At 71.8% G+C, this 48391-nt stretch carries 45 protein-coding genes and 1 riboswitch; of the genes, 23 read left to right on the top strand and 22 right to left on the bottom strand.

Annotated elements, in window-relative coordinates; translation table 11 throughout:
* The 7 genes from BN12_RS15325 to BN12_RS15355 all read right to left on the bottom strand — a co-directional run.
* Nucleotides 1–415 (bottom strand): FAD-dependent oxidoreductase (locus BN12_RS15325; protein ID WP_048553809.1); only part of this gene is annotated, 415 nt, incomplete at its 3' end.
* Complete coding sequence (locus BN12_RS15330) at nt 412–1770, bottom strand: LLM class flavin-dependent oxidoreductase (protein ID WP_048553811.1); 1359 nt, start codon at nt 1768–1770, stop codon at nt 412–414. The genes BN12_RS15325 and BN12_RS15330, both read right to left, overlap by 4 nt.
* A gap of 26 nt (nt 1771–1796) precedes the next feature.
* Nucleotides 1797–2681 (bottom strand): ABC transporter ATP-binding protein, encoded by an 885-nt coding sequence (locus BN12_RS15335; protein ID WP_083454681.1) that lies wholly within the window; start codon nt 2679–2681, stop codon nt 1797–1799.
* Nucleotides 2678–3625, bottom strand: a complete 948-nt coding sequence (locus tag BN12_RS15340; RefSeq protein WP_235432423.1) for an ABC transporter ATP-binding protein — start codon at nt 3623–3625, stop codon at nt 2678–2680. Before BN12_RS15340 ends, BN12_RS15335 begins: the two co-directional genes overlap by 4 nt.
* Entirely contained in the window at nt 3622–4509 is an 888-nt protein-coding gene (locus BN12_RS15345) for an ABC transporter permease (protein ID WP_048553813.1), read from the bottom strand. Before BN12_RS15345 ends, BN12_RS15340 begins: the two co-directional genes overlap by 4 nt.
* Before the next feature lie 4 nt (nt 4510–4513).
* Complete coding sequence (locus BN12_RS15350; RefSeq protein WP_048553814.1) at nt 4514–5551, bottom strand: ABC transporter permease; 1038 nt, start codon at nt 5549–5551, stop codon at nt 4514–4516.
* A gap of 33 nt (nt 5552–5584) precedes the next feature.
* The gene (locus BN12_RS15355) at nt 5585–7114 is read right to left on the bottom strand and encodes an ABC transporter substrate-binding protein (protein ID WP_048553815.1); all 1530 of its coding nucleotides are present in this window, start codon (nt 7112–7114) and stop codon (nt 5585–5587) included.
* Nucleotides 7115–7539: 425 nt separating this feature from the next.
* Between BN12_RS15355 and BN12_RS15360 the strand changes: the two genes are divergently transcribed.
* Nucleotides 7540–8418 carry a LysR substrate-binding domain-containing protein gene (locus tag BN12_RS15360; RefSeq protein ID WP_048556465.1) on the top strand — a complete coding sequence of 293 codons (879 nt, stop codon included), beginning with the start codon at nt 7540–7542 and terminating at the stop codon, nt 8416–8418.
* Nucleotides 8418–8960: a cupin domain-containing protein gene (locus BN12_RS15365; protein WP_048553817.1), complete on the top strand. Its 543-nt coding sequence runs from the start codon at nt 8418–8420 to the stop codon at nt 8958–8960. Before BN12_RS15360 ends, BN12_RS15365 begins: the two co-directional genes overlap by 1 nt.
* 14 nt (nt 8961–8974) lie before the next feature.
* Here the strand turns inward: BN12_RS15365 and BN12_RS15370 are convergent, their stop codons facing one another.
* The gene (locus tag BN12_RS15370) at nt 8975–9694 is read right to left on the bottom strand and encodes a GntR family transcriptional regulator (protein ID WP_048553819.1); all 720 of its coding nucleotides are present in this window, start codon (nt 9692–9694) and stop codon (nt 8975–8977) included.
* Between the two features lie 130 nt (nt 9695–9824).
* Here BN12_RS15370 and BN12_RS15375 point away from each other — a divergent pair, with 130 nt between their 5' ends.
* The 5 genes from BN12_RS15375 to BN12_RS24600 all read left to right on the top strand — a co-directional run bounded on the left by BN12_RS15375 (nt 9825) and on the right by BN12_RS24600 (nt 15750).
* A complete protein-coding gene (locus BN12_RS15375; protein WP_053080050.1) occupies nt 9825–10919 on the top strand; it encodes a phosphotransferase in 1095 nt (364 codons plus the stop codon).
* Between the two features lie 21 nt (nt 10920–10940).
* A complete protein-coding gene (locus BN12_RS15380; protein ID WP_048553820.1) occupies nt 10941–12296 on the top strand; it encodes an aspartate aminotransferase family protein in 1356 nt (451 codons plus the stop codon).
* A gap of 188 nt (nt 12297–12484) precedes the next feature.
* A complete protein-coding gene (gene aroA, locus BN12_RS15385) occupies nt 12485–13771 on the top strand; it encodes a 3-phosphoshikimate 1-carboxyvinyltransferase (protein ID WP_048553821.1) in 1287 nt (428 codons plus the stop codon).
* Nucleotides 13772–13843: 72 nt separating this feature from the next.
* Nucleotides 13844–14791 carry an aminotransferase class IV gene (locus tag BN12_RS15390; RefSeq protein ID WP_200901228.1) on the top strand — a complete coding sequence of 316 codons (948 nt, stop codon included), beginning with the start codon at nt 13844–13846 and terminating at the stop codon, nt 14789–14791.
* Nucleotides 14792–15609: 818 nt separating this feature from the next.
* Nucleotides 15610–15750, top strand: coding sequence for a hypothetical protein (locus BN12_RS24600; protein WP_157635522.1), 141 nt, complete (start codon nt 15610–15612; stop codon nt 15748–15750).
* A gap of 196 nt (nt 15751–15946) precedes the next feature.
* On the opposite strand, the gene BN12_RS15395 is transcribed toward BN12_RS24600, so the two are convergent.
* The 7 genes from BN12_RS15395 to BN12_RS15425 all read right to left on the bottom strand — a co-directional run bounded on the left by BN12_RS15395 (nt 15947) and on the right by BN12_RS15425 (nt 23056).
* Entirely contained in the window at nt 15947–16735 is a 789-nt protein-coding gene (locus BN12_RS15395) for an amino acid ABC transporter ATP-binding protein (protein ID WP_048553822.1), read from the bottom strand.
* Nucleotides 16732–17592, bottom strand: a complete 861-nt coding sequence (locus tag BN12_RS15400; protein ID WP_048553825.1) for an amino acid ABC transporter permease — start codon at nt 17590–17592, stop codon at nt 16732–16734. The genes BN12_RS15395 and BN12_RS15400 overlap by 4 nt, the downstream gene beginning before the upstream one ends.
* Nucleotides 17593–17625: 33 nt before the next feature.
* Nucleotides 17626–18486: a substrate-binding periplasmic protein gene (locus tag BN12_RS15405; protein ID WP_048553829.1), complete on the bottom strand. Its 861-nt coding sequence runs from the start codon at nt 18484–18486 to the stop codon at nt 17626–17628.
* 301 nt (nt 18487–18787) lie between these two features.
* Nucleotides 18788–19168 carry a PPOX class F420-dependent oxidoreductase gene (locus BN12_RS15410; protein ID WP_048553831.1) on the bottom strand — a complete coding sequence of 127 codons (381 nt, stop codon included), beginning with the start codon at nt 19166–19168 and terminating at the stop codon, nt 18788–18790.
* A 48-nt stretch (nt 19169–19216) separates the two neighbouring features.
* Nucleotides 19217–20503, bottom strand: coding sequence for an NAD(P)/FAD-dependent oxidoreductase (locus BN12_RS15415; protein WP_048553833.1), 1287 nt, complete (start codon nt 20501–20503; stop codon nt 19217–19219).
* Between the two features lie 13 nt (nt 20504–20516).
* Nucleotides 20517–22016 (bottom strand): gamma-aminobutyraldehyde dehydrogenase, encoded by a 1500-nt coding sequence (locus BN12_RS15420; RefSeq protein WP_048553834.1) that lies wholly within the window; start codon nt 22014–22016, stop codon nt 20517–20519.
* A gap of 119 nt (nt 22017–22135) precedes the next feature.
* A complete protein-coding gene (locus BN12_RS15425; RefSeq protein ID WP_048553836.1) occupies nt 22136–23056 on the bottom strand; it encodes a dihydrodipicolinate synthase family protein in 921 nt (306 codons plus the stop codon).
* 120 nt (nt 23057–23176) lie between these two features.
* Between BN12_RS15425 and BN12_RS23875 the strand changes: the two genes are divergently transcribed.
* The 12 genes from BN12_RS23875 (at nt 23177) to BN12_RS15480 (ending at nt 36218) form a co-directional block, all read left to right on the top strand.
* On the top strand, nt 23177–24400 hold the full coding sequence (locus BN12_RS23875) for a proline racemase family protein (RefSeq protein WP_083454683.1): 1224 nt from the start codon (nt 23177–23179) through the stop codon (nt 24398–24400).
* Nucleotides 24322–25314, top strand: coding sequence for a proline racemase family protein (locus BN12_RS15430; RefSeq protein ID WP_200901386.1), 993 nt, complete (start codon nt 24322–24324; stop codon nt 25312–25314). Before BN12_RS23875 ends, BN12_RS15430 begins: the two co-directional genes overlap by 79 nt.
* Before the next feature lie 124 nt (nt 25315–25438).
* Complete coding sequence (locus BN12_RS15435; RefSeq protein WP_162233091.1) at nt 25439–26137, top strand: GntR family transcriptional regulator; 699 nt, start codon at nt 25439–25441, stop codon at nt 26135–26137.
* Between the two features lie 262 nt (nt 26138–26399).
* Complete coding sequence (locus BN12_RS15440; protein WP_083454685.1) at nt 26400–27950, top strand: ABC transporter substrate-binding protein; 1551 nt, start codon at nt 26400–26402, stop codon at nt 27948–27950.
* A 3-nt stretch (nt 27951–27953) separates the two neighbouring features.
* On the top strand, nt 27954–28949 hold the full coding sequence (locus tag BN12_RS15445; protein ID WP_048553843.1) for an ABC transporter permease: 996 nt from the start codon (nt 27954–27956) through the stop codon (nt 28947–28949).
* Nucleotides 28946–29809 (top strand): ABC transporter permease, encoded by an 864-nt coding sequence (locus tag BN12_RS15450; RefSeq protein WP_048553845.1) that lies wholly within the window; start codon nt 28946–28948, stop codon nt 29807–29809. Before BN12_RS15445 ends, BN12_RS15450 begins: the two co-directional genes overlap by 4 nt.
* Complete coding sequence (locus tag BN12_RS15455) at nt 29809–31554, top strand: dipeptide ABC transporter ATP-binding protein (protein ID WP_157635523.1); 1746 nt, start codon at nt 29809–29811, stop codon at nt 31552–31554. The genes BN12_RS15450 and BN12_RS15455 overlap by 1 nt, the downstream gene beginning before the upstream one ends.
* On the top strand, nt 31551–33545 hold the full coding sequence (locus BN12_RS15460; protein ID WP_048553847.1) for a CocE/NonD family hydrolase: 1995 nt from the start codon (nt 31551–31553) through the stop codon (nt 33543–33545). Before BN12_RS15455 ends, BN12_RS15460 begins: the two co-directional genes overlap by 4 nt.
* Nucleotides 33542–34183, top strand: coding sequence for a TetR/AcrR family transcriptional regulator (locus BN12_RS15465; protein ID WP_048553848.1), 642 nt, complete (start codon nt 33542–33544; stop codon nt 34181–34183). Before BN12_RS15460 ends, BN12_RS15465 begins: the two co-directional genes overlap by 4 nt.
* Nucleotides 34184–34185: 2 nt before the next feature.
* Nucleotides 34186–34301: riboswitch (cobalamin riboswitch) on the top strand.
* Between the two features lie 36 nt (nt 34302–34337).
* Nucleotides 34338–34565 carry a CbtB domain-containing protein gene (locus tag BN12_RS15470; RefSeq protein WP_048553850.1) on the top strand — a complete coding sequence of 76 codons (228 nt, stop codon included), beginning with the start codon at nt 34338–34340 and terminating at the stop codon, nt 34563–34565.
* Between the two features lie 19 nt (nt 34566–34584).
* Nucleotides 34585–35502 carry a CbtA family protein gene (locus BN12_RS15475; protein WP_048553851.1) on the top strand — a complete coding sequence of 306 codons (918 nt, stop codon included), beginning with the start codon at nt 34585–34587 and terminating at the stop codon, nt 35500–35502.
* Nucleotides 35503–35633: 131 nt separating this feature from the next.
* On the top strand, nt 35634–36218 hold the full coding sequence (locus BN12_RS15480) for a (2Fe-2S)-binding protein (RefSeq protein WP_200901229.1): 585 nt from the start codon (nt 35634–35636) through the stop codon (nt 36216–36218).
* Between the two features lie 536 nt (nt 36219–36754).
* Here BN12_RS15480 and BN12_RS15485 read toward each other — a convergent pair.
* Complete coding sequence (locus tag BN12_RS15485; protein WP_048553853.1) at nt 36755–37639, bottom strand: hypothetical protein; 885 nt, start codon at nt 37637–37639, stop codon at nt 36755–36757.
* A 333-nt stretch (nt 37640–37972) separates the two neighbouring features.
* On the opposite strand from BN12_RS15485, the gene BN12_RS15490 reads away from it, so the two are divergent.
* Together BN12_RS15490 and BN12_RS15495 are read left to right on the top strand one after the other, a co-directional pair.
* Nucleotides 37973–38854 (top strand): AraC family transcriptional regulator, encoded by an 882-nt coding sequence (locus BN12_RS15490; protein ID WP_200901230.1) that lies wholly within the window; start codon nt 37973–37975, stop codon nt 38852–38854.
* A gap of 225 nt (nt 38855–39079) precedes the next feature.
* Nucleotides 39080–40138, top strand: a complete 1059-nt coding sequence (locus BN12_RS15495; protein WP_048553854.1) for an ABC transporter substrate-binding protein — start codon at nt 39080–39082, stop codon at nt 40136–40138.
* 542 nt (nt 40139–40680) lie between these two features.
* On the opposite strand, the gene BN12_RS15500 is transcribed toward BN12_RS15495, so the two are convergent.
* The 4 genes from BN12_RS15500 to BN12_RS15515 all read right to left on the bottom strand — a co-directional run bounded on the left by BN12_RS15500 (nt 40681) and on the right by BN12_RS15515 (nt 44138).
* Nucleotides 40681–40881, bottom strand: a complete 201-nt coding sequence (locus BN12_RS15500) for a hypothetical protein (protein ID WP_048553855.1) — start codon at nt 40879–40881, stop codon at nt 40681–40683.
* A 388-nt stretch (nt 40882–41269) separates the two neighbouring features.
* Nucleotides 41270–42085, bottom strand: coding sequence for a family 1 encapsulin nanocompartment shell protein (locus BN12_RS15505; RefSeq protein WP_048553857.1), 816 nt, complete (start codon nt 42083–42085; stop codon nt 41270–41272).
* On the bottom strand, nt 42082–43290 hold the full coding sequence (locus BN12_RS15510) for a Dyp-type peroxidase (RefSeq protein ID WP_048553862.1): 1209 nt from the start codon (nt 43288–43290) through the stop codon (nt 42082–42084). The genes BN12_RS15505 and BN12_RS15510 overlap by 4 nt, the downstream gene beginning before the upstream one ends.
* Nucleotides 43291–43346: 56 nt before the next feature.
* Nucleotides 43347–44138: an esterase/lipase family protein gene (locus BN12_RS15515; RefSeq protein WP_048553864.1), complete on the bottom strand. Its 792-nt coding sequence runs from the start codon at nt 44136–44138 to the stop codon at nt 43347–43349.
* 185 nt (nt 44139–44323) lie between these two features.
* On the opposite strand from BN12_RS15515, the gene BN12_RS15520 reads away from it, so the two are divergent.
* Complete coding sequence (locus BN12_RS15520; RefSeq protein WP_048553866.1) at nt 44324–45307, top strand: phosphotriesterase family protein; 984 nt, start codon at nt 44324–44326, stop codon at nt 45305–45307.
* Nucleotides 45304–46836 (top strand): class I adenylate-forming enzyme family protein, encoded by a 1533-nt coding sequence (locus BN12_RS15525; RefSeq protein WP_048553867.1) that lies wholly within the window; start codon nt 45304–45306, stop codon nt 46834–46836. Before BN12_RS15520 ends, BN12_RS15525 begins: the two co-directional genes overlap by 4 nt.
* A 43-nt stretch (nt 46837–46879) precedes the next feature.
* On the opposite strand, the gene BN12_RS15530 is transcribed toward BN12_RS15525, so the two are convergent.
* Together BN12_RS15530 and BN12_RS15535 are read right to left on the bottom strand one after the other, a co-directional pair.
* A complete protein-coding gene (locus BN12_RS15530; protein ID WP_048553868.1) occupies nt 46880–48055 on the bottom strand; it encodes an NAD(P)/FAD-dependent oxidoreductase in 1176 nt (391 codons plus the stop codon).
* Between the two features lie 77 nt (nt 48056–48132).
* Nucleotides 48133–48391, bottom strand: a 259-nt coding sequence (locus BN12_RS15535; RefSeq protein ID WP_048553872.1) for a helix-turn-helix domain-containing protein, incomplete at its 5' end; no start/stop codon positions are given.

Here is a 48391-nt window from a genome sequence, read left to right on the forward strand (position 1 = left end):
TCTGCGGGCGGCGGATCGCCTCCTGCGAGGAGAACCGCCGCGTGCCGAGCGCGGCGAAGGAGGGTGCTCGGGTCGGCACGAGCTCGTGGCCGACGAGCGAGGTGACCAGGCGGATGCCGCGGTTCCACTCCGGCGGCGTCGTCCACTCCTCCCGGACGCGCTGGAGGAGCCCCCAGCGCCGGAAGTGCTCGACGACGCGTGGGGTGTGCCCCATCGCACCGGCCCGGACGAGCGTCGCCCCGTGCGCCCGGTCGACGACGGCGACGTCGACCCCTCGGGAGGACAGCTCGACGGCGGCCGACAGGCCGACCGGGCCGGCCCCGACGACGAGGACGTCGACGGCCTCCGGCGGCTCGGCGTCGGGCAGTCGCACGGTGTGGACGTCCCGCCCGCCGGTGATCGAGGGCACCGTCATGAGGCGACCCTCGACGCGTCGACGCCCTCCCGGGCGGCCGCGTGCCGGTTGACCGGCACGGGCAGGCCGAGGTTCCCCCGGAGCGTGTCCGAGGTGTACTCGGTGCGGAAGAGCCCGCGCCGCCGCAGGATCGGGACGACGCCGTCGACGAACCGGTCGAGCTCCTCCCTCGTCCGGAAGGCGAGGTTGATGCCGTCGAAGGTCCCCGCCTCGAACCAGGTCTCGATGGCGTCGGCGACGGTGTCGGGCGCGCCGACGAAGGGCGTCCGCCTGAAGCCGCCGAGGCTCTCCGCCACCTGGCGCAGGGTCAGGTTGTCGCGCCGCGCGCGCTCGATGATCGCCGTCGCCGAGGTGCGACCACCTCGCTCGGCCAGGTGCGCGACGTCGGGGAACGGTGCGTCGAGGTCGTGGACGCTGAAGTCGTAGGCTCCGAACGAGCGGCCGAGGAGCGCCAGGTTGCGGCCGAAGTCGTTGTCCTCGTCGAAGATCTCCTGTTCGCGACGCCGGGCCTCGTCGTCGGTGGCGCCGACGACGGGCGAGCCGTGGATGAAGATCTTGATGTGGTCGGGGTTCCGGCCGGCCGCGGCGGTCCGGCGCTTGATGTCCCGGTAGTACGTCTGGGCCTGCTCCAACGAGCCGCCCGGCGCGTAGATGCCCTCGGCGACCTCGGCGGCGAAGGCGCGGCCCTCCTCGGAGACGCCCGCCTGGAAGATGACCGGCTGACCCTGGGCGGAGCGGGAGATGTTGAGCGGCCCGGCGACCGAGAAGTGCTCCCCGACGTGGTTCAGCTCGTGGAGGCGCGAGGGGTCGAGGAAGAGGTTGCGCTCGACGTCGGCGGGGAACGCGTCGTCCTCGTAGGAGTCCCACAGGCCCCGGGCGACCTCGACGAACTCCAGCGCGCGGCCGTACCGCGTCGTGTAGTCGAGGTGCTCCTCGAGCCCGTAGTTGCGGCTCGTGCCGGTGTCGAAGCTCGTCACGACGTTCCACCCGGCCCGGCCCCCGCTGATGAGGTCGAGCGAGGCGAGGCGCCGGGCGAGGTTGAACGGGGAGTTGTACGTCGAGCTCGCCGTCGCCACGAGCCCGAGGTGGGTCGTGTGGGTCGCCACGGCGGACAGGAGGGTCAGCGGCTCGAGCCGGTTGAGGTAGTGCGCCGGGTAGGTCGCGTTGATGAACTGGCTGTCGACGACGAACAGGGCGTCGAAGAGGGCGGCCTCGGCGGCCTGGGCGAGGTCGATGTAGTAGCGGATGTCGATGCTCGCGTCCTTGGCGACCCGCGGGTCCTTCCAGAGGCCGTGCTGACCGGGACCTCCGACGCCGTAGGGGTGGAGGGCGAGGTGGATCTGTCGACGGGACATGGCTCTTCCTTTCGGTGGACGGGTGGTCAGGCTCCGAGGAGCGCACGGAGCTCCGCACGCTCGGCCCGGTCCGCGGCCCCGCCTCGCAGGGTGGGAGCGGAGCGGACGAGGAGTCGGGTGTAGACGTGCTGGGGGCTGGTGACGACCGTGCGGGCCGGCCCCTCCTCCACGAGACGGCCCTGGTAGAGGACCGCGATGCGGTCGGCGATGCCGGCGACCGATCCGAGGTCGTGGGAGATGAAGACGAGCGCGACGCCGGCGGAACGCAGCTCCTGGAGGATGCGCAGCACCTGGACGCGGTTCGCCGCGTCGAGCGCGCTCACCGGCTCGTCGAGGATGATCGCCGACGGGTCGGTGACGAGGGCTCGCGCGACGGCGACCCGCTGCCGCTGCCCGCCGGAGATCTCGCCGGGCAGCCGGTCCAGCAGGTCGTCCTCGAGCCGCACCCGTGCCAGGTCGCTCCGGGCGCGCGTCAGGGCCTCAGCGCGCGGAACCCCTTGGAGGACGAGCGGCTCGACGAGCGAGTCGGCGACGGTGAGGTCCGGGTCGAGGCTGCGCAACGGGTCCTGGAAGACGGACTGGAGGACGCCGCGCCGGCGCAGCGTCCGCCACTGCCGGCGCCCGTATGCCGTGACCTCCTCGCCGGAGACGACGATCCGGCCCGACGACGCCGGGGCGAGGCCGAGGACCGCCCGTCCGAACGTCGACTTGCCCGACCCCGTCTCCCCGATGAGGCCGAGGGTCTCGCCGGGGCCGACGGTCAAGGAGACACCGTGGAGCACCTGCCGCCGCCGCCGGCCCCGACCGTAGTGCACGTCGAGATCGCGCACCTGGAGCACCGATTCGTCGCGCGGGACGTCGCTGCCGACGGGCCTGGCGTCCGGCCGGACGGCCGCCGTCGTCTCGGTCATGATGCCCTCCCCTCGAGCACCCGGTCGAGGCCGAACTGGTCGTGCTCGGCGAGGAGCAGCCGGGTGTACTCGTGCTCCGGCCGGTGCAGGACGCGATCGGTCTGGCCCTGCTCGACGACCTCGCCGTGCCGCATGACGAGGACCTCGTCGCACAGCTGCGCGACGACGGCGAGGTCGTGGGAGACGACGACGAGGGACAGGCCGGACCCTTCGCGCAGATCGGCGAGGAGATCGAGGATCTCGGCCTGGACCGTGACGTCGAGCGCGGTCGTCGCCTCGTCCGCGACGAGGATCCGCGGACCGGCCGAGACGGCGGCGGCGATGAGGACGCGCTGCAGCATCCCGCCGGACAGCTCGAACGGGTACTGGCCGTAGACGACGTCCGGGTCCCGCAGGTGCACCGAGGCGAACAGCTCGAGGGTTCGCGACCGGGCCTCCCGACGGCGAAGGCCGGTCTTGACGCGCAGGACCTCGGCGACCTGGGAGCCGACGGGAAGGGACGGGTTGAGGTAGGAGGCGGGGTCCTGGAAGACGGCCGCGAGCGTCGACCCGCGCTCACGCGTCCACCGGTCCTCGTCGAACGTCGTGACGTCCTCACCCGCGAGCACGATGGATCCACCGGAGAGCTCGAGGTGGCGAGGCAGGATGCCGAGGGCGGCCCGGCAGGTCAGCGTCTTCCCGCTCCCCGACTCCCCGACGATGCCGACGACCCGCCCCGGCGCCAGGTCGAAGCTCACCCCCCGGACGAGCTCCCTCCCGGTCGGCGCGTGCCGGATCCGGACGTCGCGCACGGCGAGCAGCGGGGGCGTCGCGGCTCGCGAGGACAGGGACGACACGATCCCCTCGGCGGATCCGGCCGGTCGGCCGGGTCGGCCCCCCGGTCCGGCGAGGGCCGGACCGGGACGCGCGGCAACGGCATACAGGCTCTTGGACGAGGCCGTCACGAGACACCTCCCGAGGTGCGTGGAGTGGACGGATGGGTCGGCGGACGCGAGCCGCGGGCTGCGACGAGGGCCCGGCCGGCCTCCCCGGAGACGTCGCGGACGACGTCGGCGAGGACGTTGCACGCCCACACGGTCGCCATGATGAGCAGCGCGGGAGCGAGCGGGGCCCACGGCTGGTAGGCGAGGAAGCCGAGGTCCGAGGCCAGCAGCCCGCCCCACGTCGGGGCCGGCGGCTGCACCCCGATGCCGAGGAAGGTGAGGCTGGAGACGATGACGAATCCGGTGCCGACGGTCTGGGCGAGGGCGACGGCGACGGGCGGCAGCACCTTGACCCACACGTGTCTGCGGACGACCCAGCCGATCGAGGCTCCCGCGACGACCGCGGACTCGACGTATGCCGACCGGGCGACGGTGAGCGTCGCGGCCCGGGACACGCGGTAGAACAGTGGCGACACGAGGACACCGGTGACGACCATCGCCTGGGTGAGACCGTTGCCGAGCAGCGCCGTCACGGCGACCGCGAAGAGGAGGAACGGCAGGGCGACGAGCGTGTCCGCGAGCCGGAGGCTGAGCCACTCGATGGTCCGGCCGAGGTAGACCGAGAGGATCCCGGGGACGGCGCCGACGACGAGGGCGACGAGGGCGACCTCCACGGACCCGAGGACGCTGACCCGTGAGCCCGCGAGGAGACGGCTGAGGACGTCGCGCCCGAGGTTGTCGGTGCCGAGCCAGTGGGACCCGGAGACCCCCGCGAGGGTGGTGCCGCTCGTCGCGAGCGGATCCTGCGGCGCGAGAACGGGGCCGAGGACGGCCAGCGCCGCGACGAGGACGAGGACGCCGATCGCGAGGCGACCCGAGGGCAGCGAGAGGACGCGCCGGAGCATGGCCTCACACCCCCCGCTGCGACGCCGGGGTCACCCTCGCGAGGACGAGGTTGACGAGGAGGTTGAAGGTGACGACGAGGACGATCGACACGACGAGGACTCCCTGGACCGCGGGCACGTCGCCGGCCTGCGCCGAGTCGTTGGCGAACCGCCCGAACCCCTGGAGCCCGAAGATCCACTCGGTGACGACGGAGGCTCCGACGAGGGCGGGGAACTTCAGGCCGAGGACGGCGAGCGGTGGCCCGATCGCGTTGCGCAGCGCGTGCCGCCAGAAGACCCTCCGGCGACCGAGGCCGCGGACGATCGCTCCGACGACGTAGTTCTCCCGGTATGCCGCGACGAGGCTCGTCCGCAGCTGCCGGGCGACGTCGGCGACGACGTCGAGGCTGAGGGCGAGCGCGGGGAGCGTGATGTGGGCGAGCCACGGCCCGACGCCGGTGCGCAGGGGCGCGTACCCGGCGGACGGGAACCACTCCAGGCCGACGGCGAAGACCGTGACGAGGACGATGCCGACGACGAACGCCGGCATGACCGACGCGATGGTGACGAACCCCGTGACGGCGCGGTCCGCCCAGCTGCCCTGGCGAAGCGCGGCGAGCGTCCCGAGCGCGAAGCCGCCGGTGACGCCGATGACGAGGGCGAGGGTCGCGACCGACAGGCTCACCCCGAGGCCGAGACCGATGAGCGTCGAGATGTCCGCGCCGTTGACCCAGCTCGTCCCGAGGTCGCCGTGGAGCAGCGCGCCGAACCAGTGCCCGTACTGGACGAGGAACGGCCGGTCCAGTCCCCACTGGCTCTCGACGCGGGCGATCGCCTCGGGTGTCGCGTTCTCTCCCAGCTGGATCCGCGCGGGGCTGAGCCCCGACAGGGAACGCAGCGCGAAGGTGATGAACGTGGCGAAGACGAAGACGGGCACGAAGATCGCGACGGCGCGGGCCAGCGCGACGAGGATGCCGGCACCGGCGTGCCGGGCCCTGGCCACGAGGAGTCTGTGCCGGCGAAGGTCGAGCCCGGTGCGGGCCACGGCGGTCGATGAGGTCATGGGATCGTCACTCCTCGGCTCACGTGCCCCGGCTCACCTGCCGCCGACGGTCACGCCGGTGAGGTCGAGGTGGCCGGGGTTGGTGGGCAGCGCGGAGACGTCCTTGCTCTTCGCATACAGGTTCGGGTCGGAGTAGGTGAAGACCAGGGCGCGGCTCTGGAGACCGGTGCGGGTCGCCGCCTGGAGGACCTTCGCGTAGTCCGGCGAGCCGAGTGGCGTGCGGCGGACCTTCGCCACCGCGGCCTCGAAGCCGGCCGGCTCGTAGGGCGAGCTGAGGTTCAACGGCCCGTTCGGCCCGAAGTGGGCCGTGAGGGTCTGCACCGCCGAGTCCCGGCCCGTCGTCCCGTAGAGCGAGAGGGCGAGGTCCTTGGCGAAGAACGGTGTCGCCCAGTTCTTGTCGACCGTGATCGTCACGCCGATGCCGACGGCACCGAGCTGGGACTGGACGATCTCCGCCTCGGGGGACGCGGCCGGGATGACGAGGTCGACCTTGACGGCGCCCGGCCGGTACCCCGCCTCGGCGAGCAGCTGCTCGGCCTTCGCCGGGTCGTAGGGGTAGCGGTTCTCCGACTGCGGGTCGTAGGCGACGTAGCCCTTGGGGAAGGGCTCGTCGGTCACCTCGCCGTAGCCGAAGGTCAGCTTGTCGACGAACTCCTGCCGGTTGACGGCATACCGGACGGCGTCGACGACCTTGGGGTTGTCGAACGGCTTCTTGTGGATGTTGATCGAGATGTTCTCGGCGTTGAAGCCGGGCTGGACGAAGACGTCGAGGCCGGCCTTCTTCGCCGCCGAGGCCTGGCTCGGGTCGATGTCGGCGAAGTTGTACGCACCGGTCTGCAGACCGGACACGACGGTGGCCGCGTCCGGCGCCGAGGTGAGCTCGACGGTGTCGATGTGGATGTCCTTGGCATCCCAGTAGTGCGGGTTCCTCGTCAGCGTGACCTTGGTGCCGGGCACGAGCCGGCTCACGACGAACGGGCCTGCCCCGACAGGGTTCTGGTCGAGCTTGGCGGGGTCGGCGGCGGCCTTCGGGCTCGCGACCTGCAGGACGCGCTCGCCGAGCAGCTGGGGGATCTGGTAGTCGACCTGACCGAGACGGACGACGACGTCGAGCCCGTGGGCGGTGACCGACGTGATCGAGGTGAGGTCGCCGAAGAGGGCCGAGTCCTTCTGCGTCTTGGCCCGGTCGATGGCGGCCTTGACGGCGGCACCGTCGACGGGAGTCCCGTCGCTGAAGGTGAGGTGGGGCCGCAGGTGGAAGGTGACCTGTGTCCCCGCCGCGTCGTAGTCCCAGCTCTTCGCGAGGTCCGGCACCGCGTTGCCGTGCTCGTCGGTCCGGGTCAGCGACGCGTAGACGAGGGCGAGCTCCCGGAACTGGGCACCGCTGCCGCCGACGACGGGGTCCCAGTGGGTCGGGAAGTAGGACGTGGCCCACGACAGCGTCGCGTGTCCTCCGTCGGAGGCGGAGGAGGCGGTCCCGGCGCAGGCGGCGAGGGTGAGCGAGGCGGTGCCGGCGAGGGCGGCGAGGGCGGCGCGGCGGCGGGGATGGGTCGTGGGCATCATGGTCTTCCTGGGGGTCTGGGGTGGCCCGTCCCGATCGGGGACGCGGGCAGGCCTGCGGGAGTGAGCAATCCGGTGCCGCGCGACGCTGCGCGGGTATGCCGTGGAGGGGGCGCGTGGGTATGCCGCCGCCGGTGGCTGCGCGGAAGCGGTTCCGCAGGCACGGGAGGTGCGCGGGCGGGAGGGACGGCGTCAGGAGGACCGCGCGGTGGCGGACCGCCGACGACGAGCGGCCGTCAGGTCAGGCGCGCCGACAGCGCGTCGCCTCGCAGCGCGCGAGGTCCACCCACCGACGACAGGTGAGCTGGGGCAGGGCGGACCGGTGCATGTCGTCGAGCATGACCGATGGGCGGGGTCGTGTCCAACGACGAATCGTGATGGCAACCCATAACGCAAGGTAATGGTTATGAATGTGTATGGTTATGCACATGTCCCGGACCCTCGACATCCCGCCGCTGCGCAGCCTCGTCGCCGTCGCGGACAGCGGCGGCTTCCAGCGCGCGGCGACCTCGCTCCATCTGAGCCAGGCGGCGGTGAGCCAGCACGTGCGCCGACTCGAGGCGGCGACCGGCAGAGTGCTCGTCGAACGCATCGGCCGAGGCTCGCGCTTCACCCGGGACGGGGAGCAGCTCGTCGGCTACGCCCGCCGGCTCCTCGCCGTCCACGACGAGGCCATGCGCTCCTTCGGTGTCGAGACCGAGGAGACCTTCGCCATCGGCTCGACCGAGCACGCCGCCGCCCAGCTGCTGCCGCGGCTCGCCGAGACCCTCGAGGAGTCCCTGCCGGCGGGCACGGTCCACTTCCGCATCGACCGGGGGGCGGCACTGCGGGAGAGCCTGCTCACCGGCCGGCTCGACCTCGCGCTGCTCCTCGGCCCTGCGGACGATCCCCGGGCGATCGCCGTCGGCGACCTCGAGCTCACGTGGTTCTGCGCACCGGGGTGGCGGCGCCCGGACGGCCCCGTGCCCCTCGTCGCCTTCGACAGCCCGTGCCAGCTGCGCAGCCGCGCGCTGGAGACGCTCGCGGACCACGGCATACCGGCCTCCGTCGGGGCCGAGGCCAACCAGCTCGCCGGGGTCCATGCCGCCGTCGGGGCGGGTCTCGGGGTCGCGCTCCTCGCGACGCTCGGGCAGACCCCCGCGGGCCTCGACGTATGCCACGAGCTCCCGTCGCCGCAACCGCTCCCCCTCGCCGTCTGGTCACGGCGCGGGCTCGATGCCAGGCTGGCCCGGTCGGCAGCCACGACACTGCGCCGGCTGCTCGCGGTGCCCCCGTCCAGCCCTCGACTGCTCGCGCAAGGAGCCTGATGCCCTCCCCCCTCCACGTCCCCGCCGGCTCGCACGGGGACGATGTCGTCCGCACCCCGAGCGGCGTCCTCGTCCCCGCCGTCATCGACCCCTTCCACCGCTCGCTCCACCACGTCGCGCCCGCCGGGCTCATCGGCGAGACGACCCAGACCGCGGGGATGCGGCGCCTCGAGGCCATCAGCGGGAAGACCGTCGGCGCGCGCAACCTGTGGATGGGCCAGACCCACGTGCCGGCCTCGACGGCCTCGGCGAACCACCACCACGGCGCCTCGGAGACGGCGATCTACGTCGTCTCCGGGCATCCGGTGTTCGTCTTCCTCGACGTCGAGGGCGAGCGCCCGGTCGAGACGCGCATCGAGACCGGCCCCGGCGACTACGTCTTCGTCCCGCCGTGGGTGCCCCACCGCGAGGAGAACCCCGACGAGGGCGACGAGGCCGTCGTCGTCATCGCCCGGACGACCCAGGAGGCGATCGTCGTCAACCTCCCGGGCCTGGACTGGGGCGACGTCGCCGTCGAGGCCCGCCCGAGGACCGTCGGGTAGGCCGGGGGGTCGCCTCAGATCCCGCTCCCGGTCGTCGGATGCGACCAGGCGGCGAGGATCCGGTCGCGCAGGCCCTCGATGTGCACGGTGAGCAGGGTCTGGATCCGCTCCTTGTCCCGGCCCCGGAGGCACTCGAGCAGCTCCCGGTGCTCCTCGACGAGGACCTCGGGTCGCGAGCGGTAGGACAGCTCGTCGACCCGCATGAGGATCGTGACGCGTGCCGCCTGGCTCGTGAAGACCGAGTGGAGCAACCGGTTGCCGCTCGCGCGGCAGATGGCCTCGTGGAAGGCGAGATCGGCTCCGCCGATGCCGTCCGCATGGCCTCTGCGAATGGCGGCGATGAGATCCTCGAAGGCCGTCGCGACGGGCGCGACGGCGGCCGGGTCGGCACGGTCCATGACGAGCTGGGCGGCCCGCACCTCGAGGGCGAGACGCAGGTCGAGGGCGTCCCGGATGTCCTCCGGCTCCGGCCGGGCGACGAAGGTGCCGCGCCGGGGCTCGTCGCGCACGAGGCCCTCGGCCTTCAGCTGGTTGAGGGCCTCCCGGACCGGGCCCCGGCTCACCCCGAGCAGCCGGGCCACCTCGGCCTGGACGAGCTGCTGCCCCGAGGCGAAGTCGCCGGCGACGATTCGCGCCCGGAGCACCTCGACGACCTCCTCGGTCAGCGATCGCGACGGCGCGAGAGGGGTCAGCGCCGCGGCTGCGCCCGGTCGAGCCGGTCCAGTGTCGTCCACGTGGCCTCCTTCCGGCCCTGCGTCTCACAGCGCGGGCGGACACCTCCGTCGGCTGGCCGTGACCCCGCATGATGTGCTTCTCTTAGAATGTCAACTGTCGACAGTTCGCAGCGTAACGGAGCACCCATCCATGAGCAACGCCGGACCGACCGCGAGCACCCGGCCGACGGGCGCGGCCGACGTCCTCGACGGCGGTGGCCTGGCCACCGCGCACGTCCCGATGCAGGCCTCGGAGGCCGGTGACCTCCTGCGCCGGCACTTCGCCATCGAGGGTGCCCTCACGCCCCTCCCCACCGAGAAGGACGACACGTTCGCGGTGGCCGCGGACGACGGGGCCCGCTACGTCCTCAAGGTCGCCAACCCCGACGAGCCGCCGACCGAGGTGGACTTCCAGCTCTCCCTCATCGACCACGTGGCCGAGGCAGACCCGAGCCTGCCCGTTCCCCGGGTCTGCCGGGACGTGACGGGCGGGCGGTTCGCCGCGATCACCGACTCGGCGGGACAGGGCCGGTGCGCGTCGGTCCTCACCTATCTCGAGGGCACCCCGCTCGACGGCACGGTGAGCAGCGCCGTCGAGCGGGAGCGGATCGGCGAGGTGCTCGGCCGGCTCCGGCTCGCCATGGCCGCCTTCTCCCACCCGGCCGACTCCCGGCAGCTCGCGTGGGACGTCCGCCATGCGCCTGCTCTGCGCCCACTGCTGGAGGGCGTCGCCGACCGGGCGCGGCGGGACCGGCTCACCGAGGGAATGGAGCGCGTCGTCGCGATCCACGACGAGGTCCTCACCCTGCGGACCCAGGTGCTGCACAACGACTTCAGCCGATCGAACCTCATCATCGACCATGACGACCCGCGCTTCGTCACGGGGATCATCGACTTCGGCGACTCGGTGCGGACCGCCATCGCCGTCGACGTGTCGACCGCCCTGCTCAACCAGCTGCCCCGAGCCGTCGAGGACCCATCCGTCGACCTCTTCGCCGACGCCCGTGACGTGCTGCGCGGCTACCTGTCCGTCACCGAGCTGACCCGGCAGGAGCTGCGGCTCGTCCCGCACCTCGTCATGTCGCGGGTCGTCTGCCGCGCCCTCATCACCCTCCGGCGCGTGCAGCTCATGCCCGGCAACACGGCATACATCATGCGCAACACCGAGCAGGGGTGGGGACAGCTCGACTGGTTCCTCGCCCGCTCGACCGGCGACGTCTCCGACCTCCTCGACCCACCCGCCTGACGTCACGGAAGGGACCCACTCGTGGCACCACTGCAGACCGACCTCCCCCGCGGGCGCATGAACAATGCGTTCGACCCCTCCGCCGCCGCGTCGCTCGATCCCGGGACCCGCCGTCTCGTCGAGCGCCGGACCCGCCTGCTCGGCCCGTCCTACCGGCTCTTCTACGGCACGCCGGTCGAGCTCGTCCGTGCCCGGGGCGTGCAGGCCTGGGACGCCGCCGGCAACGAGTACCTCGACGCCTACAACAACGTCGTGTCGGTGGGGCACGGGCATCCCCGCGTCGTCGAGGCGATCCACCGCCAGCTGGAGACCTTGTGCACGCATACGCGGTACCTCCACGAAGGCATCCTCGACTATGCCGAGCGCCTCCTGCCGACCTTCGGCGGACGCCTCGCCGAGGAGGGCCACCTCATGCTCACCTGCACCGGGTCGGAGGCCAACGAGCTCGCGCTGCGGATCGCCAAGCACCGCACCGGGCGGTCCGGCGTCATCGTCACGTCCGAGGCGTACCACGGCAACACGGAGCTCACCGCGGGCATCTCCCCGTCCATGGGCGAGTTCTCACCGCTCGGCGTGTGGACCCGTCGGGTCCCCACGCCCGACTCCTACCGGCTGCCGCCGGAGGGCCTCGGAGCGTGGCTCGCCGAGCACACCGCGCGCCAGATCGAGGACCTGGAGCGTCGCGGCGAGGGTCTCGCCGCATTCGTCGTCGACTCGCTCTTCTCCTCCGACGGCGTCTACGCCGAGCCGCGCACCCTCCTCGGCCCCGTCGCCGACGTCGTCCGGCGGGCCGGCGGGCTCTTCGTCGCCGACGAGGTGCAGTGCGGCTTCGGCCGGAGCGGGGAGCGGCTGTGGGGATTCCAGCGTCACGGTCTCGACCCGGACATCGTCACGATGGGCAAGCCGATGGGCAACGGCTACCCCGTCGCCGGGATCGCCGTCGTCGACGAGGTCGTCCAGCGGTTCGGCCAGGACATGCGCTACTTCAACACCTTCGGCGGCAACACGGTCGCCGTGGCCGCCGCGCGGGCCACCTTCGACGTCATCGAGGACGAGGGGCTCGTCGCGAACAGCGAGCGCGTGGGACGCTACCTGCGCGAGCGGCTCGGCACCCTGGCCGCCCGCGACGAACGGCTCGGCGACGTCCGCGGCGCAGGGCTCTACGTCGGGGTGGAGATCGTCCGGACCCGGGACGGCAAGGAGCCGGACAAGGAGACGGCGAGCGCGATCGTCAACGGGCTGCGCGACCGGCGGGTCCTCATCTCCGCGACCGGCCTGCACGGCAACGTCCTGAAGATCCGCCCGCCCCTGGTCTTCCGGGAGGAGCATGCCGAGCGGCTCGTCGAGGAGCTCGACGCGGTCCTGCAGGCGGTCTGACCCGGCCACCGCATCCAGGCTGCCCTGGAGACACCCCGTTTGCCGGCCGGGAGCCGACATCCAGGCGCATCCGGTTCTGGGCCACGCTCGGCATACCGGGGTTGCCCGGCATACGGAGGGCCCGGTGGCGACCGGCGCACCGCGGGCTACTGTGCTGTTCCACCGGACCGGAAGGACCTCTGCCCCCGATGAACGCCAGCGGATCGACGCAGGATGCCCTGCTCATCGAGCCACTCCCGGTGCCCCCCGACGCGGCCGTCCGCGTGCCCGGCTCCAAGAGCATCACGAACCGCGCCCTCATCTGCGCCGCCCTCGCACCCGGGACGAGCACCGTCACCGGAGCGCTCGTCGCCGACGACACGACGGCCATGGTCGAGTCGGTCCGCGGCCTCGGCGCGACCGTCGCGAGGGACGACGCCGACGACGCGTTCCGCATCACGGGCGCCGACCTCTCGAGCACGCACGCGGCGCACGTCGACGCGCGGCAGTCGGGGACGACGTCGCGCTTCGTCCTCCCCGTCGCGGCCGTCCGGGTCGGCCCGACGACGGTCGACGGGTCGGCCCAGCTGCGTCGTCGCCCGTTCGGGCCCCAGGTCGACGCCCTCCGCCAGCTCGGCGCGCGCCTCGAGGAGCTCGACGCCCCCGGGCGGCTGCCCGTCCGGGTCACGGCACCCGCCCGCGGCGGACGCGCGCGGATCCCCGGCACCGAGTCGAGCCAGTTCATCTCCGGGCTGCTCATCGCCGGGCCCCTCATGCCGGAGGGCCTCGCGGTGGAGCTGACGACCGCCGGCCTCGTCTCGCGGCCCTACCTCGACCTCACGCGTGAGGTGATGCGGGCCTTCGGGGCGACCGTCGAGGACCTCGCCGCTCCCCCGGGCCGCTATGTCCCGACGAGGTATGCCGTCGAGCCGGACGCGTCGTCGGCCTCCTACTTCTTCGCCGCGGCGGCGATCACCGGGGGCCGGGTCACCGTCGAGGGCCTCGGCCGCGGCAGCTCCCAGGGCGACCTCCGGTTCGTCGACGTCCTCGAGCGGATGGGCGCGACCGTCGTCCGCGAGGCGACGAGAACGACGGTCGTCGGACCCGTCGACGGGTTGCGCGGCGTCGATGTCGACCTGCGCGACCTCTCCGACACCGCCCAGACCCTCGCGGCCGTCGCCGTCTTCGCCGACCGGCCGACCCGCGTCCGTGGCATCGGCTTCATCCGCGGCAAGGAGACCGACCGGATCCATGCGGTCGTCACCGAGCTGCGGCGCGCCGGGCTCGATGCGCGCGAGCACGACGACGGGTTCACGGTGACCCCCGGCACGCCGCAGCCGACCGTCTTCGAGACCTACGAGGACCACCGGATGGCCATGAGCCTGTCCCTCCTCGGCCTGCGTCACCCGGGGATCGCGCTCGCCGACCCCGGCTGTGTCGGCAAGACCTACCCCGGGTTCTTCGCCGACCTCGACCGGCTGCGTACCGTTGGCTGATCTCGGGATGCCGGTCGCGCGTCGCCACCGCGGTCCGTGCCCTGGCGGCCGACCCGGCACGATGGTTCCCGAGTGACCGAGGCCGTCGAGGAGGACGACATGGAGCCGATCGAGGAGCGGTATGCCGCGGGGTGCGCCTGGATCGAGGGCGACTACGTCCCCATCCACGAGGCGCGGATCCCCATCCTCGACACCGGGTTCGTCCGGTCCGACCTGACCTACGACGTGGCGGCGGTGTGGAAGGGCCGGTTCTTCCGGCTCGACGACCATCTCGACCGCCTGCTCCGCGGCTGCGACCGGCTGCGGCTCGCACCTCCCGTCCCCACGGAGCGGATGCGGGAGATCATGGTGGAGACGGTGCGCCGCTCCGGACTCCAGGACGCATACGTCGAGATCGTCGTGACCCGCGGCGTCCCGGCCGCGGGCCAGCGGGACCCTCGACTGCTCACCCCGCGCCTGTATGCCTACGCCATCCCCTACGTGTGGATCGTGACTCCCGAGCTCCAGGCCGACGGAGGCGCCGACGTCGTCATCGCCGCCCAGACCCAGCGCATCTCCCCGCGCGCGGTCGACCCGACCGTCAAGAACTTCCACTGGGGCGACCTCGTGCGCGGCCTGTTCGAGGCATACGACCGCGGTGCCTCCCTCGTCCTCCTCACCGACGGCGACGGGCTGGTCACCGAAGGGCCGGGGTTCAACGTCTTCGCGGTCGTCGACGGTGTCCTCGTCACGCCGAGGGACGGTGTCCTCGAGGGCATCACCCGCAGGACCGCCCTCGAGATCGCCGAGGCCTCCGGCATTCCCGTCCGGGTCGGCGACGTCTCCGTCGCCGACCTCGCACGGGCCGGCGAGCTCTTCCTCACGAGCACCGCCGGCGGCATCATGCCGGTCCGCAGCCTCGACGGACGGCACCTCGGCACGGGACCGGTGACGCGGTCGATCCACGACGCCTATTGGGCGCTGCACAGCGACCCTCGGTTCTCCTTCGAGGTCCCCTACGGTCGGCCCGCGACCGTCTGAGCTTCCTCGGGCCCACCGCGAGTCGAGGTATCCAGTGACCATCGCAGCGACACTTGTTACCTCCACCCGAGCAGCCCCACCGCGAGTCGAGGTACCCAGCAACCGCCGCAGCGGCACCCCATACCTCCACCCGACCGGCCCCACCGCGAGTCGAGGTACCCAGCGACCGCCGCAGCAGCACCCATTACCTCTACCCGACCGGACCCACCACGAGTCGAGGTACCCAGCGACCGCCGCAGCGGCACCCCATACCTCCACCCGACCGGCCCCTCCGCGAGTCGAGGTATCCAGCGACCATCGCAGCGGCACCCATACGTCGAATCGCCCGAGATACCTCTACCGACCCGCCCCTCCACGAGTCGAGGTACCCAGCGACCGCCGCAGCGGCACCCATTACCTCCACCCGAGCGGACCCTCCGCGAGTCGAGGTATCGACAGACCATCGCAGCGGCACCCCATACCTCCACCCGACCGGCCCCACCGCGAGTCGAGGTACCCTGCGACCATCGCAGCGGCACCCACACGTCGAATCGCCCGAGATACCTCCACCTGTGCGCATCCTTCCGCGAGTCGAGGTATCCAGCGACCATCGCAGCGGCACCCCATACCTCCAACCGGGCGGGCCCATTTCAGTGGAGGTATCCAGCGACCACCGCAGCGGCACCTATTACCTCCACCCGAGCGGACCCACCGCGAGTCGAGGTATCGATAGACCCGGCTCTCGACGGCGGGATGGTCCGTTTTGGAGCGCGTGACCCCGCCGCCTTAGGATGAAGTCTCTATTACTTGACGTCGAGATATTTGTTTGGAGAGGTGCAGTGAGCAGCAGCAGGGCCGTCGTGTGGGCGCGGATCAGCCGGGCGCGGGAGGAGCGGCGGATGCTGGACGACCTCCGGTCGGTCAGCCCGAGCATGCGGATGGACCTGACCGAAGCGCTCCGTCGCTCCGCCACTCGCTGAGCGAGTCCCGGCACGGCGGGTCCGCGCAGACGAGCGAAGCAGCGGGTCCGCGCAGACGAGGGGTCCGCATACGAGAGGCCCTCGGCGACCCCCATCGGGTGCCGAGGGCCTCTCGCATACCTCATCGCCGCTGCCGCAGCCGGCCGCCGTCGGCGCGCGCCGCGCGCCGCTCGCCGCGCCGCTCGCCGCTCGTGGGTCAGAAGCGCACGGCGTCGACGAACTTGCGCAGTCCCGGGGTCTCGGGCTCGGAGAGCAGCCGGCGCGGGTCGCCCTCCTCGGCGATGACGCCCTCCTCGAAGTAGGAGACCCGGTCGGCCGCCTTCGCCGCGAATGCCATGTCGTGGGTCACGAGGACGCAGCCGATGCCTTCCTCCTCCTTCAGCTTGGTGATGACCCCGAGGACCTCGGCGGCGACGGGTGGGTCGAGGGCGGAGGTCATCTCGTCGCAGAGGAGCAGTCTGGGTCGCATCATGAGGGCCCGGGCGATGGCCACGCGTTGCCGCTCGCCGCCGGACAGCTGTCCGCATCGGCTGTTGAGGTGGTGGGCCATGCCGACCTCGGCGAGTGCCCGCTCGGCGCGCTCGACGATGACCTTGTCGGACTCGCCGAGGACCTTCTTGGGGGCGAGGGCGAGGTTCTGGCGGACGCTGAGGTGCGGCCACAGCGTGTAGTTCTGGAAGATCATCCCGACCTGGTCGCGGGCGGCCTTCCAGGTCTTCTGGTACTCCCCGCCGATGACGACCCGCTCGCCCATCATGTCGATGTCGCCGTCGTCGGCCTTGGTGAGGCCGGCGATGATCCGCAGCAGGGTGCTCTTGCCGGAGCCGCTCTTGCCGATGAGGACGGCGATCTCGCCGGCGTCGAGGGTGAAGTCGACGCGTTTGAGGACGGTCCGGCCGTAGAAGCTCTTGGTGATCCCGGACAGGTCCATGAAGTGGTCGCTGGCCGGCCGCTCCTGCTCGAGCGCCTCTTCCTGCGTACTCATGAGGGGTCTCCTTGCGGGTTCAGGGACGTCAAACGGGACTCCAGCAGCTGGTCTCCCGCGACAGGCTCTCCGCCGGCGCTGCCGCCCGCGGCACCGGGGGTGGTGGCCGCCGCGGGGATCGGGATGACCGGACGCCGGCCCGGCATGAGCTGGCGCCAGAACCCTCCGGACCGCGGCGGAGCGCCCATGGTGCTGGAGCTGATGATGCGCCGCTCGACGGCGCTGGTGAAGAGCGTCAGGGGGAAGGCGATGACGAAGTAGATGATGGCGACCGTCGTGAAGACCTCCATGGGCCGGTAGGTCTGGCTGGAGAGGATGTTGCCCTGGAAGGTGACGTCGGCGACGCCGAGGGCGGAGACGAGCGAGGTGTCCTTGAACAGCGATACGTAGATCGACAGGATCGTCGGGATCTGCTGCCGGAACGCCTGGGGCACGACGATGTGGCGCAGGATCGAGATCCTGCTCAACCGCAGCATCTGGGCCGCCTCGATCTGCTCCACCGGGACCGACTGCATCCCGGCCCGGTAGGTCTCGGCCATGAAGGCCGTCATGTTCGCCGTGAGGGCGATGCAGACCGAGGGGACGGCCGGGATGGTGACGCCGAGGAAGGCGGGCAGGGCGTAGAACACCCAGAGCAGCTGGACCAGCAGCGGGGTGCAGCGGAAGACCTCGATGTATGCCTGGGCCGGCCACCGGATGATCTCGTGCTTGGACATCCGCGCGGTGGCCAGCGGGAAGCCGAGGATCGTCCCGAGGATGATCGTGATGACCGAGACCTCGAGGGTGAGCCCCAGGCCCTTGAAGAGGGTGGGGAGCGACTGGGGAATGATGCTCCAGTCGAAGTGGTAGGACGTCATGTCGTCATCCCTTGTCGGTGGAGGTCAGCCCCGTCAGGGCTTGATCTCCAGCGCACCGAGCTGGTCGACGTCCTTGTACCCCGCGGCGGCGAAGGCTCGGGCGATGCTGCCGCTGGCGACCGCGTTGTCGATGGCGATGTTGACGATCTGCAGCGACCGGGGGTCCATGGCGGTCGGGACGCCGTAGGCGACGTAGTGGACGAAGATCGCCGGGTTCGGCACGACGATGCCGTAGCCCTTCTGCTTGTTGGCCATGTCGACCGCGGTGCCCAGGTCGGCGAAGAGGGCGACGGCGCGACCGGCCTGGACGGCGCTCATCGCGTTCTGGTAGGTGTCGACGCGCAGCTCCTTGGCCTTGATGGCCTGCAGCGCGGAGTCGAGAGCGGTGCCCTGGGCCGTGGCGATCGGCTTGCCGGTCGCGAGGATCTTGGCCGCCGTCGTCAGCTTGGTGTCCTTGGGCAGGAGGAAGACACCCGGGTAGCTCCACGAGGAGTTCGTGAACTGGATCGACAGGCCCCGCTCGACGGTCTGGTCCAGGTCGGCGGCGACGTCGTAGCGGTCGGCCTGCAGGCCGGCGACGATGCTCTGCCACGTCGTCGCGACGGTCACCATCTTGACACCGAGCTCGTCCGCGAGATCCTGCATCGGGATGAGGTCCGCTCCGGTGCACGTGCCGTCGGACTTGACGTTGATCGTCGGCGGGGAGTCCGCACAGCCGACGCGCAGCTGGTGCGCCTTCTGGATCTTGGTGATCCAGGTGGCCTGCGACACGTCCGTGCCCCCGGCTCCACCGCCTCCCCCACCTCCCGCCATCTTGCCGCCGGCGAAGCCGGCCAGGACGACGACGAGCAGCGCCCCGATCACGGAGAAACCGATCTTGCTCGGCTTGGTCATGTTGATCCTCCTGTGTGGCGGGCATTCGCTCGTGCGGGCCCGGGATGGGTGGCGGAAGGGACTCCGGCGCCAGCCGCGGTCACCGTCGCATCACGGAGTCGAGCCGCAGAGTGGTCGGTTGTATGACAACCAGCGTGGTGCTTGATCGTAGGGTCGCCCCCGTGGGGTGTCAAGAGGCGAGGGGAGTCCGGTGAGCCGGTTGTGATATAGGCCGGTCCGGCGTCGACGACAGGGCGGCACGCACCGACGTCCCGCACCGCCCGGCGATCGTGTGTCGGCTCGCGCGGGAGCCGTCGGAGGACTAGTGCTCGGTGATGTGCTCGGGCGTCACGGCGACGATGACCCGCGGCGTCGTCGCGTTCTCCACGTAGGACTGCCCGGTGTACTTCTGAGAGAGCTCCTCGATGAGGGAGCCTTCGGGGTCCGGCTCGATCCTGGCGGTCCCGCGCACCTCGCTGTAGTGGTAGCCGTTGGCGTCCTCGAGCACGAGCACCCCGATCCGCGGGTCCCGCAACAGGTTCCGGTGCTTGGCGCGGCCCTCGACGGTGGAGAAGACGATCTCACCGTCGCGCTCACGGACCCACACGACGGACTGCTGCGGCGAGCCGTCGGCATTCGTCGTCGCGATGATGCCGAAGTTGCGTCCGGCGAGCAGCTCGTGAGCCTTGGGCGTCAGTTCCATTGCAGTGCAACCCTTCTGGTGGGGGTAGTACGTGACGGCGGTCGCCGGTCACGTCGGCGTCGTGGGGCGTGGCCGCATCCGCGGCCGACCGGACCTCGAGAGGAAGCGGGTGGGGGTGAACGGGGCGAGTCGCTCGGGGACGTGGCCGCTGCCGATCGCCTCGGCGATCCCCTGTCCCGTGGCGGGTCCGAGGGTCACACCCAGCATCCCGTGACCGGCCGCCACCCACGCGTTGTCCCACCCGGGAAGACGACCGATGACCGGCAGCCCATCCGGCGTCATCGGCCGTATGCCGGCCCACGGCTCGGTGTGCTCGACGCTCCCGGGCTGCCACCCGGCGAAGTACCGCGAGGGCGCCGCCTGGATCGCGCGGACACGCAGGGGGTTGACCTCGTGGTCCAACCCCGCGAACTCCATGGTCCCGGCGAGCCGCAGGCGGCCGTCCAGCGGTGTGACGGCGACCTTGGCGTCGGCGAGGTTGATCGAGCACGAGACCTGGACCGGTGCGGGCAGATAGTCGAGGCTGTAGCCCTTTCCGGGCCGGATCGGGAGACGCACGCCGATGCTGCGGGCCAGTGGCGTGGTGTGGGCTCCCGCGGCGAGGAGGAACTCCTCGCCCTCGACGACACCGGTCGTCGTCTCGACGGCGCGGACCCTCGTGTCCCCGCGGATGCGGATCACCGCGGCGTGGTCGACGAGCTTGACGCCGAGCTCGGCACACCGGTCGACAAGCCCCGTCATGAGGGTGTCGGGACGCAGGTGCCGGTCGTGGGGGAAGTAGACCCCGCCGGCGAGCGACGGAAGCAACGCGGGCTCCCGCTCGGTCAGCTCCCGGCCGGTGAGCACCTCCGGCTCCATGCCGTACTCCGTCGGCGTCGCGAGATCGGCCACCCGGTGGGCGAGCCCGTGCTCGTCGGCATACACCGACAGATAGCCCTGCCGGTGCATCTCGAACCGCACGCCGTCCGCGGCATACGCGTCGAGAAGGTCCATGGCGTGCTCGCAGAGGAGCAGGTTCGCCCGGAAGGCGGCATCGAAGTCGGCGGCATTGCACCGGCTCGCCATGGCGAGCATGAACCGGGCCACGTCCGGCCGGAGGGAGGGGCGGACGTAGAGCGGGCTGTCCCGGTGCAGCATCCATCTCAGGGCTTTCAGGACCATGCCCGGGGCCGGCACCGGCGCGGCATCGGAGGGCACGACGTAGCCCGCGTTGCCGTGCGAGGCGCCGGCCCCGAAGGCTCCCGCGTCGACGAGGGTCACCTCGTGACCGTCCTTCAACAGGTGGTAGGCGCTCGTCAACCCGATGACGCCGCCACCGACGACGACAACCCTCATGACGGGAGAGTCTTCACTGCCCGCCTGTGTCACCGGTGAAGATGGTCCGGTGCCACTCGCGTCGGGGCCGGCCGGTGATGTCGACCATGACGTGCTTCACGGTGGTGTACTCCTCGAACGCGTAGCTGCTCATGTCCTTGCCGAAGCCGGAGCCCTTCACGCCACCGTGCGGCATCTCGCTGGCCAGGGCGATGTGGTCGTTGATCCACACGGTGCCGGCCTCGATCTCCCGGCTCGCCCGCAGCCCGCGCTGCAGGTCGCGTGTCCACGCCGAGGCGGCGAGGCCGAACTCGACGTCGTTGGCCAGGTCGATGCCCTCGTCGTCGCCGTCGAAGGGCAGGACGACGAGGACGGGGCCGAAGACCTCGCGCTGCACGATCTCCGACCGCTGGTCGACGTCGGTGATGAGCGTCGGCGAGTAGAAGGCTCCGCGCGTCAGGTCGGTGCCGTCGTAACCGGTCGTCGGAGCCGCGCCGCCGCAGACGACCTTCCCACCGTCGGCCTCGGCCCGCCGCACGAATCCGTCGACGCGCTCCTGCTGGCGGCGGGAGCTGAGCGAGCCGAGGTCGGTCTCCATGGACGTCGGGTCCCCGGTCCGGACGGTCGCGAGGACGTCGGCGACCCCACGGACGAAGTCGTCGTACAGCGGGCGCTGGACGTACGCGCGCGTGGCCGCCGTGCAGTCCTGCCCCGCGTTGATGAGCGCGCCGGCGACGGCCCCGTGGACGGCGCCCTCGAGGTCGGCGTCGTCGAAGACGACGAGCGGCGCCTTGCCGCCGAGCTCGAGGTGGATCCGCTTGGCGCGGTGGGAGATCAGGCCCATGATGTGCCGTCCGACGGCGGTGGAGCCGGTGAAGGACACCATCCGGACGGTGTCGTGCGTGACGAGGGCCTCGCCGGTCGTGGCGCCGGCCCCGGTGACGACGTTGACGACCCCGTCGGGGATGCCTGCGTCGGTGCACGCCTGGGCCAGGGCGATCGTCGTCGTCGGGGTGATCTCGGCCGGCTTCACGACGATGGTGTTGCCGGCGGCGATCGCGGGCAGGATCTTCCACGCGGCCATCTGCAGCGGGTAGTTCCACGGGGCGATCGAGCCGACGACGCCGATCGGCTCACGCCGGATCATCGAGGTGTGCGTCGGCAGGTACTCCGCCGCCGCCTTGCCCTCGAGGGCCCGGGCCGCCCCGGCGAAGAACGAGACGTTGTCGATGGTGCCCGGCACGTCGAACTCGGTAGCGAGCCGGATCGGCTTGCCCGTCTGGGCCGTCTCGTCCGCGGCGATCCGGCCGGAGCGCTCCCGCAGGATCGCCGCGACGCGGTGCATCGCGTCGGACCGGTCGGCCGGAGAGGCGCGCGACCACTCCCGGAAGGCCTCGGCGGCGGCCGCCACGGCCGTCTCGACGTCGGCGGGCGTCGCCTCGGGATAGGCGGCGATCACCTCGCCGGTCGCCGGGTTGACGACCTGCTGCTCGGGGCCGGAGCCGTCCGCGGGCCTTCCGTTGATGAACTGCACGGGTTCTCCTTCCGGCCGGCGCGGGGCCGGTGGTCCGGGGTGGTGAGTGGGTATGCCGAGGGGACCCACCGGCGGTGCGGTCCCGGCGGGGTCGGGCTGGGGCGGTCGGGACCGGACCGTCAGCCGACGGACGCGAGACCCTCGACCGGGAGGCCGAGCTCCGCGAGAAGGGGCCGGACCTCGGCCAGGGCCTCGTCGGTCGGCTCCTGGAAGGGGCTGCGGACCGGTCCGACCTGGACGCCGAGGAGCCGTGTCGCGGCCTTGACGCGGGCCGTGTAGGACTCCTCGTCGAGCCAGTTCACGACGGGGACGAGGCGGGACCACAGGCTGCGGGCCGCGTCGAGATCGCCCTTCACGGAGATCGTCTCGAACAGCTCGACGGCGAGCTCGGGGAAGATGTTGGCGGCACCCCAGACCGAGGCCTTGAGGCCGTAGGACAGGCCGAAGTAGGTGAGGATGTCCCACCCGTTGCAGACCTGGAGCCGGTCGCCGTACCGTTCCTGGACCGCGGTGAGCGCGCCCGCGTCGCCGCCGGAGTCCTTGATCGACGCGACGCCCGGGATGGAGGCCAGCTCGCCGATCTCGTCGGGCGTGAGCTGCTGACCGGTCACGCCGGGGATGTGGTAGATCATGACCGGGATGTCGATCGACTCCGCGACCGCCGTGAAGTACGCCTTCAGCTCCCGGAAGGAGAGCCCGTCGTAGAAGGGCGGCACGACCATGACCCCGGCGGCGCCGACCTGCTCCGCGTGGCGGCTGAGCGCGACGGCCTCCCCCGCGGTCAGGGCGCCGGTCTGGGCGATGACCGGAACACGTCCGGCAGCGGCCTCGACGACCGTCTCGTGGAGCAGCCTGCGCTCGTCGTGGCTCAGGGCGGCGAACTCGCCGGTGGAGCCACCGGGAATGAGGCCGCCGACCCCGGCGTCGACGAGGCGGTTGGTGAGCGCGGCGAGGGCGGTCGTGTCGATGGCCGACCCGTCCTCGGTGAAGGGCGTCAACATGGCGGGCAGGATGCCCCGCAGTTCCAGTGTGGTGGTCACTGAGATTCTCCCGACGTTCGATGGCTTGAGTCGCTTGTATTACAACCAGCGGAATGCCAAAGTAGGACTCGCCGCCGGACCTGTCAAGAGGCCTTCCACGTCGGACCAAGGAGATCGCTCGTGCACGCTGACCACCTCTTCGCGGTGCTGGACGTCCACGCGGGCGGCGCGCCGTCGCGGATCGTCCGCTCCGGTCTCCCCCGCATCCCGGGCGCCACGATGATGGACAGGATGCAGGGGTTCGCCGCCCGTCACGACTGGATCCGCAAGGCCCTCGTCCTCGAGCCGCGGGGCAAGGAGATGACGAGCGTCGTCGTCCTCACCGAGCCGGTCCACCCGGATGCGCACGTCGGTGCCTTCTTCATGGAGGCCCACGGATACCTCCCCATGTGCGGCAGCGACACGATCGCCACGGCGACGGCGCTCATCGAGACCGGACAGGTGCCCGCGACCGGGCCGGAGACCGTCGTGCGGATCGACACCCCCGCGGGCCTCATCGAGGCGACGGCGCACCTCGATCCGGACGGTCGCGTCGCGTCGGTGACGTTCGTCAACGCACCCGGGTTCTGCGCCGTGTCGCAGGAGCCGCTCGAGGTTCCCGGGCTCGGACGCGTCGTCGTCGACGTGGCATACGGCGGGAACTTCTACGTCATCGCGGATGCGAGCCGGCTCGGCCTGGCCTTCGACCCGCTGCGCACCCGCCCGCTCGTCACGGCGGCGCACTCGCTCCGGGAGGCGGCGAACGCCGCTCTTCCCGTCCGCCACCCGACGATCCCGGAGATCGCCGGGATCACCCACGTCCAGCTCTTCTGGCCCCCCGAGCGCGAGGGCGGGCCGACGCGCATCGTCGTCGTCATCCCGACCGGCGGCGTCGACAGGTCCCCGTGCGGCACCGGCACGACCGCCAAGGTGGCCACCCTCTTCGCGCGCGGCGAGCTGGAGCTCGGGCAGGCCTTCACCCATGAGAGCCTCACCGGTGCCCGGTTCACCGGTCGCCCCCTCGAGCCGACCCTCGTCGGCGACACCCCCGCGTGCCGGGTGTCCATCACCGACCGGCACCGCCTCCGTCGTGGCCGACGCCACGATCTTCGTCGACCGCCGCGACGCGCTGGCCGAGGGGTTCCTCCTCGCCTGACCGACACCGCCTCGGATCGCACCCACCGGACATCACCCCCAGAGAGGACCGCGACATGCGCTGGAACCGAACCATCACCGTCGTCGACTGCCACGCCGAGGGCGAGAGCGGCCAGGTCGTCGTGGGCGGGGTGCCCCACGTCCCGGGCGACACCGTCTTCGACAAGCGCCTGCACCTGCAGAACCACGTCGACGACCTGCGACGGATGATCCTCTTCGAGCCGCGCGGCGCGGCCCACCACAACGCCAACGTCCTCGTCGCACCCGGCGACCCCCGCGCCCAGATGGGCTACGTCATCCTCGAGTCCACCGAGTATCCGGCCATGTCCGGCTCGAACACGATGTGCGTCGCGACCGTCCTCCTCGAGACGGGCATCCTCCCGATGACCGAGCCGGTCACCGAGCTGACGCTGGAGTCCCCCGCGGGCCTCATCACCGTCACCTGCGACTGCAAGGACGGCAAGGTGACCCGCGCCCGCCTCGTCAACCAGCCGGCCTTCGCCTACCACCTCGACATCCCGGTGACCGTTCCCGACCTCGGCGAGGTCGTCGTCGACATCGTCTACGGCGGGATGACCTACGTCATCGTCGACGTCGACAGGCTGGGGTTGGAGATCCACCCCGCCAAGGCCCGGGAGCTGTGCACCGTCGGCGAGGCGGTCAAGCGGGCCGCGGCCCGGCAGATCGACGTCGTCCACCCCGACAACCCCGAGATCCCCGGCATCACCAACATCGTCCTCGCCGGTCCCCTGCGTCGCGAGGGCGACGAGCTGCACGCCCGGAACACCGTCGTCGTCTCCCCCGGGCGCTGCGACCGGTCACCGTGCGGCACCGGAACGTCGGCCCGGCTCGCCCAGCTGCACGCCAAGGGGCTCATCGAGGTCGGCCAGCGGTTCGTCCACACCTCGATCACCGGGACGATGTTCGACAGCCACATCGTCTCGACGACGACCGTCGGTCCCTACGACGCCGTCGTCCCGTCCATCGCCGGGCAGGCCTGGATCACCGGGATCTACCAGATGGGGATGGACCCGACCGACCCCTTCCAGCGTGGCTTCACCCTCGCCGACACCTGGATGCGGCAGATCGACGACTTGGGGCCCGTCCACTCGGCCGCCGAGTGAGCCGGCCGCCGTCGCGCCCGACCTGGGAGCCCGGCCGGCCGGTGCCGACGGCCCGGAGTCGGTGCGCACGGCCCGAGTACAGTCGGGGCGTCGTGGCATACACACAGCACTTAGGGGGTGTCTCGTGAGCCGGAGCGTTGCGCCGATCGCGAGTGTGACCCGGCGCGACGCGGTCCTCACCGAGCTTCGCGACGCGATCCTCACCGGCCGCCTCGCCCCCGGCGACCGGCTCCGGGAGGTCCAGCTCGCCAAGGACCTGGGGGTCAGCCGCCCCACCCTCCGCGAGGCGATCTACCAGCTCATCCACGAGGGGCTCCTCGTCCAGGAGGACTTCAAGGGTGTCGCGGTCGCCACCCTCGACCGCTCCACAATCCAGGACATCGCCGTCGTCCGCTACGCCCTGGAGTCCATCGCGGCGAAGACCATCGCCTCCGAGGGGCACGAGGAGGCCCGGGAGGCACTCCGCCGCGCCTGGACCACCTACGAGAAGGCGGCCAGGGGCGGCGACCCCTCCGAGGAGAACGACGCCCACCTGCGCCTCCACGAGACGATCTGGATGGAGTCGGGCAACACCATGCTCGCCCGCATCTGGCCGATCGTCTCCGCACCGGTCCACGTCGCCCTGAGCACCGACATGGCCTCCCACTCCGGCGACATCGACCGCAACCTGCGGATGCACCGCGAGCTGCTCGACGCCATCCTCAGCAACGACCCGTCGCGCATCGAGACGACGGTCCGCGAGCACATCGAGAACAGCGCCGAGCTGCTCATGGCCACGCTGCCCGACGCCGACGGGGATCCGCGGGCCTCCGGGAGCTCGTGAGACGACGAGTCTCCTCCGCCGGCGTCGGAGGCCGGCCGCCGGGCGACGGCCCAGGAGCGGAGACCGATGTCGTCCGGACGGGTTGACCCGCCCGGTCCCGTGGCGTGCCCCGCCGCGGAACCGGTCGATCCGACGGATCCGCCGTCGCGGGAGTCCGGGGTGTCCCCGGGCCGGCTCCCCTCCTGGAGATCTTCACAAACGCCTCCGAGTGCTCTATCCTCCTGCCTAATCGTTCGCGTGAACGATTAGGCAGGAGGATCGGATGAGCCCGTCGATCGATCGCCGGACGCTCCTCGCCGGGGCCTTCGGCAGCGTGGCCACGCTCGGCCTCGTGGCCTGTGGCGCCCCTCCGCTCCAGGTGCCGAGGCAGGCCGCGACCGGCACCCCGCGACGTGGTGGCACCCTGCGGATCGCCCGTCCTGCGGCGAGCGCCGCCGAGACCCTCGACCCGGCCAGCTCGCTGTCGGCCTACGAGTACCTCGGTGCGCTCTACAACCGCCTCGTCCGGCTCGACCGGGCGGGACAGACGGTCCCGGACCTCGCGAGCGACTGGTCGTCCGACGCGGACGCGACGACCTGGAGCTTCCGGCTGCGTGGCGGGGTCCGGTTCCACGACGGCCGCGCCCTCACCGCCCGCGACGTCCGGTACACGATCTCCCACATCCTCGACCCGAAGACCGCGTCGCCCCAGGCCGGTCCGCTCGAGCTCATCAAGGGCGTCGACGCCGTCGACGCGACGACGGTGAGGTTCCGGCTGAAGACCCCGAACGCCGAGTTCCCCTCGCTGCTCACGGCATACCAGTGCTACATCATTCCCGAGGGCTCCGCCTCGACGATCGGGCGGACGGGGATCGGCACGGGCCCCTTCGTCCTCGACGGCTTCGCCCCGGCGGGGGCGGGCTCGGTCCACGCGAACGAGGACTACTTCGGCGGACGGGCGACCCTGGACCGCATCGACTTCTTCTCGATCCAGGACACCTCCGCTCGCGTCAACGCGCTCCTGGCCCACCAGGTCGACCTGCTCTCCCAGACCAACCTCGACAACCCGACCGCCCGCGTCGTCGCGGGATCCTCCGGCACGACGGTGGCCCGCGTGGCGAACGCCCAGTGGTACACCATGCCGATGCTCGCCACGAGCAAGGAGTTCTCCGACCCACGGATGCGGCAGGCGATGAAGCTCGCCTACGACCCGCGGGCCATCCTCTCGACCGCCATCCAAGGCACCGGGACGGCGGGGTGGGACAACCCCGTCCCACCCCAGCTGAAGGACTGGCTCGACCTGGAGCGCGAGCACGACCCCGACAAGGCGCGCAGCATCCTGCGGACCCTCGGCCGGGAGAACTTCCGGACGCGGATCTACACCTCCGCCTACGAGCCCAACCTCACGCCCATCGCCACGGCCTATGCGGCCCAGGCCCAGCAGGCCGGCATCCGACTGCAGATCACGAACGTCGCCGCGGACTCCTACTACACGCAGATCTGGATGCAACGTCCGCTCATGGTCAGCTACTGGTTCACGGGCCGCCCGGTCGATCAGCTGCTCAACCAGATCTTCCGGTCCAAGTCGAGCTACAACGAGTCCGCCTGGTCCAACCCGCGGTTCGACCGGCTCCTCGACGCGGCCCGTGCGGACACCAACGACACGACCCGACGACAGAAGTACCAGGACGCGCAGCGGCTCATCATCGAGGACGGAGCCGACATGACCCCCGTGTTCGGCGACCGGCTCGTGGGGCTGTCGACGAATGTCGTCAACTACTCGGAGTACGGGTTCGAGTTCGACTACCTGTCCCTCGGCCTGAAGGAGGCGTGAGCCATGATCCGCCTCGTCGCGACCCGACTGGCCACCTCGGTCGTCACCCTGTTCCTCGCCGCGTTCTTCGTCTTCTTCGCGGTCCAGGCCCTCCCCGGCGACGTCGCCCAGCAGCTCCTCGGGCAGAACGCGACGCCCGAGGCCGTGGCGACACTGCGCAAGCAGCTCGGCCTCGACGCCAACGTGTGGCAGCGCTTCGCCAGCTGGCTCGGTCACGCCGCCACCGGCGACTTCGGGACCTCCCTCGTGTCGGGGCAGTCGGTCTCCAGCACGATCTGGACCGCGTTCTCGCACACCCTGCTCATCGCCGTGCCCGCCATCATCGTCGGCGTCACGCTCCCCGTGCTCCTCGGGATCCTCGCCGGCGCCCGCCGGGGCCGGGCGACCGACTCGACGATCTCGGTCGTCGCGCTCGTCGCCATGAGCATCCCGGAGTTCGTCGTCGCCACCGTCCTCGTCCTCGTGTTCGCCATCGCCATCCCGGTCTTCCCGGCCGTCGTGCTCCGGGGCTCGGCCGCCTCGTTCTCCGAGCTGGCCTCGGCGGCGGTGCTGCCGGCCGTCGTCCTCGTCGTGGCCATGGCGGCATACATCATCCGGGCGATGCGCTCCTCCACCATCGACGGGCTGGCCACGGAGTATGCGACGACGGCCGAGCTCAAGGGCGTCCCCCGCCGGCGCCTGCTGTGGCGCCACGTCGTGCCGACCGCCATCCTGCCGGTGCTGCCGGTCATCTCGATCAACGTCGCCTGGCTCCTCGGCGGGGTCGTCGTCGTCGAGTCGGTCTTCAACTATCCCGGGCTGGGGAAGCTGATGATCGACTCCGTCTCGACCCGGGACCTCCCGGTGCTCCAGGCCATCGCCCTGCTGAGCGCGCTCATCTACGTCCTGGTGAACCTCGCCGCGGACCTCACCGCACTGGCGGCCGACCCGCGGCAGCGCACCCTCAACCGGGCGCGGCGCCGACGCCGTCGCCCCACCCTCGAGGAGGTCTCGGGATGACCCTCGCCACACGCCTCACCGGAACGAGGGGCTTCGTGTCCCGGCTGTCGACGGGGACCCGGGTCGGGCTGCTCCTCGTCGGGCTCACCGTGCTCATCGCGGTGCTCGCCCCGTGGATCGCCCCCTACGACCCCGTCGCCACCGACTCCGCCCACGCCCTGGCCGGCATGAGCTGGAGCCACTGGCTGGGCACCGACCAGTACGGCCGCGACATCCTGTCGCGCACCATCGAGGGCGGCCGGTATGCCCTCCTCGTCTCCGCCCTGTCGACCACCGCCGCCGTCGTGGCCGGCACCCTCATCGGCTCCCTCGCGGCGTTCTACGGCCGCTGGGTCGACGGCGCCATCACGCGTGTCCTGGACGCCGTGCTCGCCGTGCCGGCCGTCCTCGCCCTGCTGCTCATCGTCTCGGTCTTCGGCAACGGCCTGCCCGTCCTCGTCCTGGCCATCGCCGTCGTCTACGTCCCGGCGGTCGCCCGGGTCGTCCGAGGCGCCGCCCGGCCCGTGCTGTCCTCGGGCTATGTCACCGCGGCCCGCGCGCGGGGAGAGCGCTCCCTGCCCATCATCGGGCGCGAGGTGCTCCCGAACATCCTCGACACCGTCCTCGTCGAGTTCGCGATGCGCGCGTCCTGGGTCGTGCTCCTCGTCTCGACGCTGTCCTTCCTCGGGTTCGGCGTCAACCCCCCGACGCCGGACTGGGGCCTGATGATCCAGGAGAACCGCACGGCCGTCACGGTGGCACCCAGTGGCACGGTCGCCCCGATCTGCGCCCTCGCGCTGCTCGTCGTCGGGCTCAACCTCGCCGCCGACGGCCTCGGCAAGTACTTCGGTGTCGACCGCGCACGACGAGGAGTCCTCTGATGACGACGATGCCTTCAGCGCCGACCGCGCCGTCCCCGACGGCGGTCGTCGAGGGATTGACGATCTCCTACCAGGCCTCGGGCCACCGCGTCGTCGTCGCCGAGGACATCTCCTTCAGCCTGCGTGCGGGACGCACGCTCGGGCTCGTGGGCGAGTCCGGGAGCGGCAAGTCGACCGTGGCCCGCGCCCTCCTCGGTCACCTGCGTGACGGGTCGGCGATCGACGCGGGCACGGTGACCGTCCTGGACCACGACGTGTTCGCCCTCGACGGCGAGTCGCTGCGCCGGCTGCGCGGCGAGCAGGTGGCTCTCGTCGCGCAGAACGCCGGCCACGCACTGACGCCGTCGATGCGGGTCGGAGCGCAGGTGCGGGAGGCGCTCCTCGTCCACGGGCTGCCGGCCCAGCGGGACCGCGTCGAGGAGCTGTTCCGGCTCGTTCGACTCCCGTCGCCGGAGACGATCGGCGGGCGGTACCCCCACGAGCTGTCCGGCGGGCAGCAGCAGCGGGTGGCCATCGCCATGGCCGTCGCGACGCGACCGCGGATCCTCGTCCTCGACGAGCCGACGACCGCCCTCGACGTCGTGACCCAGGCCGCCGTCCTCGCCCTCGTCAACGACCTGATCTCCGACCTCGGGATGAGCGTCCTCATCGTGAGCCACGACCTCGGTGTCGTGTCGGCCGTCGCCGACGAGGTCCTCGTCATGAACGCGGGCCGCCCGGTGGAGTCGGGACCGACCGCGCGGATCATGAGCTCGCCGCAGGAGGACTACACGAGGATGCTCATCGAGGCGGCCCCCCGGATCCACGGGGTGCCCCTCCCCGACGACCGCGACCACCTCGACGACGATGTCATCCTGCGCTGCCGGGGCGTCGACATCCGCTACCCCCATGCTCCGAACCTCGCCGTCCGCGGCTTCGACCTCGAGCTGCGCCGCGGGGAGACGGTCGCGATCGTCGGCGAGTCGGGCAGCGGGAAGTCGACGGTCGCGACCGCCCTCGCCGGCCTCGTCGACACCGAACGAGGGGACATCAAGCTCCGGGACGCCGACGGCACGGTCCACGACCTCCTCGGATCGGCAGCCCGCCGCACCGTCACCGTGCGGAGCGCGGTGCAGCTGGTGTTCCAGAACGCCGACCTCGCGCTCAACCCGCGACGCACCGTCGGGGACGCGGTCGGCCGCCCGCTCAGGGTGTTCGGTCTCGCCTCGGGGCGGGCCGACGCCCGCGCGCGGGTCGCCCGGCTGCTCGACGAGGTCGGCCTCGGCGCCGAGTTCGCCGGGCGGGTGCCCGCGCAGCTCTCGGGCGGGCAGCGCCAGCGCGTGGGCATCGCCCGTGCGCTGGCCGCCGGCCCGACGCTGCTCATCGCCGACGAGATCACCACCGCCCTCGACGTGTCGGTCCAGGCCGCCGTCCTCGCCCTGCTCGACGAGCTGCGGCGGGAGCACGCGCTGTCCTGCCTGTTCATCAGTCACGACCTCGCCGTCGTCCGCAGCATCGCGGACCGGATCGTCGTCATGAAGGACGGCCACATCGTCGAGGCCGCGCCGACCGACCGGCTGTTCACCGACCCCCGCCATCCCTACACACGCACCCTCCTCGAAGCGGTGCTCGAGCCCGGGCATACTGAGCTGCCGGCCAGCGACGTCGACGAGGAACCCGTCGCCATCGACCCCCGGGCGTCGCTCGTCGACCTCGGCGGCGGACACCAGGTCCGGGCAGACGAAGGGGTGGACACCGACGCATGAAGCTCGTCGACATCGATCGCGGGACGATCGAGGTCCGCGATCTGTGGATCCCGATGCCCGACGGCGTCCGGCTGCATGCGCGCGCCTGGCTCCCGGCCGGCGCGGAGGGTCGCCCGGTCCCGGCGCTGCTGGAGTACCTGCCCTACCGCCTCGACGACTGGACCTCGGTCCGTGACAGCGAGCGGCATCCCTACTACGCAGCCCATGGGTATGCGTCGGTGCGGGTCGACATCCGCGGCACGGGCAGCTCCGAGGGTCTCTTCGACGACGAGTACTCCCCCACGGAGCTCGACGACGGGGAGGCGGTCATCGCCTGGCTCGCCGGCCAGCCCTGGTGCACGGGAGCCGTCGGGATGTTCGGCATCTCGTGGGGCGGCTTCAACGCGCTCCAGCTCGCCGAGCGCGCACCGCACGCGCTGAAGGCGATCGTCACGGTCTGCTCCACCGACGACCGCTACGACAACGACGTCCACTACGTCGGCGGGGCGGTCCTCGGCATCGACATGGCCGCCTGGTCGGGCACGATGCTCGCCTTCGCGTCCCGTCCCCCACGACCCGAGGTCGTCGGCGACACGTGGGTCGACCAGTGGCGCGAGCGCCTCGAGCACCAGCGTCCGCTCGCACCCGTCTGGCTCGGGCACCAGGAGCGCGACGACTACTGGCGACGAGGCAGCGTCTGCGAGGACTACGGGGCGATCCGGGCCGCGGTCCTCGCCGTCGGCGGCTGGGCCGACCCCTATCGCGACACCGTGCTGCGGCTCGTGCGCCATCTCGACGCGCCCGTCAAGGGCATCATCGGCCCGTGGTCGCACCAGTACCCCGACCGCGAGGTGGCGCCGGGACCCGGCATCGGGTTCCTCCAGGAGACGCTGCGCTGGTGGGACCGCTGGCTCAGGGGCGTCGACACCGGCGTCGAGGACGATCCCCTCCTGCGTGCCTGGGTCAACGAGCCGGAGCGGCCAGCCCCCTATGCCGCGCGCCGCGCCGGGCGCTGGGTCGGCGTCGCGGACCTCGACGACGCCCCCGTCCACGAGATCGCGCTCGGGTCGGGCCGCGCCCTCGTCCACTCGCCGTGGGCGACCGGGCAGCTCTCGGGACGCTTCTTCCCCTTCGGCAATGCCGCGGACCTGCCGCCCGACCAGCGGGCCGAGGACGGTCGCTCGCTCTGCGTGGACGTGCCGGTCGGCGACGACTCCCTGGAGCTGCTCGGCAGCGCCAGTCTGCGGATCCGGCTCCGCAGCTCCCACGACCGGGGCCATCTCATCGTCCGGCTCTGCGACGTCGCACCGGACGGCTCCTCGACGCTCGTCAGCCGCGGGGTCCTCAACCTCCTCAAGCGCGGGGGCATGGACCGGGTCACCCCGCTGCCGCCCGACGAGGACGTCGACGTCGAGGTGCCGCTCGTCGCCGCGGGGTACCGGTTCGCGCCGGGGCACCGCATCCGGGTCGCCCTCAGCAACCACTACTGGCCCTGGGTGTGGCCGCACGGCGTCGACGACACCCTCGACGTCGACCTCGGCCGCGCCACCCTCACCCTCCCCCTCGTCCCGGACACCACGCGGCCGGTCTCCTTCCCCGAGGCCGAGCATGCCCGCCCGCTCGCCGTGACCCGGCCCGAGGACGCCGAGGAGCCCCGGCCCGAGCGTCTCCTCACATACGACGTGGCACGCGGTGAGACGACTCTCGTCGTCGACCCCGGCTACGGGGGCACGTGCACGCATCCCGACGGCCTCGTGTTCCTCGAGTCGGCGGAGGAGACGTACGTCATCCGCGAGCACGACCCGGCGTCGCCGCGGGCCGAGTCGCGCTGGCGGATGCGCCTGTCCCACGACGACTGGGCCGCCGAGGTCGAGACGCGATCGATCGTCACGAGCGACGCGACGACCTTCCGGGTCGAGAACCACGTGCGCGCCGTCGCCGTCCGCGGAGAGGTTCGGGAGGTGGTCGTGGACCGGAGCTTCGAGGACCACGTGCCCCGGACCTCGGCATGACCAGGCGCCGCCTCCCGCCGGCCGCGCGACGGGCGCAGATCATCGAGGCCGCCCGGGGGGTGATCGTCGAGCGGGGCCTGGCGGTCGCCTCGTTGCGGGACATCGCCAAGGCGGCGGACGTCTCGCTGGGGACGGTCACCTACCACTTCGACGGCGTCGACGAGATCCTCAGCGCCGTCGTCGTCACCGAGTCGGAGCGGTTCTACGAGGACGTCGTCCGCGCGGCCGACGCCGAGCCCGACCCGTGGCGCGCCCTGGAGATCATCGTCGCCTCCCTCTTCGGAGACTCCGACGACGTGGCGGCCCACTGGCGCATCTGGTCCGACTACTGGGCGGCCGTCGCCCGCCGACCCGAGATGGCCGCCGCCTACGCCGACCGGATCCGCCACTGGGAGGCCTGCTGCACGCGGGTCATCGCGCGAGGCGTCGCGAGCGGCACCTTCCGCGGCGTCGATCCCGAGGTGACCGCGTTGAAGCTCGCGGCATACAGCGACGGGCTCGGCACCCAGCGCGCGCAGAACGTCGAAGGGCTGACGGCGGAGGTCGCGCGCACGTGGATGAACGAGTTCGCGCGCTGGCTGCTGTCGCCCGATGGGCGGCCGGCCGAGGCCGGGCATTGCGTTTCTCGCGAGGGGTAATACAGTTCATTCCACATGACGGTGCGAGGAAGCCGGTGGGAGCCCGGCGCGGTTGCGCCACTGTGAGCCCGGACGATCCCGGGTGAGCCAGACACTTGGCCGTCATGTCGCTTGTCCGCACGTGGGGACGCATCATCCCCGAAGGAGGCTCCACATGACCGCCATCCCGGCACCTTCATCGACCTCGGTCGCCGGTGTCTCGACCCACACCCTCTCCCAGGGCAAGCGGGTCGCGCTGCTCACCCTCACCGTCTTCCTCGCCCTGGCCATCTACTACTTCGTCGGTGTCGACGAGGGGATGACGTCGGTCTTCGGGAAGACGATGGTCATCCACGAGTGGGTCCACGACTCGCGGCACTTCCTCGGCTTCCCCTGCCACTGAGCGCCGCGTCGGACACCTCATGGAGATCCGCGTCATCGGGCGCGGAGCCCTCGCCGGCCTCATCGCCGGCGTGCTGGGCTTCGTCTTCGCCCGCATCTTCGCCGAGCCACTCGTCGACAAGGCCATCGACTACGAGTCGGGCCGCGGCGAGATCCTCAACGCCCTGCGCCAGGCCGCGGGCCTGCCGACGGAGGCTGAGGGTCCGGAGATCTTCTCCCGGTCCATCCAGTCCACGATCGGCATCGCGACCGGCATCATCGGCATCTCGGTCGCCTTCGGCGCGCTCGTCGCCGTCGGCTTCCTCCTGCTCCACGGCCGGCTGAGCGTGCGACCGCGCGTCCTCGCGTGGTGCGTCGCGGCATTCGGGTTCCTCGGGATCTTCCTCCTGCCCTTCATGAAGTACCCCGCGAACCCGCCCGCGATCGGTCACGACTTCACGATCGGGGCTCGCGGCCGGCTCTACCTCACCCTCGTCGCGCTCTCGCTCATCCTCCTCGGCGCCGCGGTCCTCGCCGCATACCGACTCGCTCCGCGCTTCGGCGGGGTGGGCGCCGTCGTCATCGCCGGCGTCGGATTCCTCGTCCTCTTCGGGATCGTCCTCGCCGTCTTCCCCTCCCTGGGGAACCTGCACGCGAACGTCGCCGTGGCGCACGAGCTGGGCTTCCCGCGAGCAGCGACGGAGACTCCCCAGCCGATCGTCAACACCCTCGGCAAGACGCTCACCGTCGACGGCCACACGTACACCGCGGGCCAGATCGTCTACCCGGGGTTCGACGCGGACGTCCTGTGGAAGTTCCGCTGGTACTCACTGCTCAACCAGGTCCTCATCTGGACGACGATCGCGCTCGTCTTCGGGACGCTGATGGAGCGGCTCCTCGGCCGGCAGGCTTCCGCACCGGCCGGCGCGGAGGCGCGCGAGCCCGCGGTGGTGGCATAGGCACTCCACCCGCCCGGCCGGCTCGGCGCGATCTGCTCGCCGAGCTGGCCGGGCTCGGGCCGTTCGTCGCCGTCGAGCTCCACGACAGGGGGGCTCCGCCGGCGCCTCCCTGGCGACCGCTGGCCCTCCTCGTGGAGGATCCCGCCGTCCTCGACGACCGGGTCGACCGCGTCCGGGCCGCCCTCCTCGATCGGTCCGGTGGGACGGCGACGGTCGAGCGCCGGGTCGCCGCCTCGGTCGCCCACCTCGGCATCGTCGCCCGGCTCATCGCGCCGGCCGTCGCCACCCGAGCGCTCCAGGCTCCCGGCGGCCGCGACAGCGTCTCGCTCGCCCCGGAGGACCTGTGGTGGCAGGACGTCCTCGGTGGCCCGGTGCCGCTGTCCGGTGTCGTCGTCGACGCGCCTCCCGACCCCCTCGGCGGGTCGGCCGTCGAGGCCCTGACCCGGCTCGTGACCCGCCGGTATGCCCTCAGCCCGTCCGTCGCCTGGGGCAACGTGGCCTCCGCGGCGAACAGCGCGGCGGCGATGGTGGGCGCGAGCCGACCCGAGCTCGCCGAGGCCGCGCGCGCCGCGGCCGACGCCTTCCTCGCCCGTCCCGAGGTGGAGGGCGGGGTGCTGCGGGCCGGGCCGGGGTTCCGCCGGCGCAGCTGCTGCCTCATCTACCGGATCGCCGGCTCACGCGAGGCCGTCTGTGGCGACTGCATCCTCGCGAGCTGAGGCCGCGCGGTGTGGCTCCACTCCGTGGGTCTCGATCGGGGCGTGTGCACCATCCCACCGACCCCCACCCCTGGCCATCTGCCACCCGATCGGGGCCTCTGCACCACCACACCGAGCCCCACCCCTGGCCATCTGGCACCCGATCGGGGCCTCCGCACCACCACCCCTGGCCATCTGGCACCCGATCGGGGCCTCTGCACCACCCCACCGAGCCCCACCCCTGGCGCTCTGGCACCCGATCGGGGCCTCTGCACCACCACCCCTGGCCATCTGCCACCCGATCGGGGCCTCCGCACCACCACACCGAGCCCCACCCCTGGCCATCTGGCACCCGATCGGGGCCGCTGCACCACCCCACCGACCCCCACCCCTGGCCATCTGGCACCCGATCGGGGCCTCCGCACCACCCACCCCTGGCCATCTGCCACCCGATGGGGGCCTCCGCACCACCCAGGCCATCTGCCACCCGATCGGGGCCTCTGCACCACCACCCCTGGCCATCCGGCACTCGCGCCCTGACGCCCTGACGGGACCGATCATGTCTCCCGGGCGGCGTGCAGGGCGTCGCGGGCGACGTCCCTGGCCCGGACAGCCCGCCGGTAGGCGCGCCGGGCCTCGACGAGGAGCCGCTCGGTCTCCTCGACGTCCCGCTCGGCCGCCTCGAGGGCCTGTCCTGCGGACGCCACACGTTCGGCCCGGGCGCGTCGCTCAGCCTCGGCCGCCTCCTTCCGGGCGGCCCGTGTATCGACGGCCGCCTTCCGGGCCGCGTGTGCGCCGGCCGCCTTCCCAGCTGCCCGCGCCTGCGATCCGGACCCTTCGTCAGTGCCGGCGGACCCTGCGTTGGAGCGCATCGCCCCGCCGGCGGCGTCCTCGTCCGCCGGCGGGGCGACGCGCAGGAGCGGTGGGCCTGTCCGAGCGAGGGCGTCGGAGAGGTCGACCTCCCCGAATCCGCTGTAGGACAACGAGGTGAGCAGCCGCCCCGAGCTCGCGGCCGTGGCCGCCGTCTCGTCGGCGAGAGCCGCGATGGCCGTGTCCCGCACCTCCTGCCGGGCCGCCGCGCTGAGGCTCCGCCCATGACGGGACGCACAGTCGACCGCCGCCGTGACGTAGGCGTCGACCGCCGCGTCACGCTCGGCGCGGAGGTCCTGGATGGCCGCGGCGTCGAGACGCGACTGCGCCTCCCGCAGTCGGCCTCCCACGTCGAGCAGCATGTCGAGGGTCGCGGCCGCCTCACGGGCCACCTGGTTGAGCGCCCACGCGGCGAGGCTGGGACGGCGCAACGTGGCGATCTCCTTCGCCGCGACCGCGTCGCCCGCCGACTTCGCGGCCGCCGCGAGCGATGTCCGGGTGCGGACGAACTCGTCCGGCGTCACGGCATACAGCGTGTCCACGGCGGTCAACAGGCGGTCCTCGTCCGGCACAGGACCGACGCTACCGAGCAGGCACGCGTCCGTCAGTGCGCGGACCCGCTGCGGACGGGCCGGACTCTCGCGAACGCCTCGTGGGGAAGCCGGCTGGAGTCAGGGCTCGGGCCATCTTCCCCACAAGCGACCGTGGCTCATCCCACATCCGACATTCGAGGGGCACCGCGCCGACGGCGGACTGCTCGTTAGGATGCCCTTACTTCTGACGAGAACGCGCCGGGCCGCCCAACCCCTGTCGAGAGCCCGCCAGCCGTGGCGGGCACGGGCGACCGGCGTCGAGAGCGATGCCTGGCCGGTGAGCGACCGACCGCGTGAAGGATGTGGTGCCCCGTGCCGACGACGAGCGCGATCGGACTCGAGCGTTTCGAGATGATGCGCGGCGAGACGTTCCATCGCCATGTCCACGACGAGCACCAGCTCGCCTGGGCCAGCGCCGGCGTCCTCATGGTCGAGGCCGACGGCCGCTGCTGGGTGCTCCCCCCGAACCTCGCGCTGTGGATTCCCGGCGGCATCTGGCACGCGACGATGGCGCTCCGGGAGACGGTCATGCGCGGCATCTACCTCGACCCGGCCGGCGTGCCCGCCGTGTGGGACGTGCCGACGGTCGTCTCCGTCTCGCCACTGGCCCATCACCTCATCGAGCACCTGGCCGGCGACCTCGCCGAGGAGCCGAGGATCCGCGCCGAAGCCGTGCTCCTCGACATCCTCCGGCCGGTCACGACGTCGGCGATCGAGCTGCCCATGCCGGCCGACCCGCGCGCCCGGGACGTCGCCGAGCTGCTCCTCGCCGATCCCGCCGACCACCGCAGCCTCGAGGAGCTCGCCTTCGCCGTGCGGTCGAGCCCGCGCACCCTCCTGCGGCTCTTCCTCGCCGAGACCGGCATGACGTTCACCCAGTGGCGGGTCCACGCGAGACTCCAGGCCGCCCTGGCGCTCCTCGCCGAGGGGTACACCGTCGCCCGGGTCGCCGACCTCGTCGGGTATGCCAGTGCCAGCGCCTTCGTCGCCGCCTTCCGCCGCGTCACGGGGCACACCCCGGCCGGCTACTTCTCGGACGGGTCGGCCGGATCGGCCGGATCGGCAGGCGTGGCCGGATCGGCAGGCGTGGCCGGATCGGCAGGCCCGGCAGGCCCGGCGGGCTCGACCAAGTCCGACGCTGCCTCGGTCGGTCGGGGCGGGCTGGCCCGCGCACGCGCCGCGGCTGGCGCATAGCCGACACGAGGTGGCGCTCGATCCCCTTGCCCACCTCGTCGCTCCCTCTTAGCGTGGTGAGGCAAGCCTTCGCTGACCTTCTGCCTGCTCGTGGCTCGGATCCCGAGGCCTCGGCCGCGCCGTGGATGGTGCGCGGAGGTCCCGTGCCGCGTGGCACGCCGCCATCGTCGGCCACCGCGTCGGCCGGCGGCCGCGCCAGGCACCCTCACCCGAGCAAGGAGAAGCATGCCCCTCGCCACCCTCGAACGCCCCCACGCTGATCCGACCCCGGCACGCGTGGCCGTCAGCCGACGGATCGCCGGTGCCGTGACCCGCCCCGGCGTGACCCGCCGGGACCTGCTCGCCGGCGGGCTCCTCGGTACGACCGCTCTCGGGCTGTCCGCCTGCGGGTCGTCGGCGGAGGGCACCGGCACGTCGTCGCCGACACGCCGGACCCGCGTCGTCGACACGGTGAAGGGGCAGGTCACCGTGCCGACCAGCCCCTCCCATGTCGTCTCCATCAACCCGTATGCCACGGCCACCCTCTACGACGTCGGCCTCTCCCCCGTCGGGGTGTACGACGAGGGCGAGGAGTACGTCTCGCCGAGATACCGGGCACGGTGGGAGAAGGCGGCGAGGATCGGTCCCCAGGGCGAGATCGACCTGGAGAAGGTCGCCGCCCTCACCCCTGACCTCATCGTCGGTGTCGACTACACGTGGAACACCGACAGCTACGCCAAGCTGACGGCGATCGCGCCGACCGTCATCGCCCCGGCGACGACGTGGCAGGCGACCGCCCACACGGTGGCCGACGCCAGCAACCGGCTCGACGCCCTCACCACCCTCCGATCGCGGCTCACCTCCCGGAGCGCAGCGATCCGGAAGGACCACGCGTCGGTCCTCGCGGCATACACGTGGAACATCCTTCAGGGCGGCTTCGACGCGGGCCGGTTCTGGCTCTACGGACCGGCATCCGACGCCGGCACGATCCTCGCGGCCGCGGGCGTCCGGTTCGCGACGGCGAGCACCCGCATCAAGGGAAGCGGCAACACGGTCGTCTCCTACGAGAACATCGACCTGCTCGCCGACGGCGACGTCATCGGCTACTACGCCGCGTTCGACGGGACGCCGAACAACAAGGGTCCCCAGCTCTTCGCCCAGCCCGGGTTCAAGGCCCTCGCCGCCGTCAAGGCCGGGCGAACCGTGCCCATCCCCGACTTCCTGCCCGGCGGGTACGGCGACGCCCTCGCCGTCCTCGACGAGCTCGAGGCGGGGTTGAAGAAGCTGGCGGCCACCTCGCCCTGACCGGTCCGGCCCGTCGATTCGAGGTGACTCGAGACCGCGACGTCACCGCTTACCTCCACCCACTGGGCTCTCCTGGAGTCGAGGTAACCCGGGACCACCGCATCGTCACCAAGTACCTCCACCCACTGGGCTCTCCTGGAGTCGAGGTAACCCGAGACCACGGCAACGTCACCAAGTACCTCCACCCACTGGGCTCTGCTGGAGTCGAGGTATCCCGAGGCGGCCGCAACGTCACTCGATACCTCCACAACGGCCTCCTCCGAGTCGAGGTAACCCGAGACCACGGCAACGTCACCAGATACCTCCACCCCCGCGGCCTCCCCGGAGTCGAGGTAACCCCAGACCACCGCACCGTCACCGCTTACCTCCACCCACTGGGCTCTCCTGGAGTCGAGGTAGCCCGAGACCACGGCAACGTCACCAGATACCTCCACCCACTGGGCTCTCCTGGAGTCGAGGAACACGAGACCACCGCAACATCACTCGATACCTCCACCCACAGGGCCTCCCCGGAGTCGAGGTATCCCGAGGCGGCCGCAACGTCACTCGATACCTCCACCCCCCGCGGCCTCCCCGGAGTCGAGGTAACCGCAGACCACCGCACCGTCACCGCTTACCTCCACCCACTGGGCTCTGCTGGAGTCGAGGTAACTCGAGACCACCGCAACGTCACTCGATACCTCCACCCACAGGGCCTCCCCGGAGTCGAGGTAACCGACTCCATCACGGAGTCGATCCGTCACCCACCTGCACCGACGTCCTACGCCTCGCGGCTCCCCGGAGCCGAGATATCTCGAGACCACCGCAACGTCACTCGATACCTCCACCCCACGGGGTCTCCCCGGAGTCGAGATATCTCGAGGCCGCCGCACCGTCACCGCTTACCTCCACCCACTGGGCTCTCCTGGAGTCGAGGTCACCCCAGACCACCGCAACGTCACCAAGTACCTCCACCCGCGGGAGCTCTCCCGGAGTCGAGGTAACCCGAGACCACCGCAACGTCACCAGATACCTCCACCCCCGGGGCCTCCCCGGAGTCGAGGTAACCCGAGACCACGGCAACGTCACCAGATGCCCCCACCCGCGCGTCCGCAGGCGGTCGGGGTGGCCGAAGCGGGTGGCCGCCCGTGATCAGGAGGTGGGGGCCGCCGGGTCGATGACGACGCTGGACTCCGCCGTGAAGGCCTGGAAGACGAAGGACTCCTGGAGGTAGAGGTCGATGGTCTGGGCGTCGTGGGCGAGGTAGCCGATCGAGAGGTCCTGGCCCAGGGTCAGCCGGTAGTCGCCGCCCCGCGTGGAGACGAGCAGGCCGCCGGTGATGGCGGGCGCCCAGATGACCTCGCCCTCGCCGAGGAGGCGGGCGACGTGGCCGAGGACCGGGTACCCGTGGTCGGTCATCTCGGCGACCGCGGTGTAGGCCTCGGCCGAGAGCAGCAGGCTGTACGGCCCGTCGACACCCGCGAGACGCAGCGCGCTCAGCGCCTGGGCGACGGCGTCGGGCACGGTGCGGACGTCAGCCGGGAGGGTGAGGTGCGGGTTGGAGCTGCCCGGCTCGATGCCCTCGATCGAGGCGGCCGCGACGCCCTCGACGATCGCCCGGTCCTCGGCGAAGGCGATGGTGCGGGCGGCGTCCTTGACGGGCTGCCAGTCCGAGTCCTCGGCCCCTCGCTCGACGTCGTCGACGGCCGCCCGGGTCACGGTGAACGGGACCCGCACCTCGATGAGGGGCTGCACCTCCCGGACCCGCACCGTCACTCCGTCGGCGGCGGGCTCCAGGTCACGGACGTGCCCGGTCCCCACGGCCGAGAGGTCCGTGCCCTCGGGGCCGGACACGTCGACGACGCGGCGCCCCGCGACATGGCGGGTGAACGTGCGGCGCGCCTCCTCCTCGATCTGGGCCCACGCCGCGTCGGTGATCGGTGCCAGCGCTCGATACAGGTTGTTCACGAGGATGCTCGTCCTTTCAGGCTGCCGATGCCCAGCGAGCCGTCGGTCGACGGCTCGGACCCGGAGGATGGTGGTGCGGACGTCGAGGGTCGCTCGGACGCCGAGACTGCAGGGGACCCCGAATCGGGCGCCAGGTCCGGCGGTGCCCCGGAGCCCGCCGAGCCCCCCGGACCCGGCGAGGGAGCGGAGGCCAGTGCCGACCCCGGCCCGACCCCGCCGCCGGACGGGGACTGCTCCTCGGGTCCGGCGTGGGAGCCCGCGTCGGACCCGAGGACGGACTCGGGGTCCTCGAGGAGGTCGACGGTGGGCACGAAGAACAGGTTGCCGGTCACGGCGGTGGAGAAGTCGAGGATCCGGTCGTGGCTCGCCGGCGGGTTGCCGAGGAACATGTTGCGGAGCATCTGCTCGATGACGTCGGGCACCGCGGCATACCCGATGAAGTAGGTGCCGAACTCACGGGACCCGATCGACCCGAACGGCATGTTGTCGCGCACGATGTCGTGCTCGACGCCGTTCTCGTCGACGATCGTGTTGAGGGCGACGTGCGAGTCGGCCGGCTTGACGTCGTCGGGCAGCTCGATGTCGCTCAGCTTGCTCCGGCCGATGACCCGCTCCTGCTCCTCGACGGGCAGGGCGTTCCACGTGTCGAGGTCGTGGAGGTACTTCTGGACGATGACGTAGCTCCCGCCCGCATACCGCTCGTCCTCCTCCCCGACGAACACGGCCGCCTCCGCCGCGTCACCGACCGGGTTCTCCGTGCCGTCGACGAACCCGAGGAGGTCCCGCTCGTCGAAGAACCGGAACCCGTGCACCTCGTCGACGACCTCGGCGCACCCGCGCAGGCGGTTCAGGAGGTGCCCCGCCAGCTCGAAGCACAGGTCCATCCGCCGGGCCCGCAGGTGGAAGAGGAGGTCGCCGGGTGTCGAGACGGCGGTATGCCGAGCACCCTCCAGCCGGCGGAACGGGTGGAGTCCCGCGGGCCGGGGTGCCGAGTACAGCCGGTCCCACAGCTCGGCACCGATCCCGACGACGCAGGTCAGGCCACCCTCCGGCGCGCGGAACCCCACCGCCCGGGTGAGGCCGCCCACGTCGGCGAACAGGTCGCGGACGATCGGCTCAGCGCCGGGGTCGACCCGGACGACGAGGAAGATCGCCGCGTCGGCAGGGGGCGCGAGGATGCTCTGCCGTTCCACCGACTGCGTCATCCGACCGCGCTCCGCCTTCCGTGCTCACGACCCCGTTCGCGCGGCCCGGCCCACTCTCACGCCGTGGCCGCGTAACTCGGGAGAGGGAAATAGTGTCGCAGGAAAGCCGGACGTTCAAAACGTGCCCACGGGTCGAGCGGCGCCGCGAGGCGGTCGAGGACGGCGTAGACGGCGGCCGGGTGGACCGCGAGCCCGAGATGGCTCGCCGCGACCTCGATGTTCTCGCTGAGGTCGTCCTCGGGGTGGAGACATGCCTCCCAGCGGACGACCCCGTCGAACCGGCTGTAGACCGACGTCGACGGAACCGCGGGCGGAGGTGCCGTGATCCACGTGTCGAAGGCGAACTCCGGCAGGTGCTGGTCGACGTGGCGGACGTAGGTCTGATGCGCGCGCGACTGGCGGCTGTCGGAGATCCCGATCGGGCTCCCGAGGGTGATGATCCGCTCGACGACGCCGGGGTGCCGACGGGCGAGCTCGCGGGCGAAGATCCCGCCGAGGCTCTGGCCGATGAGGCTGACCGGCCGGCCGTGGGCCTCGCGGATCTCCAGGAGCAACCGGTCCATGCCGGCGATGGCCTTCGGCGTGGGCCCGATGTTCCTGCCGAGCCCCCAGGCATACGGCTCGTAGCCCGACGAGGCGAGGATGCGACGCAGCGGCGCCGTCGACCAGTCGTCGGCCATGAGCCCCGGAAGGAGGAGCACCGGTCGTCCTTCGCCGTCCCCGCCCTGCCTCCGGAGCCACTCCCGGACCGCGAGGAACCACGCATACTCGGAGAGGGCTCGCGGGCCCTCGGTCAGGCCGAAGAGCAGCTGGGGCGGCTCCTGCGGGACAGGAACGGATCGGCTCACTACTCCACCCTTCATATGGGTCGTCCTCGGGACTCGGATCCGCGGTCGGCCCACCCGGGTCGCGGCGTCGTCGGCCGACCTGTGAACCTGAACGTGACAGCGAGTTCAGGTTCCTTGTACGGTACACCGCAACGTGGCGGTCGACACACGACTCCACACACGCGTCGAGGTCAAAGGAGCCCGCGATGACAACAGTGGAGACGGTCCGGGGGCCGGTCGAGGTCGACGCGCTGGGACAGGTCCTCATGCACGAGCATGTCTTCACGATCGGCACGGAGATCCGTCAGAACTATCCGGACTACCCCGACCACTGGGACGAGGACGAACGGGTCGCCGACGCCGTCGCGAAGCTCCGGGAGTGCGCCTCCCGGGGGATCTCGACGATCGTCGACCCGACCGTCATCGGGCTGGGTCGGTACATCCCACGGATCCAGCGGATCAACGCCGAGGTCGACCTCAACATCGTCGTCGCGACCGGCCTGTACACCTACGACGACGTGCCAATGCAGTTCCACTTCAGCGGTCCCGGCCTCGTCTTCGACGTCGCCGACCCGATGGTCGAGCTGTTCGTCAGCGACATCCGCGAGGGCATCGCCGGGACGGGCGTCAAGGCGGGACTCCTCAAGTGCGCCATCGACGAGCCGGCCCTCACCCCCGGTGTCGAGCGGGTGCTGCGGGCCGTGGGGCAGGCACACGTCGAGACGGGGACGCCGATCACCGTCCACACCCACGCGGCGGGCCGCACCGGTCTCATCGCCCTGCGCGTCCTCCGCGAGGAGGGCGTCGACCTCACGAAGGTCGTCATCGGACACTCGGGCGACACGACGGACCTCGACTACCTCAAGGAGGTCGCCGAGAGCGGCGCCCTCCTCGGGATGGACCGCTTCGGCATCGACGTCTTCTGCCCCTTCGAGGACCGGGTCGACACCGTGGCCGCCATGGCCCGCGAGGGGTATGCCGGCCAGATGGTGCTCGCCCACGACGCCTCGTGCTACAGCGACTTCTACCCCGAGGCCTCGCGCAAGGCGCTGCTCCCGAAGTGGGAGTTCACGCACATCAGCGACGACGTCCTGCCGGCCCTCCGCGAGCGCGGGGTCACCGAGGAACAGATCACGACCATGCTCGTGGACAACCCACGACGCTACTTCTCGGGAGAGGCCGCGGCATGACCGACGTCGTCGTCATCCCCCGTGACGAGAACCCCTTCGGCCGCGACGGCGTCCGCATCGACGCGAACGGCGTGCCACGGTATGCCGAGCTGCCGGTCTCGCTCGTCGCCATGCTCGAGCATCAGGTCACCACCCGGCCGGACGCCGAGGCGCTCGTCGAGATCGACGGCGAGCGCCTGACGTACCGGGAGCTGTGGGACCGCGCGTCCCGGGTCGCCGGAGGCCTGCGGGAGTCGGGCCTGCAGCGGGGCGACCGGGTCGCCGTGCGGTACCCCGCCGGCGTCCGATGGGTCCTCGCGTTCTGGGGGACGCTCATCGCCGGCGGGATCGTCGTCGCCGTCAACACGAGGTCGTCGCAGCCCGAGGTCGAGTTCATCCTCGGCGACGCGGGCGTCACGGTCGATCTCGGCCCGGACGTGCCGCTGCCCGACGGCGGTCCCGTCACTGAGCCCGGCCTCGGGCTCGACGACGTCGCCGCGTTCTTCTACACCTCCGGGACGACCGGGCACCCCAAGGGCGTGCCGACGACGCACGAGGCGTTCCTGACGAACGTGGAGAACATGATCCGCTGCCTCGGGATCTCCCACGACGTCGGCGAGGACCTCCGGACGCTCATCTCCGTCCCGCTCTTCCACGTCACCGGGTGCAACTCGCAGCTGCTCGTCGCGACCCAGGTCGGCGGCGCGTCGGTCATCATGCCCGCCCTCGACCAGGTGCGGCTCATCGAGACCATCGCCGGCGAGCGGATCAGCTTCATCGTCACGGTCCCCGCCGTCTACGCGCTCATCCTGCGCCGGCCGGAGTTCGCCGACGCGGACGTGTCGGCCATCCGGTGGGTCGGGTACGGCGGGGCGCCCATCGCGCCGAGCCTCGTCTCGGCCCTCCAGAAGGCCTTCCCGGCCGCCGAGGTCTTCAACGGCTACGGCATGACCGAGACCGCCTCCCTCCTCACCTCGTTGCCGCACCGCGACGCCGTCGCCCACGCCGACTCGGTCGGGTATGCCGTGCCGTCGGTCGACCTCGGCGTCGTCCCCTCCGCCGACGATCCGCAGCTCGGGGAGCTCGTCGCGCGCGGGGCCAACGTGACGACCGGCTACTGGGAACGGCCCGAGACGACGGCCGAGACCATCGTCGACGGCTGGCTGCACACCGGCGACGTCGTCCGGGTCGACGAGGCGGGCCGCATCCACATCGTCGACCGGATCAAGGACATCATCATCCGGGGCGGCGAGAACGTCTCGAGCATCGAGGTGGAGGCGGCGCTCAGCTCGGCCCCCGGCGTGCTCGAGGCCGCCGTCCTCGCCGTGCCCGACGACATCATGGGCGAGAAGGTCGGAGCGGTGGTCTACGGCGGCGAGGCGACACCCGAGGTCGAGGCCATCCTCGCCCACTGCCGCGAGCAGCTCGCCGACTTCAAGGTTCCGCAGTACCTCGTCGTCGCCGACGGGCCGTTGCCGCGCAACCCGGGAGGGAAGCTGGTCAAGACGGCGCTGCGCGACACCGTCGTCTGGGGACCACCGCTGCGATGACGCAGACCCGGGTTCGGTCGGCCCGGCATGGGAACCGTCCCGATCAGACGATGGCCCGTTCGAGGACGGTGGTGCCCGCCGCGAAGCGGTCCGCCGACAGGGTGCTCACGTCGATGACCGGCTCCCGGTCGAGGTAGAGGTCCCGGAGCACCTCGCCCACCGCCGGGCCCTGGAGGAAGCCGTGGCCGGAGAAGCCCGCGGCGTAGAGGAAGCGGGAGACGGCGGGTGCCTCGCCGATGAGGGCGTTGTGGTCCGGGGTGCACTCGTAGTAGCCCGCCCACCGGTGGGCGAGGCCGAGGTCGAGGAGCGCGGGGGCACGACGTTCCATCGCCTCGAGCAGGTCGGAGGTCCAGGCGTCGCTGAATCCGGGCCGGAAGCCGGGACGCTCGCCCCGGTAGGACATGCCGACGAGCACCGAGGGTCCCTCGCGGTGCAGGTAGAACGTGGACTGCGCGTCGATCGTCATCGGCGTCCGGTCGTGGAAGACGTCGAGGAGCGGGGCCGGCAGTGGCTCGGTCACGACGATCTGCCGGCGGAGGGGGTCGATGGGCAGGTCGACGCCGGCCCACTCCCCGACCGCCCGGGACCACGTGCCCGCCGTGCACACGACGGTCGACGTGCGCACCGTGCCGCCCTCGGTCATGACCCCCGTGATCTCGCCGCCCGACGTCTCGATGCCCGTGACGCCCACGCCGGTGCGGACGGTGGCGCCGTGGGCGCGGGCTCCCCTGGCATACCCCTGGACGACGTTCTCGGGGCTGCAGTAGCCGTCGCGCGGATGGAAGGTGGCGCCGAGAACTTCGCCGGTCACGATCCCGGGGTTGAGGCGGCCCGCCTCCTCGGCGCCGAGCAGCCGGGTGGCGACGCCCCGCGCGTTCTGCATCGCGACGGCCTCCTGCGCGGCAGCCCACGCCGCGGGCTCGGTGTGGAGGAAGAGGTACCCCACCTGGTGGAGGTCGATCTCCCCGCCCGGTCGCTCGGCGAAGCGCTCGAAGGCGAGCAGGCTGCGCGCGCCGAGCTCGACGTTGACCGCGTCGGAGAACTGGGCCCGCACCCCGCCCGCGGACCTCGACGTCGAGCCGCAGGCCAGAGCGTCCCGCTCGAGGAGGAGAACGTCGCGCACGCCGGCCTCGGCGAGGTGGAACGCGGTGCTGGCTCCCATGACGCCCCCGCCGACGACGACGACCTGGGCGCTCTCGGGCAACGGGCGAGTGCTCATGGCTCGATTGTGGGATACCGGGAAAGGCGAGGAAAAGCGATGATTCGTATGCCGAAGGCCATAGGAACCCTGAGGTATCACCCGTCCGCGCGTCGGGACGGCGGCCGCTCCGCTTCCTCACATACGATCCGGACGCCCTCGGCGATGCGGTAGGGGCTCGCCGCGACGAGCGCCCCCACGGCCCGCCGCAGCCGGCTCACCTCGGCGCGCACGGTGACCTGGTGCTCGTCGTCGCCGTAGATCGCGCGGCTCAGCCGGGCGGCGCTCAGCCCGCTCGGCCCTGCGGCGGCGAGGAGGCGGAGGATCTCCGCGTGCCGCCGCGTGAGGGACGCCCGC

This window comes from Nostocoides japonicum T1-X7, from assembly GCF_001046855.1.
GTDB lineage: Bacteria > Actinomycetota > Actinomycetes > Actinomycetales > Dermatophilaceae > Nostocoides > Nostocoides japonicum.

What these genes read in the sequence shown, in the direction of transcription:
- BN12_RS15330 (WP_048553811.1), bottom strand. Translation starts at nt 1,770, where the DNA reads ATGTCCCGTCGACAGATCCACCTCGCCCTCCACCCCTACGGCGTCGGA.
- BN12_RS15335 (WP_083454681.1), bottom strand. Translation starts at nt 2,681, where the DNA reads ATGACCGAGACGACGGCGGCCGTCCGGCCGGACGCCAGGCCCGTCGGC.
- BN12_RS15345 (WP_048553813.1), bottom strand. Translation starts at nt 4,509, where the DNA reads ATGCTCCGGCGCGTCCTCTCGCTGCCCTCGGGTCGCCTCGCGATCGGC.
- BN12_RS15350 (WP_048553814.1), bottom strand. Translation starts at nt 5,551, where the DNA reads ATGACCTCATCGACCGCCGTGGCCCGCACCGGGCTCGACCTTCGCCGG.
- BN12_RS15355 (WP_048553815.1), bottom strand. Translation starts at nt 7,114, where the DNA reads ATGATGCCCACGACCCATCCCCGCCGCCGCGCCGCCCTCGCCGCCCTC.
- BN12_RS15360 (WP_048556465.1), top strand. Translation starts at nt 7,540, where the DNA reads ATGTCCCGGACCCTCGACATCCCGCCGCTGCGCAGCCTCGTCGCCGTC.
- BN12_RS15365 (WP_048553817.1), top strand. Translation starts at nt 8,418, where the DNA reads ATGCCCTCCCCCCTCCACGTCCCCGCCGGCTCGCACGGGGACGATGTC.
- BN12_RS15375 (WP_053080050.1), top strand. Translation starts at nt 9,825, where the DNA reads ATGAGCAACGCCGGACCGACCGCGAGCACCCGGCCGACGGGCGCGGCC.
- aroA (WP_048553821.1), top strand. Translation starts at nt 12,485, where the DNA reads ATGAACGCCAGCGGATCGACGCAGGATGCCCTGCTCATCGAGCCACTC.
- BN12_RS15395 (WP_048553822.1), bottom strand. Translation starts at nt 16,735, where the DNA reads ATGAGTACGCAGGAAGAGGCGCTCGAGCAGGAGCGGCCGGCCAGCGAC.
- BN12_RS15400 (WP_048553825.1), bottom strand. Translation starts at nt 17,592, where the DNA reads ATGACGTCCTACCACTTCGACTGGAGCATCATTCCCCAGTCGCTCCCC.
- BN12_RS15405 (WP_048553829.1), bottom strand. Translation starts at nt 18,486, where the DNA reads ATGACCAAGCCGAGCAAGATCGGTTTCTCCGTGATCGGGGCGCTGCTC.
- BN12_RS15410 (WP_048553831.1), bottom strand. Translation starts at nt 19,168, where the DNA reads ATGGAACTGACGCCCAAGGCTCACGAGCTGCTCGCCGGACGCAACTTC.
- BN12_RS15415 (WP_048553833.1), bottom strand. Translation starts at nt 20,503, where the DNA reads ATGAGGGTTGTCGTCGTCGGTGGCGGCGTCATCGGGTTGACGAGCGCC.
- BN12_RS15440 (WP_083454685.1), top strand. Translation starts at nt 26,400, where the DNA reads ATGAGCCCGTCGATCGATCGCCGGACGCTCCTCGCCGGGGCCTTCGGC.
- BN12_RS15445 (WP_048553843.1), top strand. Translation starts at nt 27,954, where the DNA reads ATGATCCGCCTCGTCGCGACCCGACTGGCCACCTCGGTCGTCACCCTG.
- BN12_RS15450 (WP_048553845.1), top strand. Translation starts at nt 28,946, where the DNA reads ATGACCCTCGCCACACGCCTCACCGGAACGAGGGGCTTCGTGTCCCGG.
- BN12_RS15455 (WP_157635523.1), top strand. Translation starts at nt 29,809, where the DNA reads ATGACGACGATGCCTTCAGCGCCGACCGCGCCGTCCCCGACGGCGGTC.
- BN12_RS15460 (WP_048553847.1), top strand. Translation starts at nt 31,551, where the DNA reads ATGAAGCTCGTCGACATCGATCGCGGGACGATCGAGGTCCGCGATCTG.
- BN12_RS15465 (WP_048553848.1), top strand. Translation starts at nt 33,542, where the DNA reads ATGACCAGGCGCCGCCTCCCGCCGGCCGCGCGACGGGCGCAGATCATC.
- BN12_RS15470 (WP_048553850.1), top strand. Translation starts at nt 34,338, where the DNA reads ATGACCGCCATCCCGGCACCTTCATCGACCTCGGTCGCCGGTGTCTCG.
- BN12_RS15475 (WP_048553851.1), top strand. Translation starts at nt 34,585, where the DNA reads ATGGAGATCCGCGTCATCGGGCGCGGAGCCCTCGCCGGCCTCATCGCC.
- BN12_RS15495 (WP_048553854.1), top strand. Translation starts at nt 39,080, where the DNA reads ATGCCCCTCGCCACCCTCGAACGCCCCCACGCTGATCCGACCCCGGCA.
- BN12_RS15510 (WP_048553862.1), bottom strand. Translation starts at nt 43,290, where the DNA reads ATGACGCAGTCGGTGGAACGGCAGAGCATCCTCGCGCCCCCTGCCGAC.
- BN12_RS15520 (WP_048553866.1), top strand. Translation starts at nt 44,324, where the DNA reads ATGACAACAGTGGAGACGGTCCGGGGGCCGGTCGAGGTCGACGCGCTG.
- BN12_RS15525 (WP_048553867.1), top strand. Translation starts at nt 45,304, where the DNA reads ATGACCGACGTCGTCGTCATCCCCCGTGACGAGAACCCCTTCGGCCGC.
- BN12_RS15530 (WP_048553868.1), bottom strand. Translation starts at nt 48,055, where the DNA reads ATGAGCACTCGCCCGTTGCCCGAGAGCGCCCAGGTCGTCGTCGTCGGC.